Raw genomic sequence first — 57,671 nt, 5'->3', positions numbered from 1 at the left:
ACATGTCTGCACCAAGCGCCAACTTCTCGACCATGTCATAACCGGTCGCCACTTTGCCGGAGCAGATGATCCGAATCTTGTCACGCACTCCGACACCGCGCAAACAGTTGCTGACAAAGATCAAGGCTTCGTTCAGGGGCATACCCAACCGGTTGGTAAATTCCACCGGGGCTGCGCCTGTGCCCCCTTCTGCCCCGTCAATCGTGATGAAATCCGGCAAGATACCCGTTTCAAGCATTGCTTTGCAGATCGCCATGAACTCGGACGGCCTGCCGATGCACAGTTTGAAACCGACAGGTTTGCCACCTGACATTTCCCGCAGGTGCTGGACAAAATGCATCAAACCCGTGGGCCCATCGAATGCACTGTGGGTGGGCGGAGAAATCACATCCTGATGTTCTGGCACACCACGTATCTCGGCAATCTCAGCATCAACTTTGGCAGCAGGCAGAACACCGCCATGGGCGGGCTTTGCACCTTGTGACAGCTTGATCTCAATAGCCTTGACCACGTCCTTTCTTGCCTTTTCGGCAAACTTGTCCTTGTCAAATCCACCAGCCGGGGTCCGGCACCCGAAATAACCCGTCCCGATCTGCCAGATGATGTCTCCGCCTTCAGCCAGGTGATGCGGTGACAGACCGCCCTCTCCGGTGTTATGCGCGAACCCCCCATCCTTGGCTCCTCCGTTCAGCGCGCGGATGGCGTTGGCGCTGAGCGCGCCAAAGCTCATGGCAGACACATTAAGACGCGAGGCGCTGTATGGTTGCGTACATTGTGGACCGCCCAGCAATATGCGTTCTTCACTTTTGTCTACATGTTTGGGGGCAAGTGAGTGGTTGGCGCGATGATACCCGGTTTCGGTAATGTCGTATTGCGTGCCGAACGCCTGTGTGTCCACCTGCCCCTTGGCCCGAGAATATACCAGCCCTCGGACAATTCTGTTGAAAGGCCGGCCACTTTCGTTGGTTTCAACGAAGTACTGGCGAATTTCCGGACTTACAAATTCCAACATGTACCGGAAATGGCCAAGAACCGGATAGTTGTTCAGGACGTTGTGCCTGGTCGTCAAAACATCATAAAGACCGATGATCGCGTACGGCACCAAAATGATCAGAAGCCAATGGGCAGGCGACCAGAAGAACCCAAGGATCAGAACCACTGGCAGACAGACACAGCTTAGAAAAAAGAAAATTCTGCGTACAATCATGTTCCAAACTCCTTGTGTTTTTATCGGGCTGATGAGCCATGCTGTCAGAACTCAACGTGAAACAGATTGAAATTTTATTTCAAGTGTCAGCGGTAAAATGTCTGCTGAGGGACGCAAATGTGAAATCATGTTACGAACGGACCAACTGTTGAACCCAGTGCAACCAGCGGATAAATCACGCTAACCGGACGACAAAGGGCCGATCCTTGGCAAACACACACTCCCACCTCTGGCGTGAACGAAAAAGCGTGATGTTTCTGTCCGTCTTCGTCGGTGGGGCGCTTGGGTCGTTGTTGCGTGAGGCGTTTGCACTAGAAATCCCCGGCCTCAGCTTTCTAACTTCGACTTTCGGCATCAACGTGACCGCCTGTTTTGTTCTGGGCTGGCTGTATTCCGTGCGCCATAAGGTGCACGCGCATGTTCTGTATCTTGGCACCGTCGGATTTTGCGGCGGATTGTCGACCTTCTCATCTTTTGTTGCTGATCTTGAACGTATGGCCGAAGGCGGCCTATGGGTAACGTCCCTGGCAATCGGGCTGGAAGTTTCATTTGGCCTTGCGGCCGCGCTGATTGGCGAAAGCCTTGGTCGTCATTTTCACTCTGAAAAGTCGCCGTCATGAGCGAATTGTATCTTCATTCCATGTTCGCGTTGGGTGGGGGTCTGGGGGCCGTGATGCGCCATTGGCTGGCGCTGAAAATTCGGCACGACTTGCCACTAGCAACCTTGCTCGTAAATGTATTGGGCAGCTTGTTGCTGGGGATCTGGGTGGGGTATTTGGGAGGTCCTGTAGACATAGCCGAGGACCAAAAACGCCTTGTTTTCGGGTTTTGCGGCGGTTTTACAACCTTTTCCAGCTTTGCCTACCAATCGCTCGAGCTTCACCGCGAACGCACATTGTTTTTGGCAGCAGGCAATATTCTGTTCAGCCTTGCTCTGTGCTGGTTCGCTTTCTGGCTTGGCCTGCTGTTAACGCGCTGAAGCTTACCAAGCTGGGCAATAAACTCGAACACTGATTTGCTTTTCTTTCCGACCAACGTTGGGTCCCAAGCCACGCCAACGCTTTGACAAATAAAGAGTTTGAAAAGACTTATTGCATTAAGCTGAACTGCATCGAGTGTTCTGGTGTGTGAGCAATGGCCTGTGTCCTTGACCCGGACATGGGCCATTTCTTAATCGGATCAGACCCCATAACGGGCAAGAAACATATCCACGGCTTGTGTCGCCACTTCGGTGATTTCTTCTTTGCTGAACGAATTCTGAATTCCAAATGCGGCCCGGGTCCAGATTCTTACCTTGCAAAGCTCGGAGAACTGCTCAGCCGCGATATAAACATCTTCAATCGCCAACTCACCTTTGGCCACGGCTTTTTCAAGATATTCCGCCATTTGACGCTGGCCATTTTGCGGCCCCGCTTCATAAAATGCGCGGCCAAGTTCCGGAAACCGGTCCCGTTCGGCAACACAAATCCGAAAAACTTGCTGCGCGAAATCTGAAACCAGAAACGCCGTCAATTGCGTGGCCGCGATCATCAGCACTTCGCGGGCGGGTTTGGTCTCGTCAATCATCGCGATGATCCGTTCAGCCATCAGACAGCATTCCGTTTGCGCAACTTCCATGAACAAAAGACGCTTGTCCGGGAAATAGCTGTACAAGGTTGCTTTTGACACCCCAGCCGCGCGTGCAATATCATCCACGCTTGCGCCCTCGAATCCATCCGCCATGAAAACCTCTCGGGCCCCGCGCAAAACCTGATCGAACTTTCGGCCTGTGCGCAGGATGGTGGCGGTCTGGGTCATGTCATCTCCTTGAGCAATACCTGACACAGTTTATAAACCGTTCGGTTCAGGTACAAGGATTCTCGTATTTCGCTAATATCTGGCAATGCTCTAATTGTGCCGCAGGTCTCTTGCGACGGTTTCAAACCGTGTTAGGACTTGGCCCATGGCCGATATCTTTTTGCGTACACTTCCCTTTTTTGCGATCATCGGCCTTGGCTTTTGGGCTGGGCGCACACGGTTCTTTACGGCCGAAGCAACCGCATATCTGACCAAGTTCGTATTCTTCTTCGCACTATCGGCAATGCTTTTTCGATTTGCGGCGACCCTGCCCTTTGCAGAGATTTTTAACGCAAGACTGATCTTCGGTTACCTCATAGGCACCGCCGCTGTTTATGGCATAGCCACTTGCGTAGCGTGGATTCGCAGCCTTGATGTGCCGACTTCGGCGGTTGAAGCACAGTGCGCTGCCATTGGAAACGTTGGCTTTCTTGGCCTGCCAATGCTCGCGGTGCTGTTCACCGAAGCAGCTATTGGCCCGGTCATGCTGGTTCTGACCGTAGATCTGGTTGTATTCTCGTCTCTGATCGTGATCCTGATCAACGGTGGGCGTGACGGAAGGCTGACGCCAGCCACTTTCAAACTGATTGGAATGGGTCTGCTCAAGAACCCGATGATTGTCTCGATCTCTGCCGGGCTCGTCTGGTCATCCCTGCAAATCCCGGTTCCCGATCCGCTGAACAGCTTTCTGACCATTCTCGGTGGTGCCGCTACCCCCGGAGCGCTTTTTGCAATCGGCGCGTCCCTGGCTGGCAAATCCGCAGAAAGAATTCAGATCGCAGCCTGGTTGAGTTTCTGCAAGCTGGTGCTCCACCCGCTTTTCGTGGCAATCGCCCTGATCTGGCTGATCCCGGTCGAAACATTCCCGGCAAGTGTTGCAATTGCGGCGTCCGCTCTGCCCGTAGCAGGAAATGTCTATATGTTGGCCGCGCATTACGGCATTGCCCCACAGCGTGCCTCGGCTGCTATTTTGCTGTCGACGCTCGTCAGCATTGTCACAATACCGCTTGTTATTGCGACTCTAGGAACTCCCTGACCTTCACCTTTTTTAAAAATACTCTCTCCAAAGGCACTCGGACTTTACGCCGGGTCCGTGGATCGTTAGCCATGTTGCGACTCTAGAATAAGGACGATGCCTGATGGAAACCCTTTCGGAAAATGCCTGTTTCGGCGGAGTGCAAGGCGTGTATCGCCATGCTTCGTCGGCATGCCAATGCGACATGACGTTTGGCCTTTTTCTTCCGACCGAGGCGAAAGATGGCCCGGTTCCGATATTGTGGTATCTGTCTGGTCTGACCTGCACTCATGAAAACGCGATGACAAAAGCCGGCGCACAGGCGTGGGCTGCGGAACAGGGCATTGCAGTGGTGTTTCCCGACACTTCGCCACGCGGTGAAGGTGTTGCGGATCACGACGACTACGATTTGGGCCAGGGCGCTGGGTTTTACGTGAATGCCACGCAGGAGCCTTGGGCACCGCATTTTCGGATGTTGGATTACATTGCCGACGAATTGCCCGCCTTGCTGTTCGAGAACTTTGCCATCGATAGCGAGCGACAGGCCATAACCGGTCATTCCATGGGCGGGCATGGTGCATTGACACTGGCCATGAACCTTCCGGGACGGTACCGCTCGGTTTCGGCCTTTGCGCCCATCTCGAACCCGACGGGTGCAGACTGGGGGCGCAAACAGCTTGGCGCGTATCTGGGGGATGATAAATCCCTTTGGGCCAAACACGATGCTTCCCTGTTAATGAAGGAAACCGGTTTCGACGGTCCCGTCCTGATCGATACGGGCAGCAATGATCAGTTCATTGACCTGCTGCGCCCCGAAACGCTTGCCCAAGCCATCGCTGAGCGTCGCCAGCAAGCAACCTTCCGCCTCCAGCCAGGGTATGACCATTCGTACTTCTTCGTATCCACCTTCATGGAAGACCACATCGTTTTTCACGCCGAAGCGCTGTACGGAGACTGAGGTATGAGCAAATACGACTATGATCTAGTCATCATCGGATCCGGGCCTTCGGGGCGTTCCGCTGCCATTCAGGCTGGCAAGCTCAAGCGACGGGTTCTGGTGATCGACCGCAAAGACCGTTTTGGTGGAGTATCCGTTCACACCGGAACTATCCCATCCAAGACATTGCGTGAAACGGTTCTGAATCTGTCGGGCTGGCGCGAGCGCAGCTTTTATGGCCGTTCCTATCGGGTCAAGGACCAGATCCGCGCCGAAGATCTCAAAGCCCGCCTGCACATGACCCTTGATCACGAGGTCGACGTGCTGGAACATCAATTCAACCGGAACCATGTCGATACGTTGAACGGTCTGGCAAGGTTCATTGGACCGCACGAAGTGGAAGTCGCCACTGATGCTGGCGAGACTACCCGAATAACAGCCGCCAAGTTTTTGATTGCGACAGGAACCAAGACTTATCGCCCCGATTACGTTCCGTTCAACGGCAAGACAGTGGTCGATGGCGACGAATTTCTGGAAATGGCAGAAATTCCGCGTTCACTGGTTGTTATCGGTGCCGGGGTCATTGGCGTCGAATACGCCACGATGTTCTCGGCGCTGGACGTTCGGGTTACGCTGATCGAGCCGCGGGATACGTTTCTGGATTTCATCGATAGCCGCTTGATCCATGATTTCACCCATCAAATCCGCGAAAACGGTGTTGATCTGCGGTTGGGATCGGCTGTCGAAAAGATTGAAGATGCGGGCGAGCACGTCGAAGTGACCCTAGAAAACGGGCGCCACGTGCGGGCGGAAATGCTGCTGTTTGCCGCCGGGCGCATGGGCGCAACATCGAAACTCAATCTGGATTCTGTCGGACTTGAAACCGATCACCGCAACCGGATCAAGGTAGACCGCAAGACATATCAGACCGCTGTTCCGCATATCTATGCGACCGGTGATGTGATCGGCCACCCTTCGCTGGCTTCTACTTCACTGCAGCAAGGGCGCGTGGCTGCCTGCCATGCGCTTGAGACACCTACACTGCCGGAAAGCCCATGGTACCCCTATGGCATCTACTCTGTTCCCGAAATTTCCACCTGCGGCATGTCAGAGGAAGAACTTCAGGAGCGCGGCATACCCTATGAGGTCGGCGTTGCCCGATTCCGCGAGACCTCACGCGGGCATATCATGGGTTTGGAACACGGCATGCTGAAAATGCTGTTTTCGCTGAAGACCCGCCGTGTCTTGGGCGTGCAGATTGTGGGCGAAGGTGCGACCGAACTGATCCACATTGCTCAGGCGGTGCTGAACCTGAAGGGCACTGTCGATTACTTCGTTCAAAACACGTTCAACTATCCAACTCTGGCCGAGGCTTACAAGATCGCCGGGCTGGATGCTTTCAACCGGATGCCGATCCCGGAGGAATTCAAGGTGCGGAAGAAACCTGCAGAACCGGAGAAAAAAGAGGCCAAAAAGGCGTGACAACGCTCTATGTCGATGGCGATGCCTGCCCTGTAAAGGCCGAGGCCGAACGGGTTGCTACGCGACACAAGGTGCCTATGGCACTGGTGTCGAATGGCGGTCTTCGACCGTCAGCAAACCCGCTTGTACAGGTCATCGTGGTCTCGGAAGGTGCTGATGAAGCGGACAAATGGATTGCAGAGCGCTGTGGCGCAGGGGATGTAGTTGTTACCTCCGATATCCCTCTGGCCGCGAAATGCGTCGCAGCGGGTGCCCAAGTTTTGCGCCCGAACGGCGAAGCTTTTACGGCAGCGAACATAGGCCAGCAATTGGCAATGCGTGATTTGATGGCTGACCTGCGGGCCGCCAATCCGCTGGGGGCCGGAGGCGGCGGCCGACCATTCAGCAAAGCAGATCGTTCAAGGTTTCTGGATGCGTTAGAGCGGGAACTTCGCGCAGCGACCCGAGGATAAGTGCAATCATCGGCAAGCTAAAATGCGAGCCTGCAACCAGAAACGCCCGTTTACAAGCCCGCTGAAAGAACGCAGGCTGCGAAAGACTTCTGATCAGGCTATTCGCAAACGGAGACCGAATTATGAAAGTACAGGGTGCTCATTACCGGTCAATTTGGTGGGACAAATCGGCAGGTGAGGTTCGGATTATCGACCAGCGATGGCTGCCCCATGACTTTCGGGTGGTTACCCTGAAAACGCTGGATGAATTTGCGACAGCGATCCGCGACATGTGGGTCAGGGGTGCGCCACTGATTGGTGCAACAGCCGCGTTTGGAATTGCCGAACAGATGTCCCGTGACAGCTCTGACGCTTCGTTCGACGCCGCATATGACGTATTGCACGCGACCCGGCCAACGGCTATCAACCTGCGATGGGCTTTAGACAGATGCCGCGACGCGCTGATGCCACTTGCCCCAAGTGATCGCGCTGAACGGGCCTGGGCACTGGCACAGGAAGTTGCAGACGAAGATGTCGAGATCAATTCATCGATAGGTCGCCATGGGCTGCAACTGATCAAAGATATTGCAGCCCGAAAGCCTGCAGGTGAACCGGTGCGGCTATTGACGCATTGCAACGCCGGATGGCTGGCAACGGTGGATTGGGGAACGGCGACAAGCCCAATGTATCATGCGCATGACGCGGGCATTCCGCTTCATGTCTGGGTGGATGAGACCCGACCGCGTAATCAGGGGGCGCTGACATCCTGGGAGCTTGGTGAACACGGCATTCCCCATCGTTACATCGTGGACAATGCAGGCGGTCACCTGATGCAACACGGTTTGGTTGACGCGGTCATCACCGGTACAGACCGGACCACGGCACAAGGCGATGTCTGTAATAAAATCGGTACCTACCTGAAAGCCTTGGCGGCGCGGGACAACGGGGTTCCGTTTTACGTCGCCCTGCCCTCACCTACGATTGACTGGACGGTTCGGGATGGAGTGTCGGAAATACCGATCGAAGAACGCGATACGAAAGAAGTGACCCATGTCATGGGTGTGGTTGGACAAGGGGGTATTGCCGACGTTCGCGTCACCCCGAACGGGACGGAAGGTGGCAATCCTGCCTTTGATGTCACACCAAACCGGCTGGTGACGGGGCTTATTACCGAGCGTGGCGTCTGTGCCGCCTCTGCCGAAGGCCTTGCCGGATTGTTTCCGGACCGAGCCGGCTAGATTTACACCCCACGCGGCATGACCGCTGGCACGCTCACATAGTTCGAGAGCGAAACGTCACCTCAGGCAGGGACTGCCAGACGGTTCTCTCGGATCGGTAGATGAACGATGGCGCTGAAAGCGCCTATTGCCACACCGATCCACCAGACAAGGGCATAGTCACCATATTGGTCATACATACGTCCCCCCAGCCAGACGCCCAGGAAACTGCCAACCTGATGGCTGAAGAAGATTATGCCATAGAGTGTTCCCATGTAACGCAGACCATAGAGGTGCGCGACAAGACCCGACGTAAGCGGAACGGTGGCCAGCCAAAGTGACCCCATCACCAGCGAGAATGTAATAACGGACAACGGCGTTATCGGGAAAATGATGAACAACGCCGCAGCAAGCGTCCGACCGGCATAGACCGAGGCCAGCAGATATTTCTTGGGAAAATGATTGCCAGCCCAGCCCGCCAAAAGGGTCCCGGCGATATTGGCCAAACCAATCAGTGAAATCGATACCGCGCCAAGTGCGGACGTGGATGTGATGCCGATGGAATGCAGCACGCTGCCGGGTTGGATCGGGCCGCACATTTCGGTCACGAATGCGGGGAAGTGAGCCGTGATAAATCCCAGCTGGTAACCGCAGCTGAAAAATCCAATAAATATCAAAGCGTAAGAGGGGTCTCGGAACGCCTTGCCCAGAATTTCGCCCATGCTTTCTTGCAACGCTGCCTTTGAACCTAGCTGAGGCGCCCGCATGAAGGGCAAGGTCAATACAAGCGCTAGAATCGCAGCCGCAAAAACGACGAAGACCTGTTGCCAGGGCAGGAATGACAGCAACCACTCAGCTGCCGGCGCGCCCAAAACCTGTCCGAAACTGCCCGCCGCTGTAACGACGGCCAGCGACATGGACCGATTTTCATCAGAGGACGCACGACCGACCACAGCCAAAACCACGCCGAACCCGGTTCCGGCAATGCCAAACCCCACCAGCCACGCATAAACCTGATGCCCAAGCGGTGTGACGGACCAGGCCGACAGAACCAGACCGGCAGCATAGGTCAAGGCACCGATGACAATGGCCTTTCGGTCTCCTACTTTCTCAGCGATAGCTGCAAAGATCGGTTGACCGATGCCCCAAGCCAGATTCTGGATGGCGATCGCCAATGAGAAATCCGTGCGCAGCCAGCCAAATTCGCTGGCAATCGGAATCTGAAACACGCCGAAAGACGCGCGCACGGCAAAACTGACCGTTATGATGATGCATCCAACGATCAGGATCGGGTTCAACATGCGGGTGGATTGCGGCATAGCGACCTCGGGTAGTTTGGTCCGACGGACCGTACTGCATTTACGGATCGCGTCAATTCAACAGATTTGCGGTCACGAATAAGCAATTTTGATACGTCAGGGAAATGGCATCTTTTCAACGCGCTGGGTCACGGGTAAGGCTCTGGGTCATGACGGATCTGATTTCGCTTTACGAAGCCCGCGTTGCGGATGGAACTCTGACGCGCGACGACGCTCAAGAAGCCGTTTTGCCCCAGTTTGATCGCATCCGCGCGGCACTGGCCGAGCCGGTAAAACGAGGGTTTTTCCGCAAGGCTCCGCCAACGCCCAAAGGCCTGTACCTATGGGGCGGCGTCGGACGTGGTAAATCGATGCTGATGGACATGTTCGTCGACACGCTGGGTGAAGTCCCCGCACGGCGCGTTCACTTTCATGCCTTCATGCAGGAAATCCATGCCGGAATGCACAAGGCCCGAAAAGAGAACGTCGAAGATGCTCTGGCACCTGTGGCGAGAGAGGTTGTGAAATCCGTCCGCCTGCTGGCCTTCGACGAGATGCAGATCACTGACATTACGGATGCGATGATCGTTGGCCGCTTGTTTGACCTGCTGCACGAGGGTGGCGTTGTTGTTGTGACCACGTCGAACAGGCATCCGGACGAGCTGTATAAGGATGGGTTGAACCGGCAATTATTCTTGCCTTTTATTGCCCATATCAAAGACCAGTTGCAGGTATGGGAACTGGTATCGCCCACGGATTACCGTCAGAACAGACTAGAGGGTGCTCCGGTCTATTTTACACCCATCGGGCCCGAAGCGCGGCAGAAAATACGGGATGTCTGGAAAGATCTTGCAGGCGGTCCTGCCGATCCGTTGATATTGCAGGTCAAAGGCCGCGCTGTCGAACTGCCCGCATTTCGCAATGGTGTTGCACGGGCTTCGTTCTATGACCTGTGCGGCCGGATGCTGGGACCGGCAGACTATCTGGCTATCGCAGAAGCAATTAAAGTGCTGGTGCTTGAGGACATCCCCCGTCTGTCGAGAAATAACTTCAACGAAGCCAAGCGCTTTGTCATCCTGATTGATGCGCTCTACGAGGCAAAAGTTCGGTTGATCTGCTCGGCTGCGGCAGAGCCCGAGATGTTGTATGTCGAAGGTGAAGGCACCTTTGAGTTTGAGCGTACTGCGTCGCGCCTGCGGGAAATGCAGGACCAGAACTGGGGGAAGTAGGGGGCTCTGCCCCCGTCGCGCTGCGCACGCCTCCCCCGGAGTATTTGCGAAAAGATGAAGCTTAACCGTTTTCTCGCAGGATGTTTCCGGCAAGATAAAGGGAGCCGCAGATCAGGACACGCGCCTGTGGGTCTTGATCCGTGATTGCCTTCAACGCATCCGAAACGCTTGCAGCGACCGAAGAGGGCAAGCCAACTTTGGCGGCGGCGGCGGCGGTTTCATCGGCGCTGAGCGTGGCCGCCTCGCCCGGTATGGAGACGGCAGTCAGACTTGCAACCTGTCTGGACAGTGGCGCGAGATACCCAGTCACGTCTTTCGTGTTGAGCATACCGCAGATTAAATGCGTGGGACGTTGCGGCATTTTCGCCAGCACATCGGCCAGCGCGATACCTGCGGCCGCGTTATGCCCTCCATCCAGCCACAGTTCGACCTGAGGGGCTTGCTCGGTCAGCGGGCCGGTTTTGAGACGTTGCATACGCGCAGGCCAATCGGCATTGGATACGGCAGCCTCGTAGGCCGCGTCACCCATTGAAAGATGACGCAGAACCGCTAAGGCGGCACCGGCATTCTGGAACTGATGTGCACCCAGCAGGTTGGGTAGCGGCAGATCACGCAGCCCGGTTTCGTCCTGATAGATCAAGCGCCCGTTTTCTTCATGAACGTGCCAATGCTGGCCATGTACAAGCAGCGGTGCGCCCAACCGGGCGGCTGTGTACTCGATCACCTCCAGCGCCTCGTCTTCTTGCGGGCCGACGATGCATGGCACACCAGGTTTGATAATGCCCGCCTTTTCGGCGGCAATCTTTCCCAGGGTGTCGCCCAGATACTGTTCATGATCGATTGAAACCGGCGTAATGACTGTCACCGCCGGTTCATCAATCACATTTGTCGCGTCAAGCCGTCCGCCCAGACCGACCTCGAGCAGAGTGTAATCTGCTTTGCAGCGAGAGAAGGCCAGCAAGGCGGCGCAGGTTGTGATCTCGAAATACGTGATGTTCTCGCCGCCATTCGCCGCGTAGCACTCATCCAGAACCGCGGTCAGGCCGGGTTCCGAAATCAGTTCGCCCGCCAACCGGATACGTTCGTGAAATCGCGCTAGATGGGGCGAAGTGTAGGCATGAACGGAACGCCCTGCCCCTTCCAAGCCCGCCCGGATCATGGCCTGGGTCGAGCCTTTACCGTTGGTTCCGGCAATATGGATAACTGGAGGCAGCTTGAGCTGCGGGTTGTCCAAAGCGGCCAGCAATCGCCAGACGCGGTCCAAGGTCAAATCAATGATCTTGGGGTGCAGCGCCATCATCCGGTCGAGGATGGCGTCAGATGTCTTGGTGTTCATTTTTTTCCGGTCTCTTCGGCCTGCGCGACCTTGGCCGTTTCATCCGGGATCGGTGCTGGCAGATCACCTTTGATCGCCGGCGGTTGGTTCATCAGCATCCGGGTGATGGTGATCAGTTCGTCGCGCATCTCGGTACGTTTGGTGACACGGTCCAGCATCCCGTGATCCAGCAGGTACTCGGCCCGCTGGAAGCCGTCGGGCAACTTTTCGCGAATCGTCTGCTCGATAACTCGGGGACCGGCAAAGCAGATCAACGCGTTCGGTTCAGAGATGTGGACATCGCCCAACATCGCATATGACGCCGTCACACCACCGGTGGTGGGATGGGTCAGCACAACGATATAGGGCAAATTCGCTTCTTTCAGCATTTCGACGGCTACGGTTGTGCGCGGCATTTGCATCAGGCTGAGTATGCCTTCCTGCATCCGCGCACCACCAGCTGCCGAGAACAGGATCAGTGGGCGCTTTAGCTTAACCGCTTCTTGAGCGGCCGCGATGATCGCGTTGCCCACATACATGCCCATTGATCCGCCCATGAAGGAAAAATCCTGCGCTGCTGCAACGATAGGCGTGCGCCCAATTTCGCCTTTGACAACCAGCATCGCCTCTTTTTCGCCGGTCTTTTTCTGCGCCGCTCGCATACGCTCGGGATATTTCTTCTGGTCGCGGAAATGCAACGGATCTTCTTTTGGCGCTGGCACTGCAACCTCGGTGAAAATACCGCCGTCGAACAGGTGATTGAACCGCTCGCGTGGGGTAATCGCCATGTGATGGTCACATTGGGTACAGACGTTCTGATTTTCCGCAAGTTCACGATGAAACAGCATCGTTCCGCACTCGTCACATTTCTGCCAGAGGTTTTCGGGCACTTCGCGGCGAGAGAAGATCGAGTTGATCCGGGGGCGGACGTAGTTTGTGATCCAGTTCATGTCGGAACCTTGGCTTGTGCGGTGTTGACGTCAAATAAGACGCCACGGGAAGAAATGCAATCAACGCCTGAGCGCAAGCCGCGCTGCCAGCCAGCATACGAACATCACAGCCAAATCCACCAACAGCCAGGGACGAAGCTGTTCGGCGTCAGATGCATCGAAGGGAAGCGAGAAAAGCGCCAGCCCACTCAAGTTATCTGGCAAAGAAATGAACAATAATGCGATGATGTTATTGAAGAAATGCAAGGCGATAGCTGGCCCCAATGTGCCTGATCGCGCTGTGAGATCGGATGCAAGCATCCCAAAAACAAATGCCCACAGCACAAACAGAATTGCATTCTCTCCTGCCATCTCCGGTGTGTAGTGGCCGGCGGCAAACAAAACAGACGGAACCCCCGTCCAAATGACGGGCGATTGAAACCTGGCTGCAAGAGCTTGCTGAATGTACCCTCGAAACAGAACTTCTTCGGCGCTGGTCTGAATCAGGACAACCAATACCGAGACCGGAAGCAACAAGAGCCAAGTTGAAAATGGCAGATTCTTTGACAGAGATTCCCCCAAGCCGTAGGGCGGCAGCAAGACACCGACGGCGCCCAAGATAAGCAGGGCTTTCAGCACTTTCAGAAATTGGGCCGCAACCAGACCCCGTTGGCCAAAAATTGATCGCAAAGATCGGTGCTGAAGCTGACGCGCGGCCACTGCCACGCCAAGAATGATGAACCCGAAACTGGCCAGCATCAGAAGCAGCGCCAAAGGTGTGTTGCCTTGTAAAAGTTCCTGAGACCACTTCGCTGGGCCCAACCCCGCGATCACGGTAAAAAACACCACGTTCAAAACGCTGACCAGCGCGGCGATCAATGCCAGCCCCAGCAAAAGACGCCAGAGTTCGGGTCTGGCGCGGGCTGTTTCAACCAAACGCGCATGAGCCGAATACGCTCTAGGCATTCTTTCCAATACCTTCCTGCGCCGTTTCATCTGTCACGGGCGGAAACATGTCTTCGGCGTTCTGGGCCACGCTGATCCTGTTCGAGAGCGTCGTCAGATAGCCTGCAACCGTCTGCAGCAACTGCATAGCGACCGAAGCATCGCTTTCAACAACGGCACGCAGCTCTTCTGCGCCGATACGCAAAAAGCTGCTATCTTCCGTTGCGACCAGATCCAGCTGCCTTGGTTCCCCTGTAATGATAGACAGGTCTCCAATGAGCCGTCCGGGTTCTATGATCGAGATTGTGCGTTTCGATCCATCCTCGTTGGACCAATCCAGTTTGGCCTGTCCTGAAATGCACAAATAAGCCGCATCCGGCGCCTGACCGCGGGAAAAGATGACTTGTCCGGCGCTGGCCTCGTACCATTGCGCCGAAAACGCCAGCAGCCGCTGGTTTCTGCCATCCAGGCCAGAAAACAGCTGCGTTGCTGACAGGATCTCGAGTTTCCGGCTCAGATCGTCCGAAGTGCTGTCCTCGTGCGCTGGCCTGCTCCGCGAGACGCCATCGATCCGTCCATCCTTGATTTCTACAAACAAGTCATAGGCTTCGGGGTGCGCAAAATGATCCTCCATGAAAATCATGATGGAATCGGGCAGCAACTCCCGCAGTTTCAGGCGCGTGCGCAACCGGCTTTCCGAGTCGTGGCTGGCCAGCGCCTTGTCCAGGATCAGAATGTCGGGGCGTTTGATGCCTGCGCGCGAAAAAGCGGCACGCTCCTGAAACACGGTTGGAAGGTTGTTGCCGCCCAGCCCGGACGGAAGGTCATAAATAATGGCCGCTGCTCGACGGCGCAGACCGGCTTCGTTCATGGCCTCTGCAACGATGTCTTCGATATCTTCGGCATGGGCACCTGCCATCAAAGATATCCGGCCATAGATCGCGTTTTCCATCACGGTCAGGCGCGGCACATAGATGTCAGGCGCCACAGACATGAACAAACCGTCCATTGCACCACGCAACCGTTCAGCCTGGGTCTTGCGGATAGCAAGGATTTTTTCCTTGTATTCCTCTGGGAAATCAGGACCGATCTGTTCTGCGGTCAGAAGGAAAGGCACTGTCAGTAGCAAGGCGCGCTCCTGATCGCTCAGCGCAGCATTCCCTTTGGCTTTGCGCCGGTCCTGGATGTCAAGCAGCCGATGATACATGTCCTTGGACATGCCAAGCCGCAGAAACAGGGGATGGTCAGCCCCATCCCGCCCAAATGTCTTGCCAAGAGTATCCATGACGGCATTCGATATGCTGATCGCGTCATCTGCAAGATCATGGGTGCTGAGCAATTGTACAAACCGCGCGTCGCCAGCCAGAATGTCTGGAGAGATGTCGCGCGACGGTGCCGCGAACAACAGGTTTCCCCCAAGCGGGACAGCCGGGTTGAACTGGTTGGGATCGAACCGATAAACATACCGATCCAGTCCTTTTGCCTTCAGCCGTTCAGCGATGGAGTCTCTCAGCCTGACTATTTCCTGTGCCAGTATCGGGTGTATCTCTGGATCAAACTGGGTGCGCAGAGTGCGCCGGAACATGAACTCGTCAATCCCCATGGCTTCCACCAGTTGGAACCACCAATCACGTATTCCATCAATATCGTCCAGACCGGCCAGTCCCGGATCGATCCACTCATCTTCCAGCGAGTCTGGTGGGTTACCGGCCCGAACAGACTCGATCTGACGACGGGACGGGGTTCTTATGGCATCTGCCTCGTGCTGTGGATGGGTGCGCAATGACATCATGAGGTTATCGCCCAAAGTCCCGTCAAACAGATACGGGCGTGAATAGGCATAACCGATCCGGGCCGCGATAACTGATTGGTGCAATTCGTCCAGCCTGTGGCCAGCTATGATCACATCGCCCTGAACAGGCAGAACCTCGCGGGTCAGCAACTGGCCCAATGCACTGCGTTCCGACGCATAGGTGGATTGAATCGCCACACGCGCGCCACGTGGGATAGTCAGATCAATATCCTCTAGAATGGTTTTGCCATCGCCATCGCGTACGGTCACATTGCGCAATTCGATATCACCGGTCAGATGCGGAATGGTTTCCGGCTCACCGATGAACAGCTCTTCGGGAATCATGTTGTCCGGGGCAAATCTTTCAGTAACCACTTCCCATCGCAGGGACATATCCTGTACCTGGTTGTAGTAGGTCAGAAGGTCTTTCCAGGGCCCGCTAAGGTCTTTGTACGCGCCCAACGCGGCAACCAATGCACCTACTGTCACCTCGCCCGTGATCGCCAGGTATCCGCCCACCGAATAAAACAAAAAAGGCGTCATCTGAGTGATCAGATTGTTCAGGAACTTCATAAAGAATTTCTTTTTGTAGATCTTGAACCGGATCTCGAACAAGGTTCCCAGCCTATGGCTGAACTGTGCCAGACGATACCGCCAGCCGCCATTCGTGCGCAGGTCGCTGATGCCCGCCGCGCTTTCCCCGATTTCCGAGCTCAGGCGCCGAACCTCCTGAATACGGTCCTTGTTCAGCAAATTGATCTGGCGTTGCAACTTGGGGATCAACCAGGCCTGAAGCGGGATCAGCGCGATGCTTGCCAGACCAAACCAGAGGCTTTGCATGAACAGAAAGGTGACGATTGTCATCATTTGGCCGAACTGAAACACCGGTTGCGCAATCGCATCCCCCATCAAGCCGCCCATCGGCTCGGCCTCGGATGTGATCATCGAGACCAGCTCTCCTTGGCTGGTGGTCGCGAAATAGGACTTTGGGAACCGCATCGAGCGTTGAATCAGGGTATAGCGAAGACGGCGCAGCATACGTTCGGACAAGATGCCTTTCATCGTATTGATGCGCATCTTCATCAAACCACTGGCGATCACAGTGGCCAGAAATAGAAAGCACAGTATCATCAGATACTGAACTTGAGACACTGTGATGCCCCAGACTGTCACCGTGTCGCCCGGCGCACCAATAGCGTCATTGATGATTTGTTTAGGCAGCTCCAGCGATGCATATAGAAAAGGGAAGGACAGGACCGTTAGCAGCAACAGGACAAGTTGCTGTTTTTTCGAATACTTCCAAATAAAAGAAAATAATGTGGGCTCCATAGCCTGGCCTTATCGATAGCTGAACTGATGTTTGGCTGTTCTGGGGTAACCCATTTTTAGGAAACAGACGGTAAGCACTGACCCGACGTATTGCAAGAATTGACGGCATCAGCCCCCCAATCCGGCACCTATCTTTTTTACGCTTACCCACCAACCTGAAAACGTAGCGCTCAAGTAGTGTTTTTGTGATTGCGGGTTTATTCCTACTCATTTCTTTGACTAAAGAAGGACATTATCGGACGAAGAGACCATGCGCAGGATTCTGGATCGCTATATTCATCGCCGGACGCTCGGCCGCTGGAGCCGGGCTGTGCGGCAGGCGCCAGATTCGGCGCAAGCCGAGTTGCGATTGAAACGCGATCAGGCACGCAGTCTGCGTGGGCAACTGGATCGCCTGATCCAACTGGCGGATGCGCGCCTGCTCCGTCCGAAAATAGGATCAACTCAGTTTCACCGGCCTGTCGGCACCGACTGGAGCTGGCGGCCCGGACTTTGGCGCGCGCCGTTGTTGCAATCCGGCATGGCCTCTGTTCCCCGTAGAACGGTTATGGACGATCAGGTCAGCTTGTTTCACGACTGCCCATTGACCGAAATCGTCGTGCGGCAAATCCGCAACCGGGGGGCAAGTGATCTGGCTCCGTTCAGTCTGGAGGTCGAGGTCTTTGGTTTCGAGGGTTCGTTCCTGTCGGTATCGATCGACTTGCCGCGTGAGGCCGCCCGCGACCTGACACGCGAGCATCTGATCCGGTTAGAAACCCTGATTGACTGCGAAAAACCATCGGGTGTGTTCGCACGTCTCAATGTTCAGCACGGACCCAATATGGAGCAGGTTTTGCGGCAACTGAACCCTTCTGACGCCGTGAACGCAGTTGAGTTTGACTTGGCTCACCTGCCCCTGAATGAACGCAGGATCGAAAAGATCTGGCTGGATCTAATTTTCGAAAAACCGGAAATGAACCGTATGAGTGTACGAGACCTTACGTTTTGCCGTTTCCATCGCGCCGACTTGTGAGACGATCAAAGATGACACAAACATCCCTGACCTTCATTCGGTTCGAAAACGGAATTTGGCACGGTTATGTTGAGGCCGAGCGGCAACCGGGATTGGAGGTTCGATATCTGGGGAAAGCACTGGAGGGAGTTGAGCTTTCGCCCGCAGACAACGGATGGGACCTGAATGTTCCGGTACCCGTGACAGCCCTGTCCGAAGGCGTGCACAGCTTCGTCATAGTCGACGCAGACGGCGTTGAGAAACTTGGGAGTTTCTCCATTATTGCAGGTGAACCAGCCGCCGATGATCTCAGGGCTGAAGTGGATCTTTTGCGCGCGGAGCTGGATATGCTGAAACGCGCTTTCCGACGGGTAAGCCGAGGAGACGGCTGAAACGCTTGCGAAGTCCGATGATCCATTCAGTTATGTGCACTAAGCGCGGTGCCTGCGTATTGAGCTGCTGGATGATGAAATAATATCCCGCGAGCCAGAAAGAAAAGGGCCGCGTTGTACGCGGCCCATTGGTTTGGTTATTGGGACGGCCCGTGCGGGGTGAACGCTGACAAGCCTTTAAGGATGTCTATGGCATATGCTAGTTGATAATCCTCTTTCCGCAGCTCGGCCGTGGCTTCGGCCCTAGCGCGATCTTCCTCAATCTGGCGAACTTCATCCTCGCTCAGGCTGTCATTGTTCAGGCTGCCGCGCAGGTCAGCTTCGGACCGGGTCCGCACATTACTCTCATCCTCTTCTTGTGCAGGTGCCGGGCGAGGCTGCTCAACAATGATGTCTGGACTGACGCCAAGGGCCTGGATCGAGCGTCCTGATGGCGTGTAATAGCGCGATGTGGTCAGGCGCATGGCACCGTCACCGCGCAGTGGCATGACCGTCTGCACGGATCCTTTACCAAAGCTCTTGGTGCCAACGACGATAGCGCGGCGATGATCCTGCAACGCACCGGCCACAATCTCGGACGCCGAGGCCGAGCCGCCATTGATCAGCACCACAATCGGCTTGCCTTCGGCCAGATCCCCGGGGGTTGCATTGAACCGCTCACCTTCGTTCGGATCGCGGCCGCGCGTAGAAACGATTTCGCCTTCGTTCAGGAACGCGTCCGACACTTTGATCGCCTGAGTCAACAGGCCGCCTGGGTTGTTGCGCAGGTCCAGAACAAAGCCGTTCACCTTGTCGATGCCACCTGCTTCGGCAATCTGCTCCTGCAAGCCTTCTTTCAGGTTCGGGAAGGTCTGGTCGTTGAACGTGGTTACACGCAGCACGACACTGGTGCCTTCGGTCCGTGCGCGCACAGCGGTCAACTTGATTGTGTCACGGATAATAGTGACGTCGAAGGGATCAGGTTCACCCTCACGTACGACGGTGATGATAATTTCGGACCCGACCGGGCCGCGCATCAGGTCAACCGCTTTGTCCAGCGTCAGGCCCAGAATGCTTTCACCGTCCACATGGGTAATGAAATCCCCGGCTTCGATTCCGGCTGCGTCGGCGGGGGTATCGTCAATGGGTGAGACGACTTTTACAAAGCCTTCTTCCTGCGTGACTTCGATACCCAACCCACCAAACTCGCCCCGGGTCTGCACGCGCATTTGTTCGGCATCGTCAGGAGAAAGATAACTCGAATGCGGATCAAGTGATGTCAACATGCCGTCAATCGCCGCCTCGATCAGTTCTTCGGGCTCAACCTCTTCGACATACTGTGCACGGATACGTTCAAAAATGTCGCCGAACAAATCCAGCTGTTCATAGACGCTTGCCTTGTTCTCGGCCTCCTGCGCCAGCAGGGGTCCTGCGATCTGAGTTGTTGCAAGAATACCTGCCACAGTTCCAGCCAGACCGGCCACCACAAATTTCTTCATACGCGTTTATCCATCCTTGTCGGTCCGAAACCACGATTCCGGGTCCACGGGGCGATTATCTTCTCTTACCTCTATATAGAGCGTTTCTGAGCGGTCAGTTCCAGTGCCATCACTGCTTGTTGACAAAATTGCGCCGATTTCCGGCATTTCACCGGGCATCAGGCCAACCGGTGTGCCCTCCGGGATCACCTGACCTGGCTGGCCATAGACCTCCTGCAAACCGGAAAATACGAACAAAAGACCCGATTGAGGCTCAAGGATGATTAGGTTCCCCAGGTCCAGCAGCGGCCCGCGATAGCGAATTGTCGCCGCGGTGGGCGAGGTGACCAAGGCGCGCGGGCGTGTACCCACAATCAGGCCGGGGCGCGTGACACCGGCGGCGTCCGTTTCACCGGCCTTGTGCAGCAAGATTCCCTGTACCGGCATTGATATCCGGCCTTTCCTGTCCAAGACACTGGCATTGCTGTCGAGGATCTCTCCCTCCGAGATCTCGGACAGACCACTTGCAAAGCCATCCAGTGTTTCGGTCGACGAGATCAAAATGGCCGTACGCACCGGGTCTTCCACGAAACGGCGGGGCAAATCCGTGCGGTCGGCGATTGCCTCGCTCAGACGGGTACGGGCCTCCTGAACGCCCGTTAGACCCTCTGTCAAAGTTTCCGAGGCCTTTTTCTGCAAGACACGCAATGTCTGCACTTCATTCAGGTCCTGCGCCAGTTCCTGCGCGCTGGCGTTCAGGCCAGGGGTGACCTCGGACAGTATAATACCTGCACGGGCCGCCCCCAACGGGCCGGACGGATGTAACATCAAGACGGGTGGTTCGGTCGTTTCAATGGTTTGCAGAACACCAAGCAATCGCCGGATTTCCTTTTCGCGCGCCCTCAATTCGGCACTCAATTGCGCCTCGCGGGTTGCCGCTTGGCGCAATCCCACCCGCATCGCGCCCAACCCGGCCTCATAGGCATGGATCGTCTCCGTAAGAGCATGGACCCGGTCCCGGGCGCTTTCGGCCTCGGATAACGCGATGGACGCCTGTTCGAGCATCTGCGCTGCGTCCAAAGCGGCCTTGGAGGCGTCTGGCTGGGCCAGTGCCGGCAAGGCTAAAAACAGACACACTGCCAGAGCAGCCATTTTCATGACAGCAGGCTTTCCCCGGTCATTTCCGGCGGTTTCGGCAATCCCATCAGCTCAAGCAGGGTCGGGGCAAGATCGGACAAACGTCCTTGGCGCAATTTCGCACCTTCAGGCCCGCCAAACAGCGCCACGGGAACAGGATTGAGCGTATGGGCCGTGTGCGGGCCGCCGGTCACAGGATCGACCATGACTTCGCAATTACCGTGATCGGCCGTGATAATCATCGCTCCCTTGACCTTTTCAAGAGCCGCAATGACTTGCGCCAACCCCTGATCGACGGCTTCACACGCTTTGATCGCAGCATTCAAATCACCTGTATGACCAACCATATCGGGATTGGCATAATTTGTAACAATCAAGTCATACCCTCCTTCGATGGCTTCGATAAATTTCGCCGTAACCTCTGCGGCCGACATTTCGGGCTGTAGATCGTAGGTCGCCACTTTCGGCGAGCTCGGCATAAAGCGATCCTCGCCTAGTTCGGGCGTCTCCTTACCGCCATTCAGAAAGAACGTAACATGCGGGTACTTCTCGGTTTCAGCTAGTCTAAACTGCCGAAGCCCTTGCTTGGCGACCCATTCGCCCAGCGTATTCACAATCGAGCGCTTTGGAAAAACCGTGGTCATGTAAGCATTATGTCCATCGGAGTACTCGACCATGCCCAGCAGTGCTGAAAGCTTCGGGCGCGGTCCTGTCGCAAACTCGGAAAATCCTGGCTCTCCGATGGCGCGCAGAATTTCACGGGCACGGTCGGCGCGAAAGTTCAGGCAAAAGAAACCATCGCCATCGTTAATACCGTCATACCCCGTCAATACGGTTGGTGTGACGAACTCGTCAGATTCGGACTGGTTATAGGCGTGATCAACCGCGCCATGGGCACTGCTTGCTGTTCGGCCCTGCCCGTTGACCATTGCAGCATACGCTTCACTGACACGCTCCCAGCGATTGTCGCGATCCATGGCAAAGTACCGCCCGCTTACGGTGACGATGCGTGCGTTTTCGGGCAAGCGTTCTTCCAACTCAGCGATGTAAGTCAGAGCTGACCTTGGCGCGACATCACGCCCGTCCGTCACTGCATGTAGTGCAACCGGGACACCGGCATCCGTTATGGCAGTGGTTGCGGCAACGATATGGTTCAGATGACCATGCACCCCACCATCCGAGATCAACCCCATCAGATGCGCAGTGCCGCCAGCGGATTTGACGCTGGCGATGAAAGCTTGCAGCGCTTCGTTTTCGAAGAAAGTCCGGTCTTCAATGGAAAGATCAATCTGGCCCAGATCCATGGCGACCACACGCCCTGCACCGATATTGGTGTGCCCGACCTCTGAATTTCCCATCTGTCCGCTTGGCAGACCCACATCGGGGCCGTGGGTGATCAGGGTTGAATGCGGACACTCAGACAGGATCGCGTCAAACGTCGGCGTGTTTGCCAGATAGGGTGCGTTGGCTTTTGTGTCCTCGGACAGGCCCCAACCATCAAGAATGCACAGGACAACAGGTTTGGGGGTGGCCATTGATGTACTCCGTTTTCTGCTCTTGGGTCACCTTCTATCCTTTGGACTTCAACGGGTGAACCACCTTTGCAATGATGAACAATTTTAACCGACACAGAGTGTGTTAGTCTTTTAGATAGCACCGGAATGGGCGCGCCTTGCGATTGCGGTATTTGACGGTCAGGTCCAACGGCGCATCGTTTTCATCATAAACGCCCAGAACAACACCCCTGCCCCGACTTTTGGTTCGCATTTCAATCAATTGCTGCTCGGACCGGGTTGTGCGCTGTGACGCCCGCCGCGTCCAGGCGAACAGGTGCTCGTACATTTCAGCGATTACACCGGCATGTTCCGCGCTGTCACCCAGATCGTTCAACTCATCAGGGTCGTTTTCCAGATCGAACAGGATTGGCCGGTACCCACCTTCACAATGGATCAGTTTCCATTTCTTGCTTGCGGCCATGAACATCACCGCATCGCGGACCGACACGTCCAAAACATTTGCGATTGGTGAAGCCGAGTAGTCATATTCGCAGATCACCACATCGCGTGGCAATGCGTCCTTCTCCCCATAGAGAATAGGCAACAGGGAGTGACCTTCCAGAATATGCGTCGCCACTTCCCCGCCAGCCGCATCGACAAAGGTCGGTGCAAGGTCGATGGATTCCACAAGCGCATCGCTGACGGTACCGCGTGTCGCGTCCGCCTCGGGCGACGGGTCATAGATGATCAACGGCACCCTGGTGGAGGCGTTGTGGAAGAAGGTCTTTTCCCCCATCCAGTGATCGCCCAGAAAATCACCATGGTCTGATGTCAACACGATCATCGTGTTTTCCATCCGCCCGGTTCTCTCCATCCAGTCCAACAGGCGGCCCATCTGGTCATCTGCTTGCTTGATCAGCCCCATATAGGCTGGGATAACCGCCTCACGCACGTCCTGCCGCGAAAAGGTCTGGCCGATCTTTGTGTCCATGAAGGCTTTAAGCACGGGATGCGCATTCTGACGTTCCGCCTCGGATCGCACCACAGGCAGCACATGTTCCGGTCCATACATCGAGGCGTATGGGTCCGGTACGATGTACGGCCAATGCGGCTTGATAAAACTCAGATGACAGCACCACGGGCCATCATGCGTTTCCATGAACTCTATCCCGCGACCGGTCAGATAGGGCGTTTCGCTGTCTTCCTCGGCAATATTAGCGGCTTCGGGTGAATTCTTCAGAAACCAGCCTGACAGAACGTTGCCATTCGCATCCAGCCCGGAATTGGCAAAGTCATGCCAGGGATTGTCGCTCTCATACCCTTTGGCCTTTAGGAATTTGTTGTATTCCTTTGCCCCTTCCGGGTCATAATACCCATCCGGACCTTCGGGCAGCATACCGTCATCCCGTTCGTACACGTCGAACCCACATTCGGCGACGCGGGCCCCGATCAGGCTGTCAGGCTCCAAGCCCAACCTCGCCATCCCTTCGGCATCTGCACGCATATGAGTTTTGCCAACCAGCCAGCAATCCATCCCCGCCTTACGCAGGTGATCGCCCATTGTAATCTCACCGACTTTCAACGGAATTCCGTTCCACGACGCCCCGTGAGAATGCACATAGCGCCCGGTATAAGTGGACATGCGGGAGCTGCCGCAGATCGGTGATTGGATATAGGCGCGGTTGAAGCGCACGCCTTTGGCTGCCAGACGATCGATATTTGGGGTATGCAGATGCGGATGGCCGTAACAGCTCAGATAATCCCATCGCAGCTGGTCGAACATGATGAACAGGATGTTTCTTGCCTTGGCCAAGTTGACGCCCTTCCCCACAAGTCACGAGGACCTAGTTAGCCATTTCTATCCGCAGAGCGAAGCAAAACCTGCGTCAGGCCTGGCGGTCCATTTGCTCCAGCATCTTCTTGGCACGTTTGCATTGCAGCTTGTCGCGCAGTGGGCTGTCGGGGTCGATGTCTTTTTGGCAAACAACGCATTTATCCGCGCCCGAGATCGCGTTTAGACCACCGCAGCTGCCTTTGATGGTCTTGCCCATCAGCATGACACCCAATGACATGCCCACCATGACGAGAGCGAGAAGAATGAAGGCCAGAATAAAGGTACTCATCTCAGCTCCAACAGTCAGTTCGATCCCAGCGCGTCTTTGAACGCTGTGCTATGGGCAGTGATATAGGCATCTTCGCCGCCTGTCACATCCCGCGAGATGAAATACACTGCAAGTTTATGCTCCTCTGCCAGAGCTAGCCCTTTTTCCTGCCCCAAGGCCAGCATGGCTGTTGCCCAGGCATCGGCCATCATCGCGTTTTCGGCCAGCACGGTGACCGAAGTGGTGCGGTGCGTGATCGGACGGCCTGTTGTCGGATCGATGATATGCGAATATCGCACACCATCTTTTTCAAAGAAATTCCTGTAATCGCCCGAACTGGCCATGCCCCTGTCATCCAAAGAAATGATCAACTGGATGGTTTGCGAACCCGTTTCAGGTTTCTCGATACCAATGAGCCACGCTTCGCCCTTGTCATTCTTACCTTTGGCCACAAGATCGCCGCCAATTTCAACCAGATAGTTTTCGATGCCAGCGGCCTGCAAGGTTTCCGCAACAGCGTCAATTCCATAGCCTTTTGCAATCGCGGACAGGTTAATGCCTACACTGGCGTTTGACTTGGCAAGCGTACCAGCATCCGTATCGAGCGCTAGCAGGCGTTCTTGACCTACACCATTCAGCGCGGCGTTGATATCCGCATCTGATGGCACCGGGTCTTCGGGCTTGCGTGGGCCAAAACCCCAAAGTTCAATCAGAGGGCCGAGGGTTACGTCGAAAATGCCACCGGATTTCGAGTGCACTTCGTTCGCTGCCGAAAGAACCAGCGCGAGTTCGTTGGACACAGGCATCGGATCTGTGCTGGTCGATGCGGAAAAAACAGAAACTTCCGAGTTCGGATCCCAGTTGGACATCTTGGCATTCACTGCTGCCAACTTATCACTGACGGCCGCGGCCAGTGCGTCTTTGTCAAGGTCCTCGCCAATTGCGGTGATATTGTAGGTCGTGCCCATTGTCTCGCCGGACAGACGAACTTCTTCGGGTTCCTTGTCAAAAAGACAGCCTGAAAGAAGGGTGAAAAAGGCCAGTACGGGCAAAAGACGCATTGGGCGTTCTCCGGGACATTCTTTGCCCGGCATATGACAGCGGTCCCCGCCAGAGTCAAATTGGCATTACAGTTTCAATGGAAGGAAACCCAACAGCAGAAGACCAGTTCCAGCCGGAATTCCGAACAACCACGCGCGTTTCCGCCACCCGGGCTTCTGTTGCTTCCACGCCATACGAAAGTTGTGACCGCACACAACAGCCGCAAAGAAGATCAGCGCGGCAACCGGGGGCGTAAGATAGAGTTCATTCAAAGGCTTAAGCTCCCTCTGCTGACCTGCGTTTGGCCAACTCGTGCAATTGCACCCTATACAGGTCGTTTAGCTGCGCTAAAGTGAAAGGGAAAGACTTTGCAAGAACCATAAGGAGATTGCTCATGGCCCCAACTTCTTATCAGTCGCCGTCGCGCGGTGACAAGGCTGACAAGACAACCTACAGCCAATCAGCGGAATCAAACCTGTCGCATTCGCAGACGACCGTGGCCAAACTGCTTGAGGGTAAAGGGGATGCGGTGTTCTCGGTGCGACCTAATGATACCATCCATTCGGTGGTGAACACGCTCAAGGACAAGCGAATTGGTGCTGTTCTGGTGACCGATCAGAACGGGGCATTGAAAGGAATTTTGTCGGAACGCGACATCGTGAGGCGCATGGCCGATACGCCGGGACAGACCCTGCCACAGTCGGTCGAAGACCTGATGACCAGGGATGTAAAAGCCTGCATGCCCGAGGATACGCTGAATGACGTGCTGAAGACTATGACCGAGGGACGTTTCCGCCATATGCCGGTTCTGCGTGATGGCAATTTGTGCGGTGTCATCACTATCGGTGACGTAGTGCATTTCCGCCTGAGGGAATTGGAGTATGAAGCGCTTCGCATGAAGCAGATGATCGTAGGCTAGTTTCAACCGGTTGAAAGAAACCCGATGCTACCGCCGTCTATTTCAACGGCAGTTAATCTGCCCGAGGCAAAGGCACCGGTATCAATCGACACAACCCGGTTTTTAACCCGGGGTTGGTTTACAATTGTATGACCGTGTACAACCCATTGCGCGTCGCTGCGTGCAAGCCGTGGAAACATCGGATGACCCCATAGACAGATTTGGCGATCCTGGGATTGAATGGATTGCCGCGGATCAAGCGCCGCGTGGACAAAGGTGACGTTGCCGCTGGTCCAGGTCAGCGGCAGATTTGCAAGCCAGTCCAGCAAGCTGTCGCCCATCTTATGCCGCAGACGCTCTGCCAGTTCAGGCAGATGCTTGCCACCGTCCAACTCGTCGGGACATTCGAGACCGAAAGATGCCAAAGTTTCCGCTCCTCCGTTATGAAACCAAAGCCTGGCGTATCGTTCCGGCTCGTTTGCAAATTGCAGCAGCATCTCTTCGTGATTGCCAAGCAGGCATTGCACCCGCCCGTCTGACGCTTCACTCAGGTGATGCAAATGCCGCAGTACCTGCGCGCTGTATGCCCCCCGGTCGATGTAATCGCCCAGAAAAACCAGCGGGCTTTGATCGTCGAGTCGTGGCAAAACCGCCTGAAGCAGATCAAGACGACCGTGAATATCGCCGACAGCTGTCACTTTTTCTGCTGGTGCCACGTCGCATGGCATCGCATTGGAGCTTTCCCTCGCCGCGGATTGGAACCGCCGTCTGATCCAGTCTTTCATCATGGCATTTGATCCCTACCCGCCCCGCTCGGTGGTCGCAATCAACAACTGTTTGAATAGGCAAAGTGTTGACCACGAGCCTTAGATTGTCCGATATGCCCGCAGGATGTTCGCAAGCAGTTGATCTGATGATAGGATCAGCCTTCCAGCCAGCGATGAATTTGCAGTGAGTTCTGAGGGTTTTATGAAACGAGTATTGATTACAGGTTCTGCCGGGTTCATCGGATTCCATCTGGCCAAGTTGCTTTTGGCAGAAGGGTTTCAGGTACACGGCTACGACGGGATGACCGACTATTATGATGTGACCCTGAAACAGCGTCGACATCAGATACTGCTTCAAACCTCAGGATTTACGGCAACTGAAGACCGTTTGGAAAACTTTGATCGGCTTGTGCAGGTCGCTGAGGAGTTTCAGCCCGATGTCATCGTACATCTGGCCGCGCAGGCTGGCGTGCGGCACAGCCTTGAATATCCCCGCAGCTATATCGAGTCGAACGTTGTGGGCACGTTCAATGTGATGGAAATTGCGCGTCAGCATAAGGTGGAACATCTTTTGATGGCGTCGACCTCATCGATCTACGGTGCAAACGAAGACATGCCGTTCATCGAAACAGAAAAAGCCGACACCCAACTGACGATCTATTCCGCCACCAAAAAGGCGAATGAGGCGATGGGGCATTCCTATGCCCATCTGTGGGATTTGCCGACCACGATGTTTCGGTTTTTCACCGTTTACGGCACTTGGGGGCGCCCCGATCTGGCCTATTTCAAGTTCGTCGCTGCGATACTGGATGGCAGACCAATAGACATCTACAATCATGGCGATATGTATCGCGACTTCACGCATGTAGAAGACCTTGTGCGCGGGATCAGGTTGCTGATCGATGTTCCACCGGTTCGCCCGATCAGCCGCGCGGATATCGAAGACGGTGACAGCTTGTCGCCAGTTGCACCGTACCGCATCGTCAACATTGGCAACGGAGACAAGGTGCGTCTGATGGATTTCATAGAAGCCATCGAAGAGGCTGTTGGCCAGAAAGCGGTCAAAAACTTCATGCCAATGCAGATGGGCGATGTTCATGCCACCTGGGCTGACAATCGGCTGTTGCAGCAGCTGACGAATTATCGCCCGCAGACCGACTTGAAGGACGGCATTGCCCAATTCGTCGCCTGGTATCGGGACTATTACGGAAAATAGGTCGACCTGGTGCCGGAATGAAAAAACCGGCGCACTCAGCGCCGGTTTCATTATTTACCCGCCAAAATCGTCGAGCATGATATCTTCTCGATCCACGCCCAGATCCAGCAGCATGTTGATAACCGACTGGTTCATGATTGGCGGTCCACACATGTAGTATTCGCAATCCTCAGGTGCCGGGTGGTTCTTGAGGTATTCTTCGAACAGAACGTTGTGGATGAAGCCGGTATAGCCTTTCCATTCATCCTCGGGCTGGGCGTCTGACAGAGCGACGTGCCATTCGAAATTGTCGAACTCTTCCGCCAGCTGATCGAAGTCCTCGACAAAGAACATCTCTTTCTTGGATCGTGCGCCGTACCAAAAACTGATCTTGCGGTCACGGTTCTCAAGGCGTTTGAGCTGGTCAAAGATGTGGCTGCGCATCGGTGCCATGCCGGCGCCACCACCGATGAAGACCATTTCCTTCTTGGTTTCACGCGCGAAAAACTCGCCAAATGGACCCGAAATAGTAACTTTATCGCCCGGCTTCAGGTTGAAGATGTAGGACGACATCTGGCCCGGCGGAATTCCTTCTGAGCCCGGAGGCGGTGAAGCTACCCGGACGTTAAGCATGATCATGCCCTTTTCATCCGGATAGTTGGCCATCGAATAGGCGCGTTCGATCGGTTGTGTCACAACCGACTCATATTGCCACAGATTGAAGCGATCCCAATCCTCGCGGTATTCTTCCTGCACGTCGAAATCGGTGTATTTCAACTGATGAGCGGGCGCTTCGATCTGGATGTAGCCCCCGGCACGGAATTTCACGTCCTCTCCTTCGGGCAGGTCCAGAGTAAGGGCCTTGATAAAGGTCGCAACGTTGTCGTTCGAGCGAACGGTGCATTCCCATTTCTTGACGCCGAAGACCTCTTCTGGAACTTCGATTTCCATGTCCTGCTTGACCGCCACCTGACAGGACAGACGGTCGCCACAGGAGGCTTCGCGCTTTGTAATATGGCTTTCTTCGGTCGGCAGGATCGAACCGCCACCCGAATGCACTTTCACGCGACACTGGGCACAGGTACCACCACCACCGCAGGCTGACGGAACAAACAGTTTTTCGGCCGCCAATGTTTGCAGCAGTTTGCCACCCGCCGGAACCGAGATAGTCTTTTCACCGTTGATGGTGATGTTGACATTGCCGGTTGACACCAACTTTGACCGAGCAGCCATAATGATGGCCACCAGCGCCAGAACAATCAGGGTGAACAGGACAACGCCGAGCGAAAAGGTTTCCATTCTCTCGCCCCCCTTACAGTTTCACGCCTGAGAAGGACATAAAGGCCATCGCCATCAGCCCGGCAGTGATAAAGGTGATGCCCAGCCCCTGAAGCCCGTCCGGCACATCCGAGTATTTGAGCTTTTCGCGCACGCCCGCCATCGCGGTGATCGCCAACGCCCAACCGAAGCCGGATGAGATGCCATAGGTGGTCGCCTCGGCAAAGTTATAATCCCGTTCGACCATGAACAGCGAACCACCTAGAATGGCACAGTTCACAGTGATCAAAGGCAGGAAGATCCCCAGCGCGTTGTAGAGCGGCGGGAAATACTTATCGAGAATCATTTCGAGGATCTGAACCATCGCTGCGATCACGCCGATATAGGAAATCAGCCCGAGAAAGGTCAAATCCACATCCGGGAACCCGGCCCATGCCAATGCGCCCGGTTTCAGCAGGAAGGACAGCAACAGGTTGTTGGCGGGCACGGTGATGGCCTGCACCACCATGACCGATATTCCCAGGCCGATGGCAGTCGAAATCTTTTTCGACACGGCGATGAAGGTACACATGCCAAGGAAAAAGCTGAGCGCAAGGTTTTCGATAAAGACGGCCTTCACGGCCAGAGAGATAAGCCCTTCCATCAGTGCGCCTCTACCTGCTGGATTTTGTATTCACGTTCTTCGACCTGGTTCGGCTTCCACGTGCGGAAAGCCCAGATCAGCAGGCCGATCACAAAGAACGCCGACGGCGGCAGCAGCAACAGGCCGTTGGGTACGTACCAACCGCCATTATTGACCGTTTGCAGGATTGTCACGCCAAACAGGCTGCCCGATCCAAACAACTCCCGGATGATGCCCACCAGCATCAGGATCAGGCCATAGCCCATGCCGTTGCCAAAACCGTCGATGAACGACGCTACCGGCGGGTTTTTCATGGCGAATGCCTCGGCTCGGCCCATAACGATACAGTTGGTGATAATCAGGCCGACAAACACCGACAGGGTCTTGGAAATCTGAAAGGCATAAGCCTTGAGGATCTGATCCACCAAAATCACTAGCGAGGCGATGATCACCATCTGCACGATGATTCGGATCGAACTGGGAATCTGATTGCGCAAAATCGAAATGAACATCGACGAAAACGCAGTCACAAAGGTCACCGCCAGCGCCATGACAAAGGCCACCTGCAACGACGAAGTCACCGCCAAAGCTGAACAGATGCCCAGCACCTGCAGGGTGATCGGGTTGTTGTCGACAAGGGGGTCGACCAACAGCTCTTTCTTGGTCTGCGACATCAGATCTCTCCTGCTTGCAGCTTGGCCAGGAACGGAGCGTAACCCGCGTCACCCATCCAGAATCTCACCAGGTTGTCGACACCGACAGTGGTCAGGGTCGCACCTGCCAGGGCGTCGATGTAATAGTCGGGCCCGGCCGCAGGCTGCGACTTGGCGACGGTGATCTGCAACACTCCCGCGTCGTCGCGCAGCTTCTTGCCGTTCCACAACGTCTTCCAGCGCGGGTTGTCCACCTCAGCACCCAGACCCGGCGTCTCGCCATGCTGATAGAATTGCAGGCCGAAAATGTCGTTGCCGTTCTTTTCCAGCGCGATGAAGCCGTAGAGCGTAGACCACAACCCATAGCCATGCAGCGGCAAGATCACCTTGTCCAACGCTCCGCTGTCGTCGCGCAGCAGATAGATGACCCGATATTTTGCCTTTCGACCAATGCCTGCGGGATCGTCGTCAAGCGCGACGCTCAGGTCCGGATCGCCGGCAGCGGCCAAATCGTCAAAGGTGGCCGGTTCGAACTGATTATCCACAAAATCGCCCGTTGCCAGGTCCAGCACATGCGGCTCGAATGCGGCAAATGCTTCGGTGACATTGACGCCGGGTTCATACACCCCCGCCACCTGCAGGATATTGACCTGCTTGTCCTTCAGCTTGTTGGCCTCCTGCACCGGGCGCAGGCTGACCGCAGCGGCCGACACGATCATCGAGGCAACGAGACAGACCGCAACAGCAATAAAGATCGTTTTGCCAACTGAATCTGGTGAGGCCGCCAGAAACCGGGCAATCGCGCCCTTGCGTTCAGGGGATTGCGTATCAGACATGGCGACGCGCCCTCCGTTTGATGTTGGCCTGAACGACAAAATAATCGATCAGCGGTGCAAAGACGTTGCCGAACAGTATGGCCAGCATCATACCTTCGGGAAAGGCTGGGTTGATCACACGTATTAACACAACCATGACACCAATCAGGGCGCCATAGACATAGCGACCGGCATTGGTGTGGCTGGCCGAGACCGGCTCGGTCACCATGAAAGCCAGACCAAAGGCGTAACCACCCAATACGACATGCCAGTACCAGGGCATAGCGAACATCGGGTTCGTCTCGGACCCGATCAGGTTCAGCAGCCAGGTGAACGCAATTGTGCCTGCCAGACATCCCACAATCAGCCGATAGTTGGCGATCTTGGTGATCAGCAGGAAGGCTAGACCGATGATGCAGGCCAGCGTCGAGGTTTCCCCTATACTGCCTTGGATGGTGCCATAAAACGCGCTCCACCAGGTGATACCGTCAGCGGCCAGCGCCTGATAGCCTTCGGCAGCCGACACAGCCAGAGCCGTCGCCCCGGAAAACCCGTCAACCGGGGTCCAGACTGCATCGCCCGACATCTGCGCGGGATAGGCGAAATACAAAAACGCCCGCCCCACCAAGGCAGGGTTGAGGAAGTTCTTACCAGTGCCGCCGAAAACCTCTTTGCCGATCACGACACCAAAAATAATTCCCAGGGCAACCTGCCACAGAGGCGTGGTTGCAGGCATGATCAAGGCGTAAAGCATCGAAGTGACAAGAAAGCCTTCATTCACCTCGTGGCCGCGGACCGTTGCGAAAATGACCTCGAAAATACCGCCTGCCACCAACGTGACGACATAGATCGGCAGGAAGTACATGAGCCCGTGCATGACATTGGCAAAGATGCTGTCCGGACTAAGCGAAATGCCAAAAACCTGAAGAATTGCAATCCGCCAGCCGGTCGCAGACTCTGGGCCAAGCGCGGCAATGGCCGAATTTGCCTGGTAACCGGTATTCCACATTCCCCACAGGATGCAAGGAATAGTGGCAATCACGACATATGTCATGATCCGCTTCATATCCACGTAAGACCGCGCATGAGGAGCAACAGTGGTTACGGTTTTCGGAGTGTAGATGAAGCTTTCCACCATCTCGTAGATCGGAAAAAGCTTCTCGTACTTGCCGCCCTTGGTAAAGTTCGGCTCGATCCGGTCAAAGAAGTTACGCAATCCCATTCGGATCAGCCCTCCTTTTCAATCTTGTTCAGGCAGTCGCGCAGCGCCAGCCCGTATTCGTATTTCGCCGGACAGGCAAAGCCCACAAGGCCCAGATCCTCTTCGTCCAGTTCAAGCGCACCCAGTGCCTGAGCTGTATCCGTATCCATCACCAGCAAGGCCCGAAGCAATTGTGTGGGCAGGTAATCCTGCGGCATCAGCTCTTCGAACACGCCTGTCGGCACCATCGCGCGGCGGCCACCGTTCAGGTTGGACGTGAAAGCATAGAGTTTTCTGGAAAAGGCCGAGCCCAATACAGGCTGGACGGAATACTTGGAAGGCATTGGTCGGATCCAGCCCATCGGAATCTGATCGTGATCCTCTCGGATGATACAGATTTGACGGGCAAACCTCCCCAGATATGCGGTTGGTCCGTCGGCATGTTTACCCGACAGGATCGAACCCGAGATAATGCGGGGCGTTCCGTCCACATTTACCTCATCCCGTGTCAAGTCGTCCGTGGAGGCGCCCATCACGGTGCGGATCAAGCGCGGCTGACGCGCACCGGGTCCGGTCAAGGCGATCACAACACTCGGGTCCAGATGCCCGGTCTGCATTAAGCGACCAATCGCGATGACGTCTTGATAACCGATGGTCCAGACCTGCTTTTCCCCTGCAATCGGTTCGAGGAAGTGAATATGGGTTCCTGCCAGGCCCGATGGATGTGGACCGGAAAACGCTGCGGCCTCGACACCAGCAACATCCGCGCCGGGGATCGTGTCGCCTTGTTTCTGGCAAAGATAGGTCTTGCCTTCGGCCAGCTTGCTGACCGCTGCCATTCCAGCGGCAAAGGCTTCGGGTGCCTCGGCAATGATCGTGGCGGCATCAGCCGCCAAAGGGTCACTGTCCATAGCTGTCACGAAAATCGCGTTCGGTTTGGCACCGGGTTCCGGCATTTTCGAATAAGGTCGCGTGCGGAATGAGGTCCACAGTCCAGCGGCGCACAGTTTTGCAGTCACGCCTTCGGCGCTATGCGCATCGCCCACGCTCGAAAAAACCAAGCCCGTGTCATTGGCGTCGGACACTTCGATGACGACGCTCTGCAACACCCTGCGGGCACCCCGGTTGATGGCAACAATCTTGCCAGTCACCGGTGCGACCATCATCGCGTCAGGCGCATCTTTGTGACAAAAGAGCGGTGTACCCCGCTCGACACTATCACCTGCCTGCACCAGCATCTTAGGTTTCAGGCCAATGTAATCCCCACCCAGAACGCCAACGGTCGAGTATTCCGGACCCGGATGAATGGTTTGGTCGGGAGCGCCTTCTACCGGCAGGTCCAACCCTTTTTTCAGTTTGAAAGTTTGCATGCCGCTACGTTCTTCCAAGCCTCTTTCCTGCGCCAGCCTTGCTGACACCCTTACGGGGTCATGCAATAACGCGGTTTTTTCAGGTGCCCATCGCAAAAGCGTCAGATTGGGTCCAAATTCCGCAGGCGTAATTCTGATCACGGACCCTTTACGCGCGGATGCCCGTAAACGCAAACCTGTTACCGCCAAAAGTTAAGTTCAAACCGCAAAATCTTGGAGTTTTTCCATTAAGCTGGCTAAAAAAACTGCCCAAAATTGCGTGTCGCGCTCGCTGAGCTTCCAGTGTAAGCAACCGGAATGGAAAAAGACACAGACTTCGAAATCTTTCTTGTAGCCACTCCGGGTCTTGAAGCCCCCCTCGGTGCCGAGGCGCAATCCAACGGATTCGCTCAGGTCAAAACGATGCCTGGGGGTGTCACCTGCCGTGGCTCATGGACCGAGGTCTGGCGCGCCAACCTGACCTTGCGCGGCGCAAATAAGGTCCTGGTGCGTCTGGGCAGTTTTCCAGCCGTGCATCTGGCCCAATTGGACAAACGCGCGCGCAAATTTCCGTGGGGCGAGTTCCTGCGGCCCAATGTTCCGGTCAAAGTCGAGGCCACCAGCCGCAAATCCAGAATTTATCACGCCGGTGCTGCGCGGCAGAGAATTGAGCATGCGATATCAGAAACTCTGGGTGTTCCGATATCTTCCGACGCCGAAATCAGGATCTTGCTGAGAATCGAAAAAGACATCTGCACCATATCGGTCGACAGTTCGGGAGAGCTTTTGCACAAGCGCGGCCACAAAGAGGCAATTGCCAAAGCGCCAATGCGCGAAACGATGGCAGCCATGTTTCTACGAGACTGCGGGTTTAGCGGCACTGAACCGGTGTTGGACCCGATGTGCGGCTCGGGTACTTTCGTGATCGAAGCCGCCGAGATTGCCCTAGGGCTGCACCCCGGTCGGACCCGCAGCTTTGCGTTCGAAAATCTGGCGGGCTTCGACCCTGACCGCTGGCAAGACAAGCGCAGCGAGTCAAACGTCGCTGAATGTTCTCTTACATTCTGCGGCTCAGACCGCAACGCCGGAGCAATCGAAGCCGCGACAGCCAATGCAGAGAGAGCGCAGGTAAACGCCAATACTCGATTTCAACAGCTTTCCGTCAGTGACATCAAACCCCCTGCGGGACCCGCCGGGCTGGTCATTGTGAACCCTCCCTACGGGGCGCGAATTGGAGATGAAAAGCGTCTGCGCTCTGTCTACGGCGTCTTGGGTAAGTCTCTGATGACCCGGTTTCGCGGATGGCGTGTCGGGGTGGTCACCAGCGCCCCGGCCCTGGCTCGGGCGACCCGTCTGCCTTTTCTGGCACCCGGTCCGGTGGTAGACCACGGAGGCACCAAGATCCGTCTGTACAAAACGAATCCGCTGCCATGAGAGTCGCGTGGCCTGCCTAGCCCATCCGATACCGGTAAAAAGACGGAAGATTCAGAAGACCGCTTCTCAAAATCCTCTTGCGCATCGGAAAAGCCCCGTATAGATCACCCGCCACGGTCGGAGTGTAGCTCAGCCTGGTAGAGCACTGTCTTCGGGAGGCAGGGGCCGGAGGTTCGAATCCTCTCACTCCGACCAGTAAAACAAGGCGCCCGAGGGCGCCTTTTTTAGCAGATCGACCGCAACAATATCCGCAACGCTTCGTCTGCTGGATGTGCTTAGCTCTGTCGCAATCTACATCCAAAATATGCGGCAGCAGCAACTCGTATCTTCCAGTCTTGATCTCTGCGATATTCTTAACCTCTTCTGGACATATTGACCGATAAGGAAAGCCCGATTCACCAGTGGAAAAGATGCACACCTTTGAGGGCGCCAGAGGTGCGCGATTGGATCGAAGACAGGGAACCCAGCAGCGATTAAACATGGGGGCCAACTGGAGGTTAAAGCCTAATAGAGTTTATAAATACTTATATTTTCAGAACTTTAGTTGATCAAAATGGTGCGGGTGGAGGGACTTGAACCCCCACGCCTTGCGGCGCCAGAACCTAAATCTGGTGCGTCTACCAATTTCGCCACACCCGCAACTCAGCGCCGCAGCGCTGGAATGAAGCGGTCAATAACAAAGCTTGCTTCCGAGCGCGAGAGGTAAAATACACGTATCGCCAAGTTTGTAGATCCTCTGATGAGATATTGAGCAACCACAGTACCTCATGAAAATGTATAGCCCTAAGAGACTTGTCAGTGGAAAACTGATGGGAACATCAGTGGCCGTGAAACCCGATATCCTGAGGGACAAAGACCACGCAATTTTGGAAGAGCTGTTCATTCCTGCCGAAGTTTAGATTTCGGCCAAGTTAGCCTGCGAAATATCTCGTTTACGTTGACCAAAGGCCAAAAAGACAAGCTGACAGCCTGTTGCCAGATCACCAATAGCGAATATAGAAATCATCCTTCACTGCCCTCACATGCTCATAGTTGAATCCTTGGGACGAAGCGCGGGATTACCCACCCCAACACCCCAGGAAACGCATCTGCGACCCTTTCCAACTCAGAGAGAGACTTCAGGTTTCTGAAATAACAAGAATGGCTTACTCGGCTGTGGTGCCCTTCACGGCCAAACAGATTATCGAATGACCTGTACCGTCAAGTGCAAGCAATTGTGTTCCGCCGGTCCCCGCTCGGTTTCACACTGTAGGTGCCGAGTGGCGCTTGCGTCATAGGCATTCCCGCGCAGGTTGAGGCATTCTCAAGAGCGCTCCACCACAAAGCTGCCACATTTCAAACGCCAAAAAATCTTATTCACGTCAAAATAAGACCGCCTTGAAGGGTCTTGTTGTTTAGCAGGAGTTAATGAGTCCTTTTTGCCACTTTGGCGCCGGTACGAGTTTCCTGCTCAACTCCAGTACAAGGTTTACTGCTGTGACCGATCTGAATTCCTCCGCTACTGCCGAGCAAGAGGCTGTCTTCTTTGCTCGTGAAAGCTTTCTTGGCGAACTCAAGATCCTGAACCGGGACCATCCGAACACGGGCTTTGGGATTTCGCTCCGAACTCATTCCGGCGACCACTACCTGCTGGCCAATGCGCGTATGCCATTGCCCGCGGTCAAATCCGAAGGTTTCCCGACCGGACGCCGCGTTGCGTGCCTTGAAAACGGCGATCGCTTCAGCTCGATCGAGGTGCTGGCTGATGCCAAGGCTTACGAAACCATCAGCCCGCGCGCCGAGGCTGACATTTTGGGCAACGCTTTGGACCTGATCGCACGTATCGACACCCTGACAGGAATTCCAACGGGCCGTCCTTCGCTTGAACCCCGCATCGCTGCTACGGGAACCGGAGGTTAAGCATGGCGCGCAATGATCACCTGTTGTCTGTAGGCAACGAAGCTCTGGCGCCGATGACTTCGGCAATGTCATCACTGACGGCGCAGATTGATCAATTGACTGAGGTGGCTGATGCGCGCTCCTCGGCACGTCTGGCAACACTCAAGACCCGGATGGAAAACTTCACCGCCAGCATCACCATGGTCGGTCAGGTAAAAGCGGGCAAATCATCGATTGTAAACATTCTCGCAGGGCGCCCATCTTTGCTTCCGTCGGATGTGAACCCGTGGACGTCGGTCGTCACAACCCTGAACATCAACACGCGCCCGCCGGGCGATACCAAGGCCAAGTTCACCTTCTTTGAGCAGGAAGAATGGGACAACCTGATGGTCGGGGGCGGCCGGTTGGGCGAGTTGGCCAACCGTGCCGGTGCAGATGACGAGATGGAGGACATTCGCCGTCAGATCGGCGAGATGAAAGCAAAGTCCGAAGAGCGTCTTGGAAAGCACTTTGACCTGATACTTGGCCAAAGCCACCAATACGACCACTTCGATGAAGAACTGATCCAAAGATATGTGTGCCTGGGCGATGAAGACGACCCGGATATCAATCCAAAAACCGGCCGGTTTGCAGATGTGACCAAGTCTGCCGAGTTGTACATGGATATCCCTCAGTACCCGATTGCGCTGAAACTCTGTGATACGCCGGGTGTCAACGATACCTTCATGGTGCGTGAACAGATTACCCTGCGCAGCCTGCGCGGGTCCGAGGTCTGTGTTGTGGTGCTTGCCGCAAGCCAAGCCCTGACCACCATGGACATGGCCTTGATGCGGATCATCGCCCAATTTGAGAACCGTCAGATCGTCCTGTTTGTGAACCGGATTGACGAGTTGTCAGACCCGGTTAACCAGGTCCCCGAAATCCGCGACCGGATTCTGGACACTCTGAAACAGAACAACATCGACGCAAAGACTAGTGTCGTGTTCGGCAGTGCCTTGTGGGCTGAGGCAGCGCTGACCGGGAACCCCGAGATTCTGAACGAGGAATCCCGCGAAGCACTTAATACTTTTTATCTCGCTGCTGGATTCGGTGATCAGGCACCCTCGCTTGACAAAATCTGGGCATTGTCCGGATTGCCTGACCTGCTGCTGGCGATAAACGAGCGTATTGCAGAAGGTGCCGGAGCGCGACTGATAGACCGGGTTCGCCATCGCGCCCGCAACATTGCCAGCCAGATTCGTGCCACCGCCGTGGCAAAGACTCTGTCAGAGGGTGAAGGCGTCGCGCGTGATCTTGATGGTGTTTCGCCGGAAGATGCGATTGCGAAGGTTTCTGCGGAATATGAAAAGAAAGCGGCCGAACTGACCAACGCATTACGCGACAAAGTACTGGAGCGCCTGAACTCGGCCGAGGCAAGTTTTGTGAAGCGCGCAACAGATTCCCTGATCGCGCATCTTGAGATGAATGGCGAGCAAGGCACCTGGCAATACGACCCGGCTGGCTTGAGGACGCTGCAAAAAGCTGCCTATTTCAGTTTTGCCCGCGCAATGCGTAAGGATGCCGGGGCGCTCTACTCAACTGCGGCTGCAGATGTCGAAGCGCTGTATCACAAAATTCTTGGCAACCATCTGGGCGAGTTCAGCATCGAAGCACCTATCGTGCCGCGTGTTCCACCACCATTGGGGATTGGCCGGACGATTGCCCTGGACTTGCAAAGTACCTGGTGGCGACGCTGGTGGCAAAAGCGCAAAGGCTTTGAGGCATACGCTGCCGATTACACACGCCTGATCGCGTCCGAGGCAAATTCGATCACCAAGGATATCGAGGAAAACCAGATAGCGGCAGTGTTGGAAAACGTCCGCGCTATTCTGGCGGACTTCATGCGGGAACAGAAGGAAACGCTGCTGAGCATCTCATCATCAGCGGACAAAAATTCCGGCCAGGCCTCGGCAGCGATGGCGGGCCTGCAACCTCAGAAATCGCGAGACGAAATTCTGGGTGACATCCTGAAAGACCTAAGCAACGAAGCGGCATAAGTAGAAAAATGGCAAAAGATTCACAAACACGCTTTGTTTCACCGAAAGCATGGGAACGTATTGAGCAGTGGTCCCGTCGCAAACCGGTTTTCGCTTTGATGGGTGAATTCAGCGCTGGCAAGTCCACACTGATGAACTTTTTACTGCGAACGCAAACCTTGCCGACGCAGGTTACCGCGACCCAGTTACCACCGGTCTGGTTTAGCTGGGGCAGTGAAACACCATACATCAAGCGGCATGACGGAAGCATCGAACCCATCGAACTGGATCAGCTTGAGACTGTTGGCGTCAACGACGCGCAGTTCGTTCGTATCTTCCTTGAGGCAGATATTCTGGAAGCCGTCGATCTGATTGACACCCCCGGAATTTCGGACCCCAAGATCTCGACAGATGTCTGGCAGCGGGCAGTCGGACAGGCAAACGGGGTCATTTGGTGCACCCACGCGACCCAAGCCTGGCGCGAAACCGAACGCGCGACATGGGTTTCGCTGCCGGACCGCTTGCAACACAACTCGCTGCTGTTGGTGACGCGGGCCGACGCACTAAACCTTAAGGATCGTCAAAAGGTTCTGCGCCGCGTCAATCGCGAAGCCGGACACCTCTTCAACCGGTCCATTCTGTTTTCCGCCCGCGATGCGATCAATGCCCGTGACAAGACGGGCGACGCCGAAATGTGGTCGCGCAGCGGTGGCGGCAAGATGATCGACAGTTTTCTGGAAATCACAGAACAGATCATGGACAATCGCGCCGATCAGCTGGCGCGGTATCAGATCGACAAAAGCCAGTCCGGCGCATTCAGGGTTCAACCGCTGCGCCCTGCCAGCAAACCAGACGACCGAGAGGCGCTGGCGGACGTCACCGAAGCTACTCCTCTGCGGCTGGTCAATCCTTTGGAAAACGAACAGCGACCAGGAGCCGACGATCATAATGTCGTAACAAGTTTCCCCATCCGGCCAGCCCGTGTAGAGCGACGCCTTGACGAAGGCGAACGGGTTCGGATCAACCCGGAAGACGCTGAACGGCTGCGGGCTGAAATGGTATCAGACCCCGAGCAGATGCTCGATGAAACCGATACCAGCGACGAGTTGCGTGCCTTCTTCAAGGATACTGCGAACGATCCGCTTGAATTGAAGAATGTCGCCGGTCTGGAAGAAGACGTGGATGAGTTCGACCTGTCCGGTGAATTCGACGATGCTGATGATGCGGACGATCTGCTGGATGAAGCTCCAGATGCTGAAACGGGCGACAAGTCCGTTGATGACGTGCTGACCTCCTTAAACACGACGTTGCGGGAAGCCTCGGTCGAAGCGGATGAAATTGAAGTTTTCACGCCGGAAGTTGAATCGCGTGATGATCGGGGTATCGAAGTCTCGGTATCCTCCATTGCGGCGCTGATGGCGGCTCAGCCAGAGAACAACGCCGAGGATTACGAACCTGAGCCTGAGACAAACGGTTTAATAGAAGTCGTGGCCTCAGTCGAGGAAGAAGCCCGCAATATCAGTCACGAACCGCGCATTAATCTTCCGGAATCCGCAATCGAGTCGCCCCTTAGCGCGTCGGATATGTGGCGGGAAATCACAAACAACGAAGAGCTGCCAAAGGACGCAGACGGGCTTCAGAACGTATTCAAGGCCTTTCTTGCCGAATTTGACCAGATCGCAGTTGAATATAGTGCGAAACATTCCAAACACGCCCTGCAAGCCATTCCAAAGTCAAAAGAAAACAGCAGTGCAGAGTGGCATGTTTTGTAAGGATGCCTTAATCAAGGCGCTGAGAAAAAGGACGATAAAGAGTTAAATGTCCATTCAGGATGCATTGAACACCGCGATTGAAACAATACCCGACTGCATCGCAGCCGGGTATATCGACATGGAGACCGGCATGCTTTTGGGCAGCAGTGTCTCTGATTCCGATTGCGCTGAATCGCTGGACACTTTGGCAATCGCAGTGGCCAATCTGTTTCAGGGGCGTGGTGTCGCTGCATTTGAAGCGCTCTTGCACGATGCCGGAAACACTGATGAGGAAAACGCCGGGTTCGGGGAAATCGCGGTGTTTTCAAAAGACCGATTGAACATCTTTTTGCGGACCCAGGAATATCCTGATCATGTGGTCTGCTATATCTGCCGCAACAGCGCGAATGTGGGACTGGCACTCACGAAATCGCATCTCAGCCTCAAGCCGGTTGCGGCCGCAGTCTGAACGGGACCAGAGGGGGTCACGGTATGATGGACACAGACATTCTCGACATGCTCGAAGATATCGGGCGGTCTTCGGTTGCGCGCCTGTCTCCGACGGTGATTGTCCCCGGTGAAACTGCAACAGCCCGTCGCGCGGCTGTACTGCGTTTCATTCGCGGAACAATATTACCCCGGCGACTGGAGCTGACCGCGGCAAACGGAAGCTGCCTGAAGATCGAAGTGAACAGCTCCCGGATCACGGATGTGTTTCAAGTACCGTCCGGGCAGATTCCTGATTTCGAATCAGAAACACGTACCGCGCTGGTCGATAAACTGGCCCAACTGGTTTCTGACATTTCAGCCGCCCCTGCCCCACTGGAACTGATGTCTGGAAAGCCAGCCTCGACGCTGGAGGCTGATGATGTTGGTATCACCTTGAGTGAGATCGAGAATGCCTGCGCCGGAATTGAGCTTTCCTCTGAGCCCATCGTGTCTGTCGTTCCCGATGTTGAAAAATCTTCAGACAACAGCCCTGCCCCGGTAGCAGAGTCGGGCAACTCCTTGGCACAACAGTTTTTTGACGGGGCTGCACGCTTTGCCACAGGTCGTGTCCTTGTGGATAGTATGGAAAACACTGCGCTGGCTTTCGAAGGAACCTGCAAACCTTCCGAGGGAATGCACCTCAATCAAGAGATTTTGACACGTTTTGTTTCGGATCTTGCTGGTTGGAACAACGACACCCGGGACGAATTCGAAGGCCCACATCTGATCGTCATACGGCCATCGGGTGGTAAGGGTGCGGGCATGGCAGTTCTGAGCGATAACGAGCAGATTGCTGTGGCCATCCACGATGCCCGCAAACTTGGTGCGGTCATTAATCTGTGGACATCTTTGGGGGAGGTTGAGGAATGACTACCCCTAAAGCATTCAAATTTTCGACTAATTCAATGCGTTGTTTTTTTGTAGTCAGGGTAAAGAGTAATGAGTGAAACACATCGTCGCGAGCTTATTCGCATCGCAGAAGACATGAACGGGACGAGCAATGACGAAACACGTCAGTTCATATCGCGCATAATTGGTGATCTGGGGAAACTGAAACCGTCAGTTGCCTTTGTAGGACAAATCAAAGCAGGAAAGTCGCGCTTGATCAACGGCTTCACCGGTCAGGCAGAATACCTGCCGTCGGACGTGAACCCCTGGACGACCGTGATCACCGACATGCATTTCGGGCACCCGAACGGTCGAACCGAAGGAGCCGAGTTCCATTTCTTCGACAACTATCAGTGGCAATCACTGATCGCCGAAGGCGAAGAGTTGCGCAACATGTTCCCGGATGACGAGGACAGCTACAAGCGCGAGATGATCGAAGAGCAGGTCGAAGCCATGAAGACCCGGGCGCGTCGGCGACTGGGGGACAGTTATGAACAGCTGTTGGGTCAACATCACGATCTGGATCAACTGACATCCGATGATCTGGCGCGTTACGTGTGCGCTGGGGACGACCCCGCAGAAGATGGGACAGTTGACCCCGGCAGTGATCGCGGACTTTACAGCGACATCACGCGCAAGGCCGAGGTCTATTTTGACATCGGACATTTCCCATTCCCTCTGACAGTCACCGATACGCCCGGAGTAAATGACCCCCTGCTTATCCGTGAGGAGATTTCCCGCCAGTATCTCAAAGAATCCGATTTCTTTGTGGTGGTTCTTTCAGCGCATCAGGCGTTGTCGCGTGCGGACCTGAAACTGTTCCGGCTGATGCAGGCACTGGAACTTGGACAGATCGTTGTCTTCATCAACCGTGTCGATGAATTGGGCGGCGGGGCCGAAGATGCGGCAAAGGTGCGTCTGGATGTTGTAGACGGGCTGGAAAAAGCTTTGGGTACTTCGAATATCGATGTCCTGATGGGCAGCGCACAATGGGCGCATTATGCGCTGACCGGCGATGAAACCGGTGTGAATCACGATCATATTCTGGCGTGGTTGCGGGCGCACCCGGAACAGATGCAACAATACCTGAACGGTGTGGCAGAGATCAAACAAGGACCGGGGCCCATCAGCCGTGAGGCTGTCTTGCGGTTTGCCGCTATGATCGCGTCAGGCTTGCCCGACTTACGACGCCATGTCACTCAGGCGTTGACGGAGGGGCCGATAAACGAACAGTTGCGGATGGCGTGGCAGCATCTCGACAGCTTCGCGCGTGGCGAACTGGAGCGATCCCAGGTACATCTTCGTGCTCTGCAAGATGAAGGCAGCGCGGGTGCGCACAGCGCTGAGGACAGCGACAAGACGCTGGGCGATCTGCGCAAACTGATTGCGGACAAAACGCAGGACATTGTCAGGGACATGGACGACGTTCTGTCAAACCTGCGTGGAGTCATGGATGACACGGTGTCCGAGTCTGTCTTTGTTGTGGTGCGCGGGCCTGAAGGACAATCCCCATTGCTTGCCAAGGGCGGCGCGACCGAGTTGAATTTCTCACCACTGCGCGAACACATGCGCGAGCTGGTGCAAGGCGCGTCGCAAGTGGTTCGCCAACGCATGCTAAGCGAACTTTACGCGATCGACATGCAATGCAACGCCGCTTTGCGGGCACTGCCGGGGTGGCAGGAGCCGGTAGACAATCGCATGAACACAAGTGCGGTACGTTGGTTCCGCCCGGACACCACTGCGCTAACCCGTGGCATTACGGTTGAGCTGCGTGTAAACTGGTTGTCGCGTCTGATATCACGCAACAGCGTTGTGACGCGGGCCGAGCGCATGATCGTGCAGGAATTCGAGTTGATTGGCGATGACCTGATCGACACAACACGCGAAAATCTGCTGGACCGGTTGAAAACCGTCCTGGATCATTACTTGGCTCTTTTGGCAGGCCATCTTGAGCACCGTTCCGGGGCGGGTGAGTTGAATGCTCAGGCGAAAGCACAAGCTGCGTTCGAACGGGCGCGCCGTATTACCGACGAGTTGGAAAGTGTCTTTGGAACAAACAACGTGGACGAACGACAGGCAGAGGCTGCGGAATGATTGAGTTTCCCGGAACCGAACAGGAAGTGCGGCAGCTGGAGCGCTTTCTGACAGCGACAGAAAAATTGTCGTCGGACCCGAAATTGGAGGATATGCGCACGCGGGCCCTCGCCCACGCCGAGCGCCTGTCCAACGCGGTCAACATCGGTTTCGCCGGGGAGTTCGGAGCAGGCAAGTCAAGCCTTGCGAACATGCTGGCAGGGGCGGATATCCTTCCAACCGGGCCGCAGCATCTGAAGCTGCCACTTGTCATCGTTGCCTACGCGGATACGCCCGAGACGACTGTCGGCTGGTGGAACAGGGAACCCAAGACATACTCTGGCATCGCGCTGGAAAAGGCCGCTGCGGATGAGCCGGATTTTATTTCGGTTGGATTGAACACACCCGCTCTCAAAGAGATATCGCTGTTCGATCTTCCCGGCTCTGGCGCATTGGATGATACATACAAACAGACACTGGACCTGCTGAAATTCGTCGACTGTGCCATCTGGTGCACCAATGGCACAAGCGCATGGCGCGAAACCGAACGGCATTTGTGGGCGCAGGTGCCGCCCGAGCTAAGAGCCAACAGCCTGCTGGCGGTCACACATGCTGATCTGCCCCCGGTGCAGGCCGCTCTGGATCGGGTACTGGCCCGATTGAACAAAGAGAAAGAGGGACTGTTTCGCGCTGTGGTCCCAATTGGCACGCCCGTCGCGGTGCGCGCCATGGCTCAAGAGCCGGAACCAGATTTCGATCTTTGGGAAAACTGTGGTGGCCAGGAACTCGCGGAAAAGGTCCTTGATGCGGCGTCTGACCGGCGGCGCAGTGACCTTGGCGCTGCCCGGAAGGATCTGAAGCACGAGTTTCTGCCATTCCTGGAAACATTGAAAGGGCCAGAGCCGGAACCGACCGTCAACGATGCTGCGTCAATGCAGTCAACGCTGGGGTCTGCCCTTCCGCCACTGAACAACCCCATTCTTGAAGACTGGCTGGCAGCTATTGCCAGCATTTATGAAGATCTGCGTGACACCGCCGCCATCGAACCCGCGGCCTTTTTGCAAAGCTGCCAGGAAATCGTCGAAGATTTCGCGGAACGGTTGGACCAAGGTGGCGAAATCGATCCGGATGCTGACTGGATTCCGGCCGAGTTTGAAAAAGCGACTGACTTGTTATTGTTGCTTCAGTTTGAAAGCGGCGATGCGCCTTTGAAAGACGCAATCAACATACTTGTGCAGCTTGGTGATAACCTTGCCTGGGCTGGCAGTACCGTTGCCGCAGCACAATCCAAAACCGGGACCTAGCACTTTCCATCAGGATTGAAGCGATTCGAAGGGCCGAAGAATCGGCCCTTTATTGTTTCGAATTCGTAGACCAACAGACCTGTTTGGGGTCATCAGTTTTCGTTTTCCCCACCCCTTTAGCCAATATGTAGTATTTGCATGTAGTAGACATACTATATATGCCATATTCAAAAAAACGATCCTTAGTGAAGCCATCAGGCGGCCCCATTAAAGTCAAATTTGAAACGTCTAACCGTTCTTAAGTGTCCTGCGGTTGTTTTTTGGTTGTGAGTTCGTGGGCTGCCGGCCCTGTTAAATAAAGCCGCAAAATGAGTAGAACGGGCGGATTGAAATGAGCCACAACCAGGCTGTCGGTGCAACGCACGACGAACCAAAGATTGAAGGACTGCAACCGGGCGCAAAGCTGTTGCGCGGTCAGTACGAGATTATCCGGTATCTCAGCAATGGCGGATTTGGGATCACCTATCTTGCGCGCGACAGCCTTGAGCGCGATGTCGTGATCAAGGAATGCTTCCCCGGTGCATTGTGCCGTCGCAACGGGGACCAGGTTGAGCCGAACGACCCGTCTTACAAAGACGATCTGCGCGCCATTATCGACCTGTTTATTCAGGAAGCCCGCAATCATGCACGTCTGGTGCACCCGAATATTGTCGACGTGCATCAAGTGTTCGAAGACAACGATACCGCCTATATCGCGATGGATCTGATCCGCGGTTGCGACCTGCTGGACTATGTTGAAAATCCGGAAAACGTCGGCGGCCCTGACTTTATAGTACAGGTAACGGAAAAGATGCTGTCCGCGGTGTCGTTCATCCACCAAAGCGGGATGCTGCACCGTGACATTTCTCCCGACAACATCCTGATTGACGAGAACGGAAACCCGGTTCTGATCGATTTCGGTGCCGCGCGTGAGCAAGCCGCAAACAAGTCGGCCGCATTGTTGACCCTACGCGTCATAAAAGACGGGTATTCGCCGCATGAGTTTTACGTCCGTGGTGCTGAACAAGGGCCCAGCAGTGACCTCTATGTTTTGGCTGCAACCCTTTACCATGCGATCAGTGGCGAACGCCCGGTCGACGGTCAAAGCCGCCTGAATGCGTTCAACAACGGGCAGGACGACCCTTATGCACCCTTGGCGGGCCGCTTTGACGGATACCCCGATGGATTCCTCGAAGCAATCGACAAGGCAATGGAAGTGCACGCAACGGACCGTTTGCAGACAGCCTTGGATTGGCTGCGCATGTTCCGCGGACCTGGCGTGATGTTCGATACATTCGCCTATCGCCCGGTTTCTGTGATTGTCGGCATGGATCGCATGGACAAGGAAGAAGAAAAGGCGCGGATCAAGGCCGAAAGCGAAAATGCCGAAGCGGTTGTGACGGCTCTGCTCGCCGGGAACTCGGACATTGTTCGCGAAAACGAAAAAAAGAATGAACCCGAGATGGCAAAGATTTCTGCAAAAGCGGAAACACCGGTCGCAGTTGATACCGTGGTTCAGAGCGGATCCGGTGGCAGCGGCAAGATGATCGCTGGTGCAGCAGTGCTTGTGGCAGCGTTGGCTGCAGGCGGTTTCTTCGTGATGTCCGGCGACAAAGGTGAAGAACAAGCTGAGGTTACGGCGACGCTACCTGAAGCAACCACACAAACTGCCGAAGCAGAACCGCCCGCGGTGGAAGAACCCGTGGCGGAAACACCTGAACCCGAAGTCGCGGTCGCTTCAGAGCAACAACCTGAACCAGAAGAGCCTGTCGAGCAGGCGCAAGTTGAACCTGCGGAACCAACCGCCACAGAAATAGCGTCCGAATCTACCGAGACGGCCGGTGTTCAGGAGCAGCCTGCAGAACAAGAGATTGCGGTGGCTGTTGCCGAACCAGATGCTGACGTTGCTTCCGGCACTCCAGCCGAACAACAGGTATCTTTTCACCATTGGGATGTTGAAATCCCCTTCCAGACGTCCCGCCGCCGCACCGCAACAGGTGCAACTATTGCGGTTACCGGTGTGGACGCCAATCAGGACATGAGCGTTATCGGCGAATGGGTGGAAACCGGAGTTGTGATCTTTACTCTGAACGGCAACCCGGTTCGTCAGGACATCTCTTTCGCAGCGCAAGTCCTGGACAAGCTGAGCGTCGACCCAGATGGCTTTACACGGGTTGCAGCCCGCTACCGGCCGCTTGGAAAGACCCGCGCGCAGAATGGCCTGCTGGCATTGCCTGTGCTGCGCTCGGTAGGATTGGAGAACGGTTACTCGTTCACAGTCAGCAACTCGGGAAGTGAAGGGTGGCAAACAAAAGTGAGCTCGGTTCCGGCCGAGGCGACGGGTAGCCTGCGAAAAGGCGATGTTCTGTTGAGCGAAAGCCAGACCGGCATGACATTGGATGAGTCCGAAAGCATTGATGGCATGCTGGCTGCGCTGGTTTCCGACAGTCAGCCAGAGGCAAAGCTGACCGTGTTGCGCAACGGTGCTGAAGTAGCTGCGACCATGCAGCTAGCGCAGGAGTGATCTGACCGGTTCATTTTTGATCTGCCAGTGTGTGTTTACTGAGGGCGGCGTTCAGTTTGCCGCCCGGCGGGAACCGGCCCGCCGCAGAGAGTACCAGTTTCCATGTTTTCAATTGAGTGTCTCTGCGTTGTTCCACGCAGGGTTAGGTAGCAGCCCCATGGCACAAAAGGTCCGTGCCAACAATTCGAAGGTGTCGACACCATGTTCAAATACAAAAGCCCTCTGAGCCGGCTTCTCGAAGGTGCCGGCAAATCCAAAGAAGATGATGTAGCTGAAAATGCTCATGCAGCAGACAGCGCTGTGCCTGAAACGGTAAAGCAGGAGCCTATCGCGGACTTCAACGCGCTGCGCGCCGCACTGGCCGGTGGAAACATGACGTCTGACTCTTACGAAGAAACAGACGAGCTTATCCCTGAAGAGAAGATGCCGGAATTCGACGAAGTTGCGGCTGAAAACGCGGAAGAACCGGTTGAAGTGTCCATCTTCGTTGAAGATGCAATTGACGAGGACGACCAAGATACCAAGAACTTGATGGCCGACCCCGACGATGACGAAATCTCGGACGATCATATCATCACTTTGCATGTAGCCGACGAACCTGCCGAAACACCGGATGAAGATACGCTGCCTCTGGATGTAGTGGAAATGAGCGCGCCGGAAGCGGTGGAAGCTGAGGTTGCAGCCCCATCCGTGCAAGAACCGGCTTTGGAAGAAGAGGTTGCCGTACAGACTCAACCCACGCCTGCCGCCCCGGCCGAAGACCGTCGCTCGCGGGTCAAAACAACGTTCCTTGGGTTTGAGCGTGCGGACACGCATGTTCAGGAATTGATTGAAACATCAGAACCCGTCTCAAAAACCGAAGCCGCTCAGGAAACATTCCCGGTTGGTTGGCTGGTGGTGACGGCAGGTCCCGGACGGGGCGCCAGCATCACCCTGACCGAAGGCTTGATGCAAATCGGTCGAAACGATGACCAGGCGATCCAACTGGATTTCGGCGACACGGGTATTTCACGTTCGAACCACGCCGTTATTGCTTATGACCCCGAAGATCGAAAATGCTATCTGGGGCATGGCGGAAAAGCCAACCTTGTTCGCCTGAATGGTAAACCCGTTCTAAGCACAATCGCGCTCTCCAGCGGTGATCTGATCCGCATCAGTGAAACCTCAATCCGATTTATGGCCTTCTGCGATGAAGGTTTTGATTGGCGGGATTCCTGATAGATGCTGGCGACTCCGGCATATGATGTTGCACTGATCCTGAACCAGGGTCAGCGGGAAACGCAGGAAGACGCGATTGCTGCGCGCATGTTCGATGCATCGGACGCGGGCTATATTGCGATCGCTGACGGTATGGGTGGCCACGAGGCGGGCGAAGTGGCTTCAGAAATGGTGATTACCGCCTGGCGGAACGCGCTGGATAGCGAGCTAGAAGCCGATACCTTAAACGAAGGAGCCGCAATTGACGCGCTGCCGTTGGCAGCCATGCAAGCCAATGCAGCGATATCCGACCATAACGAGGCACAGGGCCAGGGTTTCAACATGGGCTCCACCTTGTTGGGTGTCCTCTTTCTGGGTCAGCGTGTGTTCAGGATATCGATCGGAGACAGCCCCCTTTACCTGTTCCGCGAAGGCAGGTTGACACAGGTGAACGAAGACCACTCGATGGCCCCCGTGATCGACGCAAAACTGGTCGCGGGTGAGCTTTCGGAAGCTGAAGCACGGGGATTGGACAGAAACCAACTGACGTCGGTGATCATGGGGGGTGCCATTCCAAAAGTGGATTGCCCAGAAGACCCGCTGATCGTGTCACCCGCTGATATTCTGATCCTTGGCAGTGACGGGCTTCAGTATCTCAGCGACGCTGAGATTCAGGAAATTCTGCGTGAACACCAGCAAGATCTGGCACAGGAAATCGCCGAAGCCTTGCAACTGGCTGTCCAGGCCAAGGACGATCCCGATCAAGACAATCTGTCGATCGCAGTCGCGAAACTTACCAGAAAATAACCAGGCAAAGCAACAGGACCCATGAGAAAACACCTTATCATATCAAGCCTTGCCCTTGCCGCCGCCACCGGCGCGGCGTCAGCGCAAGAGGCATGTTCAAGCTACGAGATTCAGCGCGGCGACAGCCTGCGGGAATTGGCAATCCGAGTTTACGCGACCGAAGATTTTCGGCCAATCTACGATGCGAACCGGGATGTTATCGGCACAAACCCCAATATCATTCGTATTGGTGACGTTTTAAATCTGCCATGTCTGGAAGATGTCGGGCGCGCACCTGAGCTGCCCGACACGGAAGCCGGACGCCTGGCAGCGGAAATGGCCTCGGAACTGGTAAAAGCTGCCGAAGAACGCGCGGAAAAAGCCGTGGCCGAAGCGGAAGCGCGCGTTGCAGCGGCAGAAGCTGAGGCAAAGAAGGCGAGTGAAGATGCGGTCGTGGCTGCACGTGCCGCAGCAAAAGAAGAGATTGAGGCAGCCCGCTCGGAAGCCGCCGCACTGATCAGAAATGCTAACGCTGAAACGCGCCCTGAAATTCGTGATCGTCAGTTGCTGTTGATCACCGGCGGCAATTACGCTCCGTTTACAGACGAAGCGCTGCCCAACCGGGGGCTTTATACGCAACTGGTTGAGACAGCGATGCTGCGGGCCGCGCCAGAACAAGCGTATAAAATTCAGTTCGTGAACGATTGGTCGTCGCATCTGGATCTGTTGATGCCAACACTTGCTTTTGATGGCACTTTCCCCTGGTCGCGCCCAAATTGCGAAGATGCAGAAGCGCTGTCCGAAAGCGACCGCAACCGGTGTGAGACCTACAATTTCTCGAACCCGTTCTACGAGGTCGTGGATACATTCTTTGCTCGCGACGGATCGGGGTACGAACAAACGTTGACATATGCAGACTTTGCCGGAACAACGATCTGCCGCCCGGAAGGCTGGTCGCTGTCTCATATGGACGCGGTGAGCCTTTACGAACCCGTCATCAAGTTGCTGCGGCCCACGTCGCCCGACGACTGCTTTCACGCTGTGATGAACGGAACCGCCGATATCGTGGCAATCGAGGCGCATCTGGCCGAGGAAGCCATCGCGCGGCTTGGCTATAAACACCGGATTATCGAAAACCCCAACCTGGCGGCGATCAAGTCGCTTAATGTCATGACCCATAAAGATAATCCTGATGGGGAAGCGATCTTGGAGACGCTGAATCAGGGTCTGGCAATCATGCAGCAGTCTGGCGAATGGCGCGACATCGTTTCGACCGCCCTGCGCCATCAAATGGAAAATGGATAAGGCCATGTTTGGCCTGACAAACAAAAGTCTGGAGGAAGTGGAAATGTTTAACGAGAAGATTAAGAAACTAGTGCTGTCGGCAACCGCCATCACAGCTCTGAGCGCGGGTGCTGCCGCTGCACAGGAAGCGTGTACAAACTATACAGTGCAAGACGGCGACACGTTGGCAACCATCGCCATCGCCGCCTATGGCACCTCGAACTACCAGCCGATCTTCAACGCGAACAGGAACGCTATCACAAACCCAGGGTCTCTTAATCCTGGGCTGGTGCTGGCCCTACCCTGTGAAGACGGCAGCCTGCCGAACGGCCAAAGCGCGCAGGAAATCATCGCTGCTGAAGAAAAGCGCGCAGCCAGCGTCAAACGCTCGAATGTCTATGCGCCGCCGATCAAGATGGTGGCGGGTAACGGATGGGAACCGTTCACAACCGAATCTCTGAACGGCGGGGGCATCATGACCCGCCTGGCAACGACCAGCCTTCAGCGGGCCGGAAACAGCCGTGAGTATTCAGTCAGCTTTGTCGACGACTGGAGTTCGCATCTGGATACACTGTTGCCGCTTGGTGCCTTCGATATTTCAATTGCATGGACCGTTCCGGATTGTACCAATCGTACATACGAATGGTCCCCGGAAACCGAAGCTCGCTGCACTCAATTCGTAGCTTCCGTCCCGGTTTACGATATCGTCGGTGGCTTCTTCACACTGCCGGAAAGCGAATACGCAAGCGCGACCAGCTTCAAGGACCTAGAAGGTTCGACTATTTGCCGCATGGCAGGCTGGAGCATGGTTGTTCTGGAAGAACAGGGACTGAACCGCGAGAACACGACTGTGGTTCAGCCGAGCTCGGCCCGTGATTGCCTTGACGCTGTATTAACCGGAACAGCAGATGTTGCGGCATTCGAAGTTGATCTGTTCGCATCGACAATGAAAGACATGGGTTTGACTTCGGCTGATATCGTTGAGAACCCCTATGTGTCTACACTGTCGTCGATGAGCTTCCTTGCGCATCGCACCAACCCGTTCGCGCGCGAATACATCGCGATGATGAACAAGGGTCTGATCGAAATGCGTCAATCCGGTGAATGGTACGCGATCATCTCGGATACCCTGCGTGAGCAAAACGCAAAGTTGAACGCAGCTTCGAACTGATCCCTCGGTTCAGCTGAAACTTTGGGGCCGGTACTTGAACCGGCCCATTTTTTTTGAATTATCAGGGCGTTTCAATCGGATGCCAAAATTCGGCCATTTATCTGCTTCAGAAATGCCTCATGCGCGCAGCATCTTGGGAATGAAGTGCAATTTTCCTTCAAATGACACACCCGAGCGAGCTTGAGTTACGTATGATACAGGCTGCCTTGAAATTAAGAAACGGATCTCTGACACGGGCGTCATGGCCGGGGCTGGAGGTTGCTGTTATCTTACCGTGTTACAATGAGGCGATTGCCATTGGTGAAACTGTCAAGCAGTTCCGCGCCGCCCTGCCGGAGGCGGTAATCTACGTATTCGACAACAATTCCACGGACGGCTCAGCCAGAATGGCGCAAGACGCTGGCGCGCTGGTCTATTCTGAAACATATCAGGGTAAAGGCAACGTTGTCCGTAGGATGTTTGCTGACGTAGATGCGGATGTCTACGTTATGGCAGACGGGGATGCGACCTACGACAGTATGGCAGCACCTGACATGATTAATCTGCTGGTCTCGCAAAACCTTGATATGGTTAATGGCGCGCGTGTTAACGAGGACATTCAAGCCTATCGTAGGGGTCATAAGTTTGGAAACGCCTTGTTCAGCGGACTGGTGAAATTCTTCTTTAACAGCAAAATCAACGACCTGCTGTCCGGTTATCGTGTTTTCAGCAGACGCTTTGTCAAAAGCTTTCCAGCGGTTTCCAACGGTTTCGAAATTGAAACTGAACTTACAGTGCACGCGATGCAGATGCGTATGCCGATTGGAGAAGTAGAGACAAAATATGTCTCACGGCTTCCGGATTCGAACTCCAAACTGGCCACATATTCAGATGGGTGGCGAATTCTCAAAATGATCGGCCTTTTGATCAAAGACGAAAAGCCAATCGCGTTCTTCCTGTCTTTGGCATTGTTGATATTCTTACCTTCGCTGTTCGTGTTCGTATCGGTTTTCCGCGAGTTTTTGGAAACTGGCTTGGTTGACCGAATTCCGTCCTTGGTTGTCGCGGTATCCGGTTTTGTAGGAACCATGCTGTCAATCGTGTGCGCGCTGATCCTGGAATCTCTGGCACTTGCCCGGCGTGAGGCGCGTCGCCTGTCTTATCTGCGACACAAAGGTGTTGCAGCGTACGGAACGAAAAGAACACAGACGCCGATTGCCAACCCAGAACCCCGGCGCGTTGGCTAAGACCCAGTCTCCAGTATTTTTGTGAGCACTCGATATAGTGTTGGTGTTCAACCATGGTTGAACTGCTTGGCTGCCCAGCAAATTCTGAGAACCAAAATGAAATGACCAGCACCCCAAATGCTGGTCATTCTCTGAGTGAGTGATAAGGCCCTGAGGCATCACCAGTGAAATTCTGTGTTATCCAAGGTTTAAAACAGTCAGAGCTGCCGTGCTATTAGGGGAATCCCGTAAGTACAAACAAATTCATTATAAAGCATTGTAAATGCATAATACTTTTCTCAGCCCACTTTCCGTGACAGTGTCGACGATACAAAAAAGGGACCGCACAACTGTGCCGGTCCCTTTCCGTGTTTTGAACAGGCAAAGGATCACCTGTTTTGCCGTTAGCGATTAGCCGATGATTGCGTTCAACGTTGTGCTGGGCCGCATAACCGCTGCCGTTTTGGCCGGATCGGTGTGATAGTAACCGCCCAAATCCGCAGCTTGACCTTGCGCTGCGGCCAACTCCGACAGGATTTGCCCTTCGTTGACGGCCAGATCCTTGGCCAGCGATGCAAACTCGGCAGCCAGTTCCGTATCTTCGGACTGGGCGGCCAAAGCCTCAGCCCAGTAGCGTGCAAACCAATAGTGGCTGTCGCGATTGTCCGGCTGACCAACTTTGCGGCTGGGTGAGCGGTTGTTGTCCAGAATACCCTGCGTCGCCGCTTCGGCCGCTGCACCCAGAATGCCCGCTTTTTCGTTGCCTTTGCTATCGGCAAGGAAGTTCAGAGATTCACCCAACGCACAGAACTCACCCATCGAATCCCAGCGCAGATGGTTTTCCTCGACCAACTGCTGCACGTGTTTGGGCGCCGAACCACCAGCTCCAGTTTCGAACAAACCGCCACCGTTCATCAGTTTGACGATGGAGAGCATCTTGGCCGAGGTACCCAGTTCCAGGATTGGAAACAGGTCAGTCAGATAATCCCGCAGCACGTTGCCGGTGATGGCAATCGAGTCATTACCTGCTGTGATCGTCTCCAACGACTGACGGGTCGCTTCGCGTGGGGCCATGATCAGGAACTTGTCGGCCACGCCAGCAGCCTCAAGCGCCGGTTTGACATATTTGATAAGCTCTGCGTCATGGGCCCGGTTTGCGTCCAACCAGAAAATCGCCTCGGAACCGGTCAGACGCTGACGGTCCATGGCCAACTGAATCCAGTTCTCAATTGGCGCCTTTTTGACGGTGCAGGCGCGCCAGATATCGCCGGCCGCAACACCGTGGCTGTGCAACGTTTCACCATTGGCCAGAACGATGCGGATTGTACCATCCGCCGGTGCCTCGAAAGTTGTCGGGTGCGAACCGTATTCCTCGGCTTTCTGAGCCATCAGGCCCACGTTCGCCACGGCTCCGGCAGTGGACGGGTTCAACGCGCCATTGGCTTTGAAGAACTTAATGGCCTCATCATAGACGGTCGCGTAGCAGCGATCAGGGATCACACAGTTGGTGTCACCTTTGGCACCCGTCTCATCCCAGCCCTTACCCCCGGCGCGGATCACTGCAGGCATTGAGGCATCAATGATTACATCCGATGGGACATGCAGGTTCGTGATTCCGCGGTCCGAATCCACCATATACATGGACGGGCGGTCCGCCTTGATCGCGTCGATGGCCGTCATGATGTCGGCGTGACCCTGTACGCGCTCCAGCAATGCACCCAGGCCTGAATTTGGGTTCACACCCAACGCATCCAGTTCCGCGCTGAATTTTTCAAACACGGGGGCCAGCCACGCTTTGACCGCATAGCCAAAGATGATCGGGTCTGAAACCTTCATCATCGTGGCTTTCATATGCAGCGAGAACATGGTCCCGTCTTTCTTGGTGTCCTCAATGGCATCTGCAAGGAACGTAGACAGTGCCTTGACCGACATGAAAGTCGCGTCGGCGATGGTCCCTTCTTCCAGCGACCAGCCGTCTTTCAGAACGGTGACGTCACCATCCTTGCCTTCAAATTCGATTGTCGCATCGCCTGCTTGTGCTGCGGTGATGGTGGCCGAAATCTCGTTTGCATAGAAATCATTGGCCGGCATGGACGACACTTTGGTCTTGCTGTCCGACGCCCATTCGCCCATCGAATGCGGGTTGTTCTGGGCATAGTTTTTTACGGCACGCGCCGCACGGCGGTCACTGTTCCCTTCGCGCAGAACCGGGTTAACAGCGGAACCTTTGATCGCGTCATAACGAGCGCGGATCGTCTTTTCCTCATCCGTTGCAGGCTCTGCCGGGTAAGTCGGAATGTCGTAACCCTGCGATTGCAGTTCTTCGATGGCCGCAACCAACTGTGGAACCGAGGCAGAGATATTCGGCAGCTTGATGACATTGGCATCAGGTGTCTTCACCAGCTCGCCCAAATCAGCCAGATCGTCGCTTACCCGCTGATCGTCAGTAAGGTTCTCGGGGAATGCTGCCAGAATGCGTCCCGCAAGGGAAATATCTTTGGTGCCAACGCGAACGCCCGCAGCAGATGCGAACTTGCGGATGATGGGCAGGAACGAGGCGCTGGCCAGTTCTGGCGCTTCGTCTACAATGGTATACAATATGTCGAAGTTCGATTTATCTGCCATATTCTTTTACCTTTTTTAAGCCTTTCGGGGCGTGCGATCCAAGAGTTGCAACCACAATTGCGTGGCGTGAGAGGGGCGAAACCACGGTACAGCCCCTGGGTGACTCTGTTTTGACAGGGCTTCCCTTAAATCACGTTCGACTTGGAATCAATCGCATCTGCCCGCGCGTTTTGCCACGGGTCAGATTATGTGTCGTGAAACTCTTGGGACTGGGAGAACTGCCCTTGGGCTGGAAGGTCGTGATTAACGAAACCGTTGCCCGGTCTCTGGATCAAAAAACATCACACGCTCTGGCTGTAGGGCGATGCCGATCCGGTCCCCGGTTCTGCTTCGCTGATCGTCCCGTTCCTCAACGATCAGCTTATCACCATTTGGTGTCCGTAAATAGGAATAGGACACGCCGCCCAAAGCTTCGGTCAGGTCCACGGTGCAAGTATCGGCCGAACGGTCAATCTGAATATGTTCGGGCCGCATGCCCAATGTCACTTTGGTCCGACCCGAGGGGATAGTTGCGGAAACGGGCAACGGCTTGCCTAGCGCGGGATGGGAGACATGGCCATCCCCATAGTCACATTCCAGAAAGTTCATTGCTGGCGAACCGATGAAACCTGCGACAAACCGGTTGTCGGGATCGCGGTACAAATCCATCGGAGCCCCGACCTGTTCGATACGACCATCCCGCAGCACGACGATCTTGTCGGCCATTGTCATG

49 protein-coding genes and 2 tRNA genes (2 of these 51 cut by a window edge) are annotated in these 57,671 nt (G+C 55.2%); 27 read left to right on the top strand and 24 right to left on the bottom strand.

Annotated features, from left to right (window positions below; genetic code table 11):
* Positions 1-1,207 carry the 5' portion of an FMN-binding glutamate synthase family protein gene (locus ACR0BK_RS12885; protein WP_480477224.1) on the bottom strand. The gene continues 374 nt to the left of window position 1, outside the view, so only the first 1,207 of its 1,581 coding nucleotides appear in the window; the start codon lies at positions 1,205-1,207; the stop codon falls past the left edge of the window.
* A gap of 251 nt (positions 1,208-1,458) precedes the next feature.
* Between ACR0BK_RS12885 and ACR0BK_RS12880 the strand changes: the two genes are divergently transcribed.
* Positions 1,459-1,827, top strand: coding sequence for a fluoride efflux transporter FluC (locus ACR0BK_RS12880; protein ID WP_480554932.1), 369 nt, complete (start codon positions 1,459-1,461; stop codon positions 1,825-1,827).
* A complete protein-coding gene (crcB, locus tag ACR0BK_RS12875; RefSeq protein WP_480519924.1) occupies positions 1,824-2,186 on the top strand; it encodes a fluoride efflux transporter CrcB in 363 nt (120 codons plus the stop codon). Before ACR0BK_RS12880 ends, crcB begins: the two co-directional genes overlap by 4 nt.
* Positions 2,187-2,386: 200 nt before the next feature.
* Here the strand turns inward: crcB and ACR0BK_RS12870 are convergent, their stop codons facing one another.
* Positions 2,387-3,004 (bottom strand): TetR/AcrR family transcriptional regulator, encoded by a 618-nt coding sequence (locus ACR0BK_RS12870; protein WP_480554930.1) that lies wholly within the window; start codon positions 3,002-3,004, stop codon positions 2,387-2,389.
* A 145-nt stretch (positions 3,005-3,149) separates the two neighbouring features.
* On the opposite strand from ACR0BK_RS12870, the gene ACR0BK_RS12865 reads away from it, so the two are divergent.
* From ACR0BK_RS12865 to mtnA, 5 genes are all read left to right on the top strand, one after another.
* On the top strand, positions 3,150-4,079 hold the full coding sequence (locus ACR0BK_RS12865; RefSeq protein WP_480519920.1) for an AEC family transporter: 930 nt from the start codon (positions 3,150-3,152) through the stop codon (positions 4,077-4,079).
* Positions 4,080-4,182: 103 nt separating this feature from the next.
* The gene (gene fghA / locus ACR0BK_RS12860) at positions 4,183-5,016 is read left to right on the top strand and encodes an S-formylglutathione hydrolase (RefSeq protein ID WP_480477214.1); all 834 of its coding nucleotides are present in this window, start codon (positions 4,183-4,185) and stop codon (positions 5,014-5,016) included.
* Between the two features lie 3 nt (positions 5,017-5,019).
* Positions 5,020-6,477 (top strand): Si-specific NAD(P)(+) transhydrogenase, encoded by a 1,458-nt coding sequence (gene sthA, locus ACR0BK_RS12855; protein ID WP_480519916.1) that lies wholly within the window; start codon positions 5,020-5,022, stop codon positions 6,475-6,477.
* Positions 6,474-6,929, top strand: coding sequence for a YaiI/YqxD family protein (locus ACR0BK_RS12850; RefSeq protein WP_480554928.1), 456 nt, complete (start codon positions 6,474-6,476; stop codon positions 6,927-6,929). Before sthA ends, ACR0BK_RS12850 begins: the two co-directional genes overlap by 4 nt.
* A gap of 122 nt (positions 6,930-7,051) precedes the next feature.
* Entirely contained in the window at positions 7,052-8,146 is a 1,095-nt protein-coding gene (gene mtnA / locus ACR0BK_RS12845; RefSeq protein WP_480554927.1) for an S-methyl-5-thioribose-1-phosphate isomerase, read from the top strand.
* Positions 8,147-8,208: 62 nt separating this feature from the next.
* Here the strand turns inward: mtnA and ACR0BK_RS12840 are convergent, their stop codons facing one another.
* Complete coding sequence (locus tag ACR0BK_RS12840; RefSeq protein ID WP_480554926.1) at positions 8,209-9,444, bottom strand: MFS transporter; 1,236 nt, start codon at positions 9,442-9,444, stop codon at positions 8,209-8,211.
* Between the two features lie 149 nt (positions 9,445-9,593).
* Between ACR0BK_RS12840 and zapE the strand changes: the two genes are divergently transcribed.
* Entirely contained in the window at positions 9,594-10,652 is a 1,059-nt protein-coding gene (gene zapE, locus ACR0BK_RS12835) for a cell division protein ZapE (protein WP_480519910.1), read from the top strand.
* Positions 10,653-10,713: 61 nt separating this feature from the next.
* Here zapE and ACR0BK_RS12830 read toward each other — a convergent pair whose 3' ends face one another.
* From ACR0BK_RS12830 to ACR0BK_RS12815, 4 genes are all read right to left on the bottom strand, one after another.
* Positions 10,714-11,988 (bottom strand): bifunctional folylpolyglutamate synthase/dihydrofolate synthase, encoded by a 1,275-nt coding sequence (locus tag ACR0BK_RS12830; protein WP_480519908.1) that lies wholly within the window; start codon positions 11,986-11,988, stop codon positions 10,714-10,716.
* Entirely contained in the window at positions 11,985-12,917 is a 933-nt protein-coding gene (gene accD / locus ACR0BK_RS12825) for an acetyl-CoA carboxylase, carboxyltransferase subunit beta (RefSeq protein WP_480554924.1), read from the bottom strand. The genes ACR0BK_RS12830 and accD overlap by 4 nt, the downstream gene beginning before the upstream one ends.
* A gap of 60 nt (positions 12,918-12,977) precedes the next feature.
* Positions 12,978-13,775, bottom strand: coding sequence for a CPBP family intramembrane glutamic endopeptidase (locus tag ACR0BK_RS12820; protein ID WP_480554923.1), 798 nt, complete (start codon positions 13,773-13,775; stop codon positions 12,978-12,980).
* A gap of 79 nt (positions 13,776-13,854) precedes the next feature.
* A complete protein-coding gene (locus tag ACR0BK_RS12815; protein ID WP_480554922.1) occupies positions 13,855-16,962 on the bottom strand; it encodes an ABC transporter transmembrane domain-containing protein in 3,108 nt (1,035 codons plus the stop codon).
* Positions 16,963-17,212: 250 nt separating this feature from the next.
* Between ACR0BK_RS12815 and ACR0BK_RS12810 the strand changes: the two genes are divergently transcribed.
* Positions 17,213-17,974 (top strand): DUF6478 family protein, encoded by a 762-nt coding sequence (locus tag ACR0BK_RS12810; RefSeq protein WP_480477194.1) that lies wholly within the window; start codon positions 17,213-17,215, stop codon positions 17,972-17,974.
* Between the two features lie 11 nt (positions 17,975-17,985).
* Complete coding sequence (locus tag ACR0BK_RS12805; protein WP_480554921.1) at positions 17,986-18,345, top strand: hypothetical protein; 360 nt, start codon at positions 17,986-17,988, stop codon at positions 18,343-18,345.
* 137 nt (positions 18,346-18,482) lie between these two features.
* Here ACR0BK_RS12805 and ACR0BK_RS12800 read toward each other — a convergent pair whose 3' ends face one another.
* From ACR0BK_RS12800 to ACR0BK_RS12770, 7 genes are all read right to left on the bottom strand, one after another.
* Entirely contained in the window at positions 18,483-19,823 is a 1,341-nt protein-coding gene (locus tag ACR0BK_RS12800) for a S41 family peptidase (RefSeq protein ID WP_480494176.1), read from the bottom strand.
* Positions 19,824-19,829: 6 nt separating this feature from the next.
* On the bottom strand, positions 19,830-20,960 hold the full coding sequence (locus ACR0BK_RS12795; RefSeq protein WP_480554919.1) for a murein hydrolase activator EnvC family protein: 1,131 nt from the start codon (positions 20,958-20,960) through the stop codon (positions 19,830-19,832).
* Positions 20,957-22,474, bottom strand: coding sequence for a 2,3-bisphosphoglycerate-independent phosphoglycerate mutase (gene gpmI, locus ACR0BK_RS12790; RefSeq protein WP_480554918.1), 1,518 nt, complete (start codon positions 22,472-22,474; stop codon positions 20,957-20,959). The genes ACR0BK_RS12795 and gpmI overlap by 4 nt, the downstream gene beginning before the upstream one ends.
* A gap of 103 nt (positions 22,475-22,577) precedes the next feature.
* The gene (locus ACR0BK_RS12785) at positions 22,578-24,248 is read right to left on the bottom strand and encodes a sulfatase-like hydrolase/transferase (protein ID WP_480554917.1); all 1,671 of its coding nucleotides are present in this window, start codon (positions 24,246-24,248) and stop codon (positions 22,578-22,580) included.
* 73 nt (positions 24,249-24,321) lie between these two features.
* On the bottom strand, positions 24,322-24,558 hold the full coding sequence (gene nqrM, locus ACR0BK_RS12780; RefSeq protein ID WP_267366293.1) for a (Na+)-NQR maturation NqrM: 237 nt from the start codon (positions 24,556-24,558) through the stop codon (positions 24,322-24,324).
* A gap of 14 nt (positions 24,559-24,572) precedes the next feature.
* On the bottom strand, positions 24,573-25,598 hold the full coding sequence (locus ACR0BK_RS12775) for an FAD:protein FMN transferase (RefSeq protein ID WP_480554915.1): 1,026 nt from the start codon (positions 25,596-25,598) through the stop codon (positions 24,573-24,575).
* A 66-nt stretch (positions 25,599-25,664) separates the two neighbouring features.
* Entirely contained in the window at positions 25,665-25,850 is a 186-nt protein-coding gene (locus ACR0BK_RS12770) for a hypothetical protein (RefSeq protein WP_480554914.1), read from the bottom strand.
* Positions 25,851-25,972: 122 nt separating this feature from the next.
* Between ACR0BK_RS12770 and ACR0BK_RS12765 the strand changes: the two genes are divergently transcribed.
* A complete protein-coding gene (locus ACR0BK_RS12765) occupies positions 25,973-26,497 on the top strand; it encodes a CBS domain-containing protein (protein ID WP_480477180.1) in 525 nt (174 codons plus the stop codon).
* A 2-nt stretch (positions 26,498-26,499) separates the two neighbouring features.
* Here ACR0BK_RS12765 and ACR0BK_RS12760 read toward each other — a convergent pair whose 3' ends face one another.
* The gene (locus ACR0BK_RS12760; protein ID WP_480554913.1) at positions 26,500-27,264 is read right to left on the bottom strand and encodes a metallophosphoesterase family protein; all 765 of its coding nucleotides are present in this window, start codon (positions 27,262-27,264) and stop codon (positions 26,500-26,502) included.
* 181 nt (positions 27,265-27,445) lie between these two features.
* On the opposite strand from ACR0BK_RS12760, the gene ACR0BK_RS12755 reads away from it, so the two are divergent.
* Positions 27,446-28,459, top strand: a complete 1,014-nt coding sequence (locus ACR0BK_RS12755; RefSeq protein ID WP_480519886.1) for an NAD-dependent epimerase/dehydratase family protein — start codon at positions 27,446-27,448, stop codon at positions 28,457-28,459.
* Between the two features lie 54 nt (positions 28,460-28,513).
* On the opposite strand, the gene nqrF is transcribed toward ACR0BK_RS12755, so the two are convergent.
* Genes nqrF through ACR0BK_RS12725 form a run of 6 tightly spaced genes read right to left on the bottom strand, consistent with a single transcriptional unit; the run spans position 28,514 to position 34,377 of the window.
* Complete coding sequence (gene nqrF, locus ACR0BK_RS12750) at positions 28,514-29,737, bottom strand: NADH:ubiquinone reductase (Na(+)-transporting) subunit F (protein ID WP_480477174.1); 1,224 nt, start codon at positions 29,735-29,737, stop codon at positions 28,514-28,516.
* A gap of 13 nt (positions 29,738-29,750) precedes the next feature.
* Positions 29,751-30,359, bottom strand: coding sequence for an NADH:ubiquinone reductase (Na(+)-transporting) subunit E (gene nqrE, locus ACR0BK_RS12745; RefSeq protein WP_209507136.1), 609 nt, complete (start codon positions 30,357-30,359; stop codon positions 29,751-29,753).
* Positions 30,359-31,012, bottom strand: coding sequence for an NADH:ubiquinone reductase (Na(+)-transporting) subunit D (locus ACR0BK_RS12740; protein ID WP_480554912.1), 654 nt, complete (start codon positions 31,010-31,012; stop codon positions 30,359-30,361). The genes nqrE and ACR0BK_RS12740 overlap by 1 nt, the downstream gene beginning before the upstream one ends.
* Positions 31,012-31,827, bottom strand: coding sequence for a Na(+)-translocating NADH-quinone reductase subunit C (locus ACR0BK_RS12735; RefSeq protein WP_480554910.1), 816 nt, complete (start codon positions 31,825-31,827; stop codon positions 31,012-31,014). Before ACR0BK_RS12735 ends, ACR0BK_RS12740 begins: the two co-directional genes overlap by 1 nt.
* The gene (locus tag ACR0BK_RS12730) at positions 31,820-33,028 is read right to left on the bottom strand and encodes an NADH:ubiquinone reductase (Na(+)-transporting) subunit B (RefSeq protein WP_480477168.1); all 1,209 of its coding nucleotides are present in this window, start codon (positions 33,026-33,028) and stop codon (positions 31,820-31,822) included. The genes ACR0BK_RS12735 and ACR0BK_RS12730 overlap by 8 nt, the downstream gene beginning before the upstream one ends.
* Positions 33,029-33,033: 5 nt before the next feature.
* Positions 33,034-34,377, bottom strand: coding sequence for a Na(+)-translocating NADH-quinone reductase subunit A (locus tag ACR0BK_RS12725; RefSeq protein ID WP_480554909.1), 1,344 nt, complete (start codon positions 34,375-34,377; stop codon positions 33,034-33,036).
* 297 nt (positions 34,378-34,674) lie between these two features.
* Here ACR0BK_RS12725 and ACR0BK_RS12720 point away from each other — a divergent pair, with 297 nt between their 5' ends.
* Positions 34,675-35,790: a THUMP domain-containing class I SAM-dependent RNA methyltransferase gene (locus ACR0BK_RS12720; RefSeq protein ID WP_480554908.1), complete on the top strand. Its 1,116-nt coding sequence runs from the start codon at positions 34,675-34,677 to the stop codon at positions 35,788-35,790.
* A 118-nt stretch (positions 35,791-35,908) separates the two neighbouring features.
* Positions 35,909-35,985 (top strand) — tRNA-Pro (locus ACR0BK_RS12715).
* A gap of 359 nt (positions 35,986-36,344) precedes the next feature.
* Here the strand turns inward: ACR0BK_RS12715 and ACR0BK_RS12710 are convergent.
* A tRNA-Leu gene (locus ACR0BK_RS12710) sits at positions 36,345-36,429 on the bottom strand.
* A gap of 837 nt (positions 36,430-37,266) precedes the next feature.
* Here ACR0BK_RS12710 and ACR0BK_RS12705 point away from each other — a divergent pair.
* From ACR0BK_RS12705 to ACR0BK_RS12645, 13 genes are all read left to right on the top strand, one after another.
* Positions 37,267-37,689 (top strand): hypothetical protein, encoded by a 423-nt coding sequence (locus tag ACR0BK_RS12705; RefSeq protein ID WP_480477142.1) that lies wholly within the window; start codon positions 37,267-37,269, stop codon positions 37,687-37,689.
* Between the two features lie 2 nt (positions 37,690-37,691).
* Positions 37,692-39,704: a dynamin family protein gene (locus ACR0BK_RS12700; protein WP_480519860.1), complete on the top strand. Its 2,013-nt coding sequence runs from the start codon at positions 37,692-37,694 to the stop codon at positions 39,702-39,704.
* 8 nt (positions 39,705-39,712) lie between these two features.
* Entirely contained in the window at positions 39,713-41,455 is a 1,743-nt protein-coding gene (locus ACR0BK_RS12695) for a dynamin family protein (protein ID WP_480554907.1), read from the top strand.
* A gap of 46 nt (positions 41,456-41,501) precedes the next feature.
* A complete protein-coding gene (locus tag ACR0BK_RS12690) occupies positions 41,502-41,903 on the top strand; it encodes a hypothetical protein (protein ID WP_480554906.1) in 402 nt (133 codons plus the stop codon).
* Between the two features lie 23 nt (positions 41,904-41,926).
* Complete coding sequence (locus ACR0BK_RS12685) at positions 41,927-42,793, top strand: hypothetical protein (RefSeq protein WP_480554905.1); 867 nt, start codon at positions 41,927-41,929, stop codon at positions 42,791-42,793.
* 69 nt (positions 42,794-42,862) lie between these two features.
* On the top strand, positions 42,863-44,905 hold the full coding sequence (locus ACR0BK_RS12680; protein WP_480554904.1) for a dynamin family protein: 2,043 nt from the start codon (positions 42,863-42,865) through the stop codon (positions 44,903-44,905).
* Positions 44,902-46,188, top strand: a complete 1,287-nt coding sequence (locus tag ACR0BK_RS12675; RefSeq protein ID WP_480554902.1) for a dynamin family protein — start codon at positions 44,902-44,904, stop codon at positions 46,186-46,188. The genes ACR0BK_RS12680 and ACR0BK_RS12675 overlap by 4 nt, the downstream gene beginning before the upstream one ends.
* Positions 46,189-46,519: 331 nt before the next feature.
* Complete coding sequence (locus ACR0BK_RS12670; protein WP_480554901.1) at positions 46,520-48,691, top strand: serine/threonine-protein kinase; 2,172 nt, start codon at positions 46,520-46,522, stop codon at positions 48,689-48,691.
* 201 nt (positions 48,692-48,892) lie between these two features.
* Positions 48,893-49,909: an FHA domain-containing protein gene (locus ACR0BK_RS12665; RefSeq protein WP_480554900.1), complete on the top strand. Its 1,017-nt coding sequence runs from the start codon at positions 48,893-48,895 to the stop codon at positions 49,907-49,909.
* Between the two features lie 3 nt (positions 49,910-49,912).
* Positions 49,913-50,695 (top strand): PP2C family protein-serine/threonine phosphatase, encoded by a 783-nt coding sequence (locus ACR0BK_RS12660; protein ID WP_480554899.1) that lies wholly within the window; start codon positions 49,913-49,915, stop codon positions 50,693-50,695.
* Positions 50,696-50,716: 21 nt separating this feature from the next.
* Positions 50,717-51,979 (top strand): type 2 periplasmic-binding domain-containing protein, encoded by a 1,263-nt coding sequence (locus ACR0BK_RS12655; RefSeq protein WP_480477122.1) that lies wholly within the window; start codon positions 50,717-50,719, stop codon positions 51,977-51,979.
* A 43-nt stretch (positions 51,980-52,022) separates the two neighbouring features.
* Positions 52,023-53,129, top strand: coding sequence for a peptidoglycan-binding protein LysM (locus tag ACR0BK_RS12650; protein ID WP_480494212.1), 1,107 nt, complete (start codon positions 52,023-52,025; stop codon positions 53,127-53,129).
* Positions 53,130-53,290: 161 nt separating this feature from the next.
* Positions 53,291-54,355: a glycosyltransferase family 2 protein gene (locus ACR0BK_RS12645; RefSeq protein ID WP_480554897.1), complete on the top strand. Its 1,065-nt coding sequence runs from the start codon at positions 53,291-53,293 to the stop codon at positions 54,353-54,355.
* Between the two features lie 390 nt (positions 54,356-54,745).
* Here ACR0BK_RS12645 and ACR0BK_RS12640 read toward each other — a convergent pair whose 3' ends face one another.
* Entirely contained in the window at positions 54,746-56,959 is a 2,214-nt protein-coding gene (locus ACR0BK_RS12640) for an NADP-dependent isocitrate dehydrogenase (RefSeq protein WP_480554896.1), read from the bottom strand.
* Between the two features lie 243 nt (positions 56,960-57,202).
* Positions 57,203-57,671: the 3' portion of an ABC transporter ATP-binding protein gene (locus ACR0BK_RS12635; protein WP_480519838.1), read on the bottom strand. The gene runs 590 nt beyond the window's last position; the window shows 469 of its 1,059 coding nt (coding positions 591-1,059); its start codon lies beyond the right edge, outside the window; the stop codon is at positions 57,203-57,205.

This window comes from Ruegeria sp. AF1 (assembly GCF_056542125.1).
The sequence above is the reverse complement of the archived record's forward strand: the minus strand, read 5'-3'. Positions and strand labels throughout refer to the sequence as shown.

Excerpts from the sequence above, each read along its gene's own strand:
- ACR0BK_RS12880 (WP_480554932.1), top strand. The coding sequence starts at position 1,459 with ATGTTTCTGTCCGTCTTCGTCGGTGGGGCGCTTGGGTCGTTGTTGCGT.
- crcB (WP_480519924.1), top strand. The coding sequence starts at position 1,824 with ATGAGCGAATTGTATCTTCATTCCATGTTCGCGTTGGGTGGGGGTCTG.
- ACR0BK_RS12870 (WP_480554930.1), bottom strand. The coding sequence starts at position 3,004 with ATGACCCAGACCGCCACCATCCTGCGCACAGGCCGAAAGTTCGATCAG.
- ACR0BK_RS12865 (WP_480519920.1), top strand. The coding sequence starts at position 3,150 with ATGGCCGATATCTTTTTGCGTACACTTCCCTTTTTTGCGATCATCGGC.
- fghA (WP_480477214.1), top strand. The coding sequence starts at position 4,183 with ATGGAAACCCTTTCGGAAAATGCCTGTTTCGGCGGAGTGCAAGGCGTG.
- sthA (WP_480519916.1), top strand. The coding sequence starts at position 5,020 with ATGAGCAAATACGACTATGATCTAGTCATCATCGGATCCGGGCCTTCG.
- mtnA (WP_480554927.1), top strand. The coding sequence starts at position 7,052 with ATGAAAGTACAGGGTGCTCATTACCGGTCAATTTGGTGGGACAAATCG.
- ACR0BK_RS12840 (WP_480554926.1), bottom strand. The coding sequence starts at position 9,444 with ATGCCGCAATCCACCCGCATGTTGAACCCGATCCTGATCGTTGGATGC.
- zapE (WP_480519910.1), top strand. The coding sequence starts at position 9,594 with ATGACGGATCTGATTTCGCTTTACGAAGCCCGCGTTGCGGATGGAACT.
- ACR0BK_RS12830 (WP_480519908.1), bottom strand. The coding sequence starts at position 11,988 with ATGAACACCAAGACATCTGACGCCATCCTCGACCGGATGATGGCGCTG.
- accD (WP_480554924.1), bottom strand. The coding sequence starts at position 12,917 with ATGAACTGGATCACAAACTACGTCCGCCCCCGGATCAACTCGATCTTC.
- ACR0BK_RS12815 (WP_480554922.1), bottom strand. The coding sequence starts at position 16,962 with ATGGAGCCCACATTATTTTCTTTTATTTGGAAGTATTCGAAAAAACAG.
- ACR0BK_RS12810 (WP_480477194.1), top strand. The coding sequence starts at position 17,213 with ATGCGCAGGATTCTGGATCGCTATATTCATCGCCGGACGCTCGGCCGC.
- ACR0BK_RS12805 (WP_480554921.1), top strand. The coding sequence starts at position 17,986 with ATGACACAAACATCCCTGACCTTCATTCGGTTCGAAAACGGAATTTGG.
- ACR0BK_RS12800 (WP_480494176.1), bottom strand. The coding sequence starts at position 19,823 with ATGAAGAAATTTGTGGTGGCCGGTCTGGCTGGAACTGTGGCAGGTATT.
- ACR0BK_RS12795 (WP_480554919.1), bottom strand. The coding sequence starts at position 20,960 with ATGAAAATGGCTGCTCTGGCAGTGTGTCTGTTTTTAGCCTTGCCGGCA.
- gpmI (WP_480554918.1), bottom strand. The coding sequence starts at position 22,474 with ATGGCCACCCCCAAACCTGTTGTCCTGTGCATTCTTGATGGTTGGGGC.
- nqrM (WP_267366293.1), bottom strand. The coding sequence starts at position 24,558 with ATGAGTACCTTTATTCTGGCCTTCATTCTTCTCGCTCTCGTCATGGTG.
- ACR0BK_RS12775 (WP_480554915.1), bottom strand. The coding sequence starts at position 25,598 with ATGCGTCTTTTGCCCGTACTGGCCTTTTTCACCCTTCTTTCAGGCTGT.
- ACR0BK_RS12765 (WP_480477180.1), top strand. The coding sequence starts at position 25,973 with ATGGCCCCAACTTCTTATCAGTCGCCGTCGCGCGGTGACAAGGCTGAC.
- ACR0BK_RS12760 (WP_480554913.1), bottom strand. The coding sequence starts at position 27,264 with ATGATGAAAGACTGGATCAGACGGCGGTTCCAATCCGCGGCGAGGGAA.
- ACR0BK_RS12755 (WP_480519886.1), top strand. The coding sequence starts at position 27,446 with ATGAAACGAGTATTGATTACAGGTTCTGCCGGGTTCATCGGATTCCAT.
- nqrF (WP_480477174.1), bottom strand. The coding sequence starts at position 29,737 with ATGGAAACCTTTTCGCTCGGCGTTGTCCTGTTCACCCTGATTGTTCTG.
- nqrE (WP_209507136.1), bottom strand. The coding sequence starts at position 30,359 with ATGGAAGGGCTTATCTCTCTGGCCGTGAAGGCCGTCTTTATCGAAAAC.
- ACR0BK_RS12740 (WP_480554912.1), bottom strand. The coding sequence starts at position 31,012 with ATGTCGCAGACCAAGAAAGAGCTGTTGGTCGACCCCCTTGTCGACAAC.
- ACR0BK_RS12735 (WP_480554910.1), bottom strand. The coding sequence starts at position 31,827 with ATGTCTGATACGCAATCCCCTGAACGCAAGGGCGCGATTGCCCGGTTT.
- ACR0BK_RS12730 (WP_480477168.1), bottom strand. The coding sequence starts at position 33,028 with ATGGGATTGCGTAACTTCTTTGACCGGATCGAGCCGAACTTTACCAAG.
- ACR0BK_RS12725 (WP_480554909.1), bottom strand. The coding sequence starts at position 34,377 with ATGCAAACTTTCAAACTGAAAAAAGGGTTGGACCTGCCGGTAGAAGGC.
- ACR0BK_RS12720 (WP_480554908.1), top strand. The coding sequence starts at position 34,675 with ATGGAAAAAGACACAGACTTCGAAATCTTTCTTGTAGCCACTCCGGGT.
- ACR0BK_RS12700 (WP_480519860.1), top strand. The coding sequence starts at position 37,692 with ATGGCGCGCAATGATCACCTGTTGTCTGTAGGCAACGAAGCTCTGGCG.
- ACR0BK_RS12695 (WP_480554907.1), top strand. The coding sequence starts at position 39,713 with ATGGCAAAAGATTCACAAACACGCTTTGTTTCACCGAAAGCATGGGAA.
- ACR0BK_RS12690 (WP_480554906.1), top strand. The coding sequence starts at position 41,502 with ATGTCCATTCAGGATGCATTGAACACCGCGATTGAAACAATACCCGAC.
- ACR0BK_RS12685 (WP_480554905.1), top strand. The coding sequence starts at position 41,927 with ATGATGGACACAGACATTCTCGACATGCTCGAAGATATCGGGCGGTCT.
- ACR0BK_RS12680 (WP_480554904.1), top strand. The coding sequence starts at position 42,863 with ATGAGTGAAACACATCGTCGCGAGCTTATTCGCATCGCAGAAGACATG.
- ACR0BK_RS12675 (WP_480554902.1), top strand. The coding sequence starts at position 44,902 with ATGATTGAGTTTCCCGGAACCGAACAGGAAGTGCGGCAGCTGGAGCGC.
- ACR0BK_RS12670 (WP_480554901.1), top strand. The coding sequence starts at position 46,520 with ATGAGCCACAACCAGGCTGTCGGTGCAACGCACGACGAACCAAAGATT.
- ACR0BK_RS12665 (WP_480554900.1), top strand. The coding sequence starts at position 48,893 with ATGTTCAAATACAAAAGCCCTCTGAGCCGGCTTCTCGAAGGTGCCGGC.
- ACR0BK_RS12660 (WP_480554899.1), top strand. The coding sequence starts at position 49,913 with ATGCTGGCGACTCCGGCATATGATGTTGCACTGATCCTGAACCAGGGT.
- ACR0BK_RS12655 (WP_480477122.1), top strand. The coding sequence starts at position 50,717 with ATGAGAAAACACCTTATCATATCAAGCCTTGCCCTTGCCGCCGCCACC.
- ACR0BK_RS12650 (WP_480494212.1), top strand. The coding sequence starts at position 52,023 with ATGTTTAACGAGAAGATTAAGAAACTAGTGCTGTCGGCAACCGCCATC.
- ACR0BK_RS12645 (WP_480554897.1), top strand. The coding sequence starts at position 53,291 with ATGACACACCCGAGCGAGCTTGAGTTACGTATGATACAGGCTGCCTTG.
- ACR0BK_RS12640 (WP_480554896.1), bottom strand. The coding sequence starts at position 56,959 with ATGGCAGATAAATCGAACTTCGACATATTGTATACCATTGTAGACGAA.